This window comes from Streptomyces sp. NPDC003016 (genome assembly GCF_053591455.1).
Genome location: NZ_JBSFTV010000006.1, coordinates 55880 through 113550 on the forward strand (window position 1 = coordinate 55880; position 57671 = coordinate 113550).

The 57671-nt window shown below is 72.5% G+C and carries 46 protein-coding genes (2 of these 46 running past the window's edge); 14 read left to right on the forward strand and 32 right to left on the reverse strand.

Annotation, left to right across the window (positions count from 1 at the left end; genetic code table 11):
• The 6 genes from ACWDZ4_RS06715 to ACWDZ4_RS06740 form a co-directional block, all read right to left on the reverse strand.
• Positions 1–646: the 5' portion of a hypothetical protein gene (locus ACWDZ4_RS06715; protein WP_451507357.1), read on the reverse strand. It extends 311 nt beyond the left edge of the window; the window shows 646 of its 957 coding nt (coding positions 1–646); its start codon is at positions 644–646; the stop codon falls past the left edge of the window.
• Positions 647–753: 107 nt separating this feature from the next.
• A complete protein-coding gene (locus tag ACWDZ4_RS06720) occupies positions 754–1710 on the reverse strand; it encodes a hypothetical protein (RefSeq protein ID WP_451507358.1) in 957 nt (318 codons plus the stop codon).
• A 138-nt stretch (positions 1711–1848) separates the two neighbouring features.
• Positions 1849–3123, reverse strand: a complete 1275-nt coding sequence (locus ACWDZ4_RS06725; RefSeq protein ID WP_451507359.1) for a vWA domain-containing protein — start codon at positions 3121–3123, stop codon at positions 1849–1851.
• Positions 3120–5492, reverse strand: a complete 2373-nt coding sequence (locus ACWDZ4_RS06730; RefSeq protein WP_451507360.1) for a DUF5682 family protein — start codon at positions 5490–5492, stop codon at positions 3120–3122. Before ACWDZ4_RS06730 ends, ACWDZ4_RS06725 begins: the two co-directional genes overlap by 4 nt.
• Positions 5489–6610 carry an ATP-binding protein gene (locus ACWDZ4_RS06735; protein ID WP_451507361.1) on the reverse strand — a complete coding sequence of 374 codons (1122 nt, stop codon included), beginning with the start codon at positions 6608–6610 and terminating at the stop codon, positions 5489–5491. Before ACWDZ4_RS06735 ends, ACWDZ4_RS06730 begins: the two co-directional genes overlap by 4 nt.
• A 102-nt stretch (positions 6611–6712) precedes the next feature.
• The gene (locus tag ACWDZ4_RS06740) at positions 6713–7138 is read right to left on the reverse strand and encodes a hypothetical protein (protein ID WP_451507362.1); all 426 of its coding nucleotides are present in this window, start codon (positions 7136–7138) and stop codon (positions 6713–6715) included.
• Between the two features lie 133 nt (positions 7139–7271).
• Here ACWDZ4_RS06740 and ACWDZ4_RS06745 point away from each other — a divergent pair, with 133 nt between their 5' ends.
• Together ACWDZ4_RS06745 and ACWDZ4_RS06750 are read left to right on the forward strand one after the other, a co-directional pair.
• On the forward strand, positions 7272–8645 hold the full coding sequence (locus ACWDZ4_RS06745) for an SWIM zinc finger family protein (protein ID WP_451507363.1): 1374 nt from the start codon (positions 7272–7274) through the stop codon (positions 8643–8645).
• A 16-nt stretch (positions 8646–8661) separates the two neighbouring features.
• Positions 8662–10473, forward strand: a complete 1812-nt coding sequence (locus tag ACWDZ4_RS06750) for a DUF5691 domain-containing protein (protein WP_451507364.1) — start codon at positions 8662–8664, stop codon at positions 10471–10473.
• On the opposite strand, the gene ACWDZ4_RS06755 is transcribed toward ACWDZ4_RS06750, so the two are convergent.
• Positions 10439–10852: a cobalamin B12-binding domain-containing protein gene (locus tag ACWDZ4_RS06755; RefSeq protein WP_451507365.1), complete on the reverse strand. Its 414-nt coding sequence runs from the start codon at positions 10850–10852 to the stop codon at positions 10439–10441. The genes ACWDZ4_RS06750 and ACWDZ4_RS06755 overlap by 35 nt on opposite strands.
• A 373-nt stretch (positions 10853–11225) precedes the next feature.
• On the opposite strand from ACWDZ4_RS06755, the gene ACWDZ4_RS06760 reads away from it, so the two are divergent.
• Positions 11226–12077 (forward strand): esterase/lipase family protein, encoded by an 852-nt coding sequence (locus ACWDZ4_RS06760; RefSeq protein WP_451507366.1) that lies wholly within the window; start codon positions 11226–11228, stop codon positions 12075–12077.
• Between the two features lie 224 nt (positions 12078–12301).
• Positions 12302–13942 carry a M23 family metallopeptidase gene (locus tag ACWDZ4_RS06765; protein ID WP_451507367.1) on the forward strand — a complete coding sequence of 547 codons (1641 nt, stop codon included), beginning with the start codon at positions 12302–12304 and terminating at the stop codon, positions 13940–13942.
• Positions 13943–14007: 65 nt separating this feature from the next.
• Here ACWDZ4_RS06765 and pcrA read toward each other — a convergent pair whose 3' ends face one another.
• Positions 14008–16473 carry a DNA helicase PcrA gene (gene pcrA, locus ACWDZ4_RS06770; protein ID WP_451507368.1) on the reverse strand — a complete coding sequence of 822 codons (2466 nt, stop codon included), beginning with the start codon at positions 16471–16473 and terminating at the stop codon, positions 14008–14010.
• Between the two features lie 203 nt (positions 16474–16676).
• On the reverse strand, positions 16677–17030 hold the full coding sequence (locus tag ACWDZ4_RS06775) for a hypothetical protein (protein WP_451507369.1): 354 nt from the start codon (positions 17028–17030) through the stop codon (positions 16677–16679).
• A gap of 348 nt (positions 17031–17378) precedes the next feature.
• On the opposite strand from ACWDZ4_RS06775, the gene ACWDZ4_RS06780 reads away from it, so the two are divergent.
• Both ACWDZ4_RS06780 and ACWDZ4_RS06785 read left to right on the forward strand, forming a co-directional pair.
• Entirely contained in the window at positions 17379–18476 is a 1098-nt protein-coding gene (locus ACWDZ4_RS06780) for an NlpC/P60 family protein (RefSeq protein WP_451507370.1), read from the forward strand.
• 83 nt (positions 18477–18559) lie between these two features.
• A complete protein-coding gene (locus ACWDZ4_RS06785) occupies positions 18560–18715 on the forward strand; it encodes a hypothetical protein (RefSeq protein WP_451507371.1) in 156 nt (51 codons plus the stop codon).
• Positions 18716–19086: 371 nt separating this feature from the next.
• Here the strand turns inward: ACWDZ4_RS06785 and ACWDZ4_RS06790 are convergent, their stop codons facing one another.
• From ACWDZ4_RS06790 to ACWDZ4_RS06805, 4 genes are all read right to left on the reverse strand, one after another.
• Entirely contained in the window at positions 19087–19734 is a 648-nt protein-coding gene (locus ACWDZ4_RS06790) for a class I SAM-dependent methyltransferase (RefSeq protein WP_451507372.1), read from the reverse strand.
• A 149-nt stretch (positions 19735–19883) separates the two neighbouring features.
• A complete protein-coding gene (locus ACWDZ4_RS06795) occupies positions 19884–20627 on the reverse strand; it encodes a hypothetical protein (RefSeq protein ID WP_451507373.1) in 744 nt (247 codons plus the stop codon).
• A gap of 413 nt (positions 20628–21040) precedes the next feature.
• Positions 21041–21283, reverse strand: a complete 243-nt coding sequence (locus ACWDZ4_RS06800) for a DUF397 domain-containing protein (protein WP_451507374.1) — start codon at positions 21281–21283, stop codon at positions 21041–21043.
• Entirely contained in the window at positions 21280–22083 is an 804-nt protein-coding gene (locus tag ACWDZ4_RS06805; RefSeq protein WP_451507375.1) for a helix-turn-helix domain-containing protein, read from the reverse strand. The genes ACWDZ4_RS06800 and ACWDZ4_RS06805 overlap by 4 nt, the downstream gene beginning before the upstream one ends.
• Before the next feature lie 70 nt (positions 22084–22153).
• On the opposite strand from ACWDZ4_RS06805, the gene ACWDZ4_RS06810 reads away from it, so the two are divergent.
• Complete coding sequence (locus tag ACWDZ4_RS06810) at positions 22154–22570, forward strand: ATP-binding protein (RefSeq protein ID WP_451507376.1); 417 nt, start codon at positions 22154–22156, stop codon at positions 22568–22570.
• A gap of 10 nt (positions 22571–22580) precedes the next feature.
• Complete coding sequence (locus ACWDZ4_RS06815) at positions 22581–23171, forward strand: NADAR family protein (RefSeq protein WP_451507377.1); 591 nt, start codon at positions 22581–22583, stop codon at positions 23169–23171.
• A gap of 7 nt (positions 23172–23178) precedes the next feature.
• Here the strand turns inward: ACWDZ4_RS06815 and ACWDZ4_RS06820 are convergent, their stop codons facing one another.
• From ACWDZ4_RS06820 to ACWDZ4_RS06835, 4 genes are all read right to left on the reverse strand, one after another.
• Complete coding sequence (locus ACWDZ4_RS06820; protein WP_451507378.1) at positions 23179–24744, reverse strand: ABC transporter substrate-binding protein; 1566 nt, start codon at positions 24742–24744, stop codon at positions 23179–23181.
• On the reverse strand, positions 24741–26750 hold the full coding sequence (locus tag ACWDZ4_RS06825; RefSeq protein ID WP_451507379.1) for an ATP-binding protein: 2010 nt from the start codon (positions 26748–26750) through the stop codon (positions 24741–24743). The genes ACWDZ4_RS06820 and ACWDZ4_RS06825 overlap by 4 nt, the downstream gene beginning before the upstream one ends.
• A gap of 141 nt (positions 26751–26891) precedes the next feature.
• Entirely contained in the window at positions 26892–27563 is a 672-nt protein-coding gene (locus tag ACWDZ4_RS06830; RefSeq protein WP_451507380.1) for a LuxR C-terminal-related transcriptional regulator, read from the reverse strand.
• On the reverse strand, positions 27560–28864 hold the full coding sequence (locus ACWDZ4_RS06835; RefSeq protein WP_451507381.1) for a PspC domain-containing protein: 1305 nt from the start codon (positions 28862–28864) through the stop codon (positions 27560–27562). The genes ACWDZ4_RS06830 and ACWDZ4_RS06835 overlap by 4 nt, the downstream gene beginning before the upstream one ends.
• 149 nt (positions 28865–29013) lie before the next feature.
• Between ACWDZ4_RS06835 and ACWDZ4_RS06840 the strand changes: the two genes are divergently transcribed.
• Both ACWDZ4_RS06840 and ACWDZ4_RS06845 read left to right on the forward strand, forming a co-directional pair.
• The gene (locus ACWDZ4_RS06840) at positions 29014–30339 is read left to right on the forward strand and encodes a PspC domain-containing protein (protein WP_451507382.1); all 1326 of its coding nucleotides are present in this window, start codon (positions 29014–29016) and stop codon (positions 30337–30339) included.
• The gene (locus ACWDZ4_RS06845) at positions 30326–30664 is read left to right on the forward strand and encodes a hypothetical protein (protein ID WP_451507383.1); all 339 of its coding nucleotides are present in this window, start codon (positions 30326–30328) and stop codon (positions 30662–30664) included. Before ACWDZ4_RS06840 ends, ACWDZ4_RS06845 begins: the two co-directional genes overlap by 14 nt.
• On the opposite strand, the gene ACWDZ4_RS06850 is transcribed toward ACWDZ4_RS06845, so the two are convergent.
• From ACWDZ4_RS06850 to guaA, 4 genes are all read right to left on the reverse strand, one after another.
• Positions 30574–31107, reverse strand: coding sequence for a DoxX family protein (locus tag ACWDZ4_RS06850; protein WP_451507384.1), 534 nt, complete (start codon positions 31105–31107; stop codon positions 30574–30576). The genes ACWDZ4_RS06845 and ACWDZ4_RS06850 overlap by 91 nt on opposite strands.
• A gap of 142 nt (positions 31108–31249) precedes the next feature.
• Positions 31250–32497: a hypothetical protein gene (locus ACWDZ4_RS06855; RefSeq protein ID WP_451507495.1), complete on the reverse strand. Its 1248-nt coding sequence runs from the start codon at positions 32495–32497 to the stop codon at positions 31250–31252.
• A 142-nt stretch (positions 32498–32639) separates the two neighbouring features.
• On the reverse strand, positions 32640–33251 hold the full coding sequence (locus ACWDZ4_RS06860; RefSeq protein ID WP_451507385.1) for a Uma2 family endonuclease: 612 nt from the start codon (positions 33249–33251) through the stop codon (positions 32640–32642).
• Between the two features lie 122 nt (positions 33252–33373).
• Positions 33374–34957 (reverse strand): glutamine-hydrolyzing GMP synthase, encoded by a 1584-nt coding sequence (gene guaA, locus ACWDZ4_RS06865; protein ID WP_451507386.1) that lies wholly within the window; start codon positions 34955–34957, stop codon positions 33374–33376.
• 322 nt (positions 34958–35279) lie between these two features.
• On the opposite strand from guaA, the gene ACWDZ4_RS06870 reads away from it, so the two are divergent.
• Both ACWDZ4_RS06870 and ACWDZ4_RS06875 read left to right on the forward strand, forming a co-directional pair.
• Complete coding sequence (locus ACWDZ4_RS06870; protein ID WP_451507387.1) at positions 35280–35600, forward strand: chorismate mutase; 321 nt, start codon at positions 35280–35282, stop codon at positions 35598–35600.
• Between the two features lie 783 nt (positions 35601–36383).
• Positions 36384–37625, forward strand: a complete 1242-nt coding sequence (locus tag ACWDZ4_RS06875; RefSeq protein WP_451507388.1) for an LAETG motif-containing sortase-dependent surface protein — start codon at positions 36384–36386, stop codon at positions 37623–37625.
• A gap of 140 nt (positions 37626–37765) precedes the next feature.
• Here ACWDZ4_RS06875 and ACWDZ4_RS06880 read toward each other — a convergent pair whose 3' ends face one another.
• The 6 genes from ACWDZ4_RS06880 to ACWDZ4_RS06905 all read right to left on the reverse strand — a co-directional run bounded on the left by ACWDZ4_RS06880 (position 37766) and on the right by ACWDZ4_RS06905 (position 49808).
• Positions 37766–39592: a GMC oxidoreductase gene (locus tag ACWDZ4_RS06880; RefSeq protein WP_451507389.1), complete on the reverse strand. Its 1827-nt coding sequence runs from the start codon at positions 39590–39592 to the stop codon at positions 37766–37768.
• A 28-nt stretch (positions 39593–39620) separates the two neighbouring features.
• Positions 39621–41237 (reverse strand): succinic semialdehyde dehydrogenase, encoded by a 1617-nt coding sequence (locus tag ACWDZ4_RS06885; RefSeq protein WP_451507390.1) that lies wholly within the window; start codon positions 41235–41237, stop codon positions 39621–39623.
• Positions 41238–41432: 195 nt separating this feature from the next.
• Positions 41433–43043, reverse strand: a complete 1611-nt coding sequence (locus ACWDZ4_RS06890; RefSeq protein ID WP_451507391.1) for a serine/threonine-protein kinase — start codon at positions 43041–43043, stop codon at positions 41433–41435.
• A gap of 143 nt (positions 43044–43186) precedes the next feature.
• Positions 43187–45793, reverse strand: coding sequence for a protein kinase (locus tag ACWDZ4_RS06895; RefSeq protein ID WP_451507392.1), 2607 nt, complete (start codon positions 45791–45793; stop codon positions 43187–43189).
• A gap of 151 nt (positions 45794–45944) precedes the next feature.
• Entirely contained in the window at positions 45945–47864 is a 1920-nt protein-coding gene (locus tag ACWDZ4_RS06900) for a serine/threonine-protein kinase (RefSeq protein ID WP_451507393.1), read from the reverse strand.
• Between the two features lie 234 nt (positions 47865–48098).
• Complete coding sequence (locus ACWDZ4_RS06905) at positions 48099–49808, reverse strand: glycerol-3-phosphate dehydrogenase/oxidase (RefSeq protein WP_451507394.1); 1710 nt, start codon at positions 49806–49808, stop codon at positions 48099–48101.
• Between the two features lie 232 nt (positions 49809–50040).
• On the opposite strand from ACWDZ4_RS06905, the gene ACWDZ4_RS06910 reads away from it, so the two are divergent.
• On the forward strand, positions 50041–51303 hold the full coding sequence (locus tag ACWDZ4_RS06910; protein ID WP_451507395.1) for a nucleotide sugar dehydrogenase: 1263 nt from the start codon (positions 50041–50043) through the stop codon (positions 51301–51303).
• Between the two features lie 598 nt (positions 51304–51901).
• Here the strand turns inward: ACWDZ4_RS06910 and ACWDZ4_RS06915 are convergent.
• From ACWDZ4_RS06915 to ACWDZ4_RS06930, 4 genes are all read right to left on the reverse strand, one after another.
• Positions 51902–53026: a GuaB3 family IMP dehydrogenase-related protein gene (locus tag ACWDZ4_RS06915; RefSeq protein WP_451507396.1), complete on the reverse strand. Its 1125-nt coding sequence runs from the start codon at positions 53024–53026 to the stop codon at positions 51902–51904.
• Positions 53027–53132: 106 nt separating this feature from the next.
• The gene (guaB, locus tag ACWDZ4_RS06920) at positions 53133–54635 is read right to left on the reverse strand and encodes an IMP dehydrogenase (protein ID WP_451507397.1); all 1503 of its coding nucleotides are present in this window, start codon (positions 54633–54635) and stop codon (positions 53133–53135) included.
• A gap of 138 nt (positions 54636–54773) precedes the next feature.
• Positions 54774–55349 (reverse strand): sigma-70 family RNA polymerase sigma factor, encoded by a 576-nt coding sequence (locus tag ACWDZ4_RS06925; RefSeq protein WP_028812321.1) that lies wholly within the window; start codon positions 55347–55349, stop codon positions 54774–54776.
• Positions 55350–55603: 254 nt separating this feature from the next.
• Positions 55604–56215, reverse strand: a complete 612-nt coding sequence (locus ACWDZ4_RS06930; RefSeq protein ID WP_003948568.1) for a response regulator transcription factor — start codon at positions 56213–56215, stop codon at positions 55604–55606.
• Positions 56216–56595: 380 nt separating this feature from the next.
• Between ACWDZ4_RS06930 and ACWDZ4_RS06935 the strand changes: the two genes are divergently transcribed.
• A complete protein-coding gene (locus ACWDZ4_RS06935) occupies positions 56596–56922 on the forward strand; it encodes a WhiB family transcriptional regulator (protein ID WP_450261479.1) in 327 nt (108 codons plus the stop codon).
• Between the two features lie 82 nt (positions 56923–57004).
• On the opposite strand, the gene ACWDZ4_RS06940 is transcribed toward ACWDZ4_RS06935, so the two are convergent.
• A protein-coding gene (locus ACWDZ4_RS06940) for a LysR family transcriptional regulator (protein WP_451507398.1) crosses the window boundary here: on the reverse strand, positions 57005–57671 show its 3' portion. It continues 230 nt past the right edge of the window; 667 of the gene's 897 nt are visible here — the last part of the coding sequence; its start codon lies off the right edge, out of view — the gene reads right to left on this strand; the stop codon is at positions 57005–57007.

The window sequence follows — 57671 nt, forward strand, 5'->3', positions numbered from 1 at the left end:
CACCGTCGGCGAACGGCGTCACGTCACCGACGACACCGTGCGCGAAGGGCGTCACGTCGCCGACCGCGCCCTGGGCCAGACCGCCGACGTCACCGACCGCCTGCCCGGCGACCGGGAGCACGCCGTCCACGGCGCGGGCGGCGATGGGCGGCAGGGTGTCCTGGGCGACGGCGTGGGCGAGCGGGGTGGCGGCGGTGACCGCACCCTGGGCGTGGCCCTGCGCCCGGTCCGGTGCCTGCTCGGCCTCGGAGGCGAAGGCGGAGAGCGGACCGAAGAGGTAGTCGACCTCGTCCTGGGCGTCGGCTATGGAGGGCGCGTCGGCCACGGAAGGGGCGGCGGGCAGGTCGTACGCCGGCAGCTGGGCCTCGGCGTACTGGTGGGCCTGCTCGGCGACACCCTGCGCGTCGTGGTGGTGTACGTCGCGCTGCACGTCGTGCGCGGCGTCCTCGACGTCGACATCGACGTCCTCGGCGGTCTTGACGTCCTCGGCGGTCTTGACGTCCTCGACCGCGTCGGAAACCGCGTCCGGGGTGGACAGCGGCACCGAGACGGGCAGCTCGGCCGCACTGGCGGCAGCGGTACCGAGGGCCCACATACCGCCGGCGGTGGCGGCGACGGCGATGGAACGGCGGATGTTCTTGTTCATGCTTGCGTCAGATCCTTCGAATGCATTCGGCTGTCCGGAGGTTTCCGGATGGCGGGCAGACCTGTCCCGCCCCCGCGCGGCAGGTCATTGAGCGGGGACGGTCCGCCCTAGCCGGGGAATTCGAGGATTTCGTGCGGCCTGTCGTACGTCGGTGCGGCCGTTGCCGGCAACGTGGCCCCGCGCACCAGCGCGAACCGGATGCCGTCCGTGAACGCGGCCGCGTGCTGATCGGCGGAGCGCGGCGCGCTCCCGTCTCCGGCGGCCTGCCGGACGCCGTCACCGCACGGTCCGGCGGGTGCCTGTACGGGAACCTCCCCGCACTTGGCGCGGTCCGCGCTCCGGGGCGTGTCGCCGTGACGCCGGTCGGGGGCGTACGGGTGACCGCCCTCACCCCGGCCGCTGCCGGCCAGGGCCGCCGTGTGGGTCACGGGCCCGCTCCCGGCCCGCTGCGCCCGGTCGCCGGAGTCCTGGTGCGCGGAGTTCGCGGACTTCTCCGGAGCTGTGGGCACTTCGGGCTTCTCCGGAGCTGCGGGCACTTCGGGTCCGGACACCTCGGGCACGGGTGCCTCGGACACGGGCAGCTCGGACACGGGCATCTCGGGCACCGGCGATTCCGGTACCGGAAGCTCAGGCACCGGCGCCACGATCACCGGCGACGCGGGCACGGCCGGCCGATGCCCGGTGACACGGTCCTTCAGCTCACCGACCGGCCGGACGACGCGCCGTACGACCTCGGCCACCGGCTCTGCCGTCTCCCGCACGGCCTGGGCGGGCTCACCCACCACCGGTTGCCGCACCACCGGTTGCCGCACCACCGGTTGCCGCACCACCGGTTGCCGCACTGCCGGTTGCCGCAGCTCCTGCCCCGGCAGTTCCGGCTTCAGTACCGGGGCCACGACAGCGGTGGCGTCGTGGGGCAGCGGCGGTGCCTCGACGGCGTACGCCTGCCCGTCCCACAGGAAGCCCAGCGCCAGCAGGCCACCCAGGAACAGCACCACCCGCAGCGCACGCCTCCGGCCCGCCCGGCGCGGTACGCGCGGGGCGGTGACGGGGAGAGCAACCACGGCAGTCAAGATGAACGGCGCCTTCGCAAGGGATCGCAGGGATCGCGGGGATTCGCGGGAGTGCGCGAAGTCCACAGAGGAACGGAACGACGGCAGATGCTCGCACGAGCCTCCTGGGGTCGCGCAAGTCGCCCCCTGCTAATGACTGGACATGTCCGGTATGGGTAGCGGTCGTTTCTCGATCGCCGCAGCCATCACCTCCGGAAAAAGGTCCGGCGTACAGGCGAAGGCAGGGGTGCCGAGGGCCGCCAGGGCTGCCGCGTGCTCACGGTCGTAGGCGGGGGCGCCCTCGTCGGAGAGCGCGAGCAGGGCGACGAACTGCACGCCCGACGCCTTCATCGCCGCGACCCGCTTCAGCATCTCGTCCCGTATGCCGCCCTCGTAGAGGTCGCTGATGAGGACGACCACGGTGTCGGCGGGCCGGGTGATCTGCGACTGGCAGTACGCGAGGGCGCGGTTGATGTCCGTACCTCCGCCCAGCTGGGTGCCGAAGAGGACGTCGACCGGGTCGTCCAGCTCGTCGGTGAGGTCGACGACGGCGGTGTCGAAGACGACGAGACGGGTGTTGATCGCGCGCATGGATGCCAGGACCGCGCCGAAGACCGACGCGTAGACGACGGATGCGGCCATCGACCCTGACTGGTCGATGCACAGGACGACGTCCTTCTTCACGGACTGCGCCGCCCGCCCGTATCCGACGAGCCGTTCGGGTACGACGGTCCCGTACTCGGGGAGGTAGTTCTTGAGGTTGGCCCGGATCGTACGGTTCCAGTCGATGTCCCGGTGACGGGGGCGGCTGATGCGGGCGCTGCGGTCGAGGGCACCGGTGAGCGTGGCCCTGGTGCGGGTCGCGAGGCGCTTCTCCAGGTCCTCGACGACCTTGCGCACGACGACGCGTGCCGTTTCCCGGGTCGTCTCGGGCATCGCCTTGTTGAGCGAGAGCAGCGTTCCGACGAGATGGACGTCCGCCTCGACGGCCTCCAGCATCTCCGGCTCCAGGAGCAGCGCCGACAGCCCCAGGCGCTCTATGGCGTCACGCTGCATGACCTGCACGACGGAGCTCGGGAAGTACGTACGGATGTCGCCGAGCCAGCGCGCCACGGACGGCGCGGAGGCGCCGAGCCCGGCCGAGCGGCCGGCCGGACTGCCGCCCGGGCGGCCGGCGTCGCGCCCGCCGCCGTAGAGCGCGGCGAGCGCCCCGTCCATGGAGGCGTCCCGTCCGCCGAGCACACACCCGGTTCCGTCGCCCCCCTCCGCGCCCAGCACGAGCCGCCAGCGCCGAATCCGCTCCCCGCTCCCGTCATCCACCTTCGCGTCCCCCGCCTTCGCGTCCCCCGCCTTCGCGTCCCCCGCCTTCGCATTCCCCGCCTTCACGTCTCCCGCCTTCACGTCCCCGCTCGCGCTTACGTTCATCGGGCCTCCCCCACCGGTTCCTCGTGGTCCGCGCCCAGCAGGAGCCGCAGCACCGGCAGTACGGCGTCGGCGCGCTCCTCGTCGAGTCCGGGGCCGAAGCCGGGCGCACCGGGCTCCGTCCGCACCGGGCGCGCGGCGGACGGGCCGCGCCGGACCAGTTCGCCCAGCGTGCGCCGCACTCCCGGCTCGTACGCCGAGAACGTGCGGCGCAGCAGCGGCAGTACGCCGGTGAACGCCTCGTCCGGCACACCGGTCAGCCAGGTGTCGACGAGGCCCAGGAGCCGTTCGTCGTGCACGAGGAGCATTCCTCCGCCGGAGGCTCCGCCGACGAAGCCCTCGATCCAGGCCGCGGCGTCGGCCGGCGGGGCGCCGGGCGAGAGGGCCAGTCCCATGAGGCGCGCCGCCTCGTCCTCCGCGAGCCGTCCGTCGTCCAGCAGCAGCCGCACCGCCCGGCCCCGGATCACCCCGCCGACGGCGTCCCGCCCGGCGAGCCCGCGGAGCACCGACGACCAACGCCCGCGCAGGTCACTGAGGGCGCTGAGCTCGCTGAGGCTGCCCGGCCCGGCCCCGGCCAGGAGGCCGGTCGCCGTGTGGACCGCGTCGAGGTGGCGTCGCATGTCCGCCGCACCGTCCGCGTCGAGACCGGTACAGGCGGGCGGCAGCCCTACGCAGATCCGCTCGGCGAGGCCCACCGCGACCTCGCCCAGCGCGACCGTGTCCGTGCCGCGCACATCGCCGTACCGCAGTGAGCGGGCGAGCGCGGGCAGGGCCTGGGCCAGGTGGCCGACGTCCGCGTCCAGCGCGGCGCGGTCGGCGAGGGCCCGCATCACCACGGGCAGGGCGTCGGGCAGTCCGGCCAGCAGGCACCGCTCGGCGAGGGCGGTGACGTCGGCGAGCACGGTGGTCGACACGGCCTGGGACTCGGCCTTGGCAGTGGCCGCGGAGAGCACCGTGGTGCCCCATACCCCGGCCTCCGCGACCCGTACCGAGAGCTCGGGCTCCCAGCGCAGCCGCCAGGTCTCCCGGAACGTCCCCGTGCTCCCCCGCGCCGCGGCCGGCTCGCCCCAGCCGACGGACAGGAGCCGCAGCCGGTGCAGCAGCAGGCTGCGCGCCGCGTCGGTCTCTTTGCGCAGGTCGAGTTCGAGCTCCCGTTCCTGCGGCTCCGGCTTGAGCCGCAGGCTGCGCTGGGTCCGGGTGAGGTCGCGCTGCAGCGGTACGGCGGGCGCCGCGTCCGGGACCTCGCCGAGTACGTCGCCGACGACGAGCCTGTCGTGCACGAGCGCGAGCGGTACGTCGGAGCCCTCGCACATCACGGCCCGGACGGCGTCGGTCGTTTCGGTGAGCCCCGCGAGCGGACGGCCGCGCAGGACGGCGAGCGTCCCGGCGAGCCGGACGGCCTCGATGACGTGGGCGGAGGAGACCATCCGGTCCTCGTCCCGCAGCAGCCCCGCGACCTTGGTCATCCAGCGTTCGACAGGGCGGTCGGGGGCGTCGAAGAGGTGCCCGTACCAGCCGGGCGACTCGATGCCCGCGCCGTACCCGCTGCGCCGGGCCAGCCTGCGGTGGGTCCAGGGCACCCAGGTCATCTCGGTCCTGACCCTGGGCAGACCTTTCAGCAGCGCCCGGTCGGCGGTGACGGTCGAGACCTTCGCGCCGAGTGCCGGCAGGTGCCACGCGCCGCAGACGACGGCGAAGTCGTCGCCGAACTCCTTGCGCGCGGAGCGGAGCTGGAGCCTCATGTACGCCTCGCGCACCCGGTCGCGGGTGTGCCCGCCGTCTCCGTACGTCTCGCGCAGGGCGCCCATGGCCTCGGCGAGCGCCTCGAACGGCGCGAACGGACCGGCTTCCCCACCTCCGCTCCCGCCCCCGCTCCCGCCCCCGTCCCCGCCCCTGTCTCCGCGGTGCTCGACCACGTCCTCCCACCACCGCTCCGGATCGTCGTACCCGGCGGCCTCCGCGAGCACCCCGACCGGATCGACGGCAAGGGAGTCCGCCACCTCGCCCTCCGCGTCCCCCTCCCCGGCCCCCTCCCGCTCCTCCTCCGCCAGTGCCAGGGAGTGCGCCGCCGGAAGGTCGACGAAGCGGACCGGTACGCCGTGTCCGAGAGCCCACCGGATCGCGACCCACTCGGGGGAGAAATCGGCCAGCGGCCAGAACGCGGCCCGCCGCGGGTCGTCGGTGACGTGCGCGAGCAGGGCCACCGGCGGGCGCATCGACTCGTCGGCCGCGAGCGGCAGCAGGGCATCGCCCTCGGGCGGCCCCTCGATCAGCACGGCCCGGGGCCGCGCGGCGTCGAGCGCCCGGCGCACCGCACGGGCCGAGCCGGGTCCGTGGTGGCGCACGCCCAGCAACAGCGGGCCGGACCTCATCCCGAGACCTCCCGGCAGGCGCGGTAGAAGTCCTTCCAGCCGTCCCGCTCGCGGACGACCGTCTCCAGGTACTCCTGCCAGACGACGCGGTCGGCCGCCGGGTCGCGCACGACCGCGCCGAGGATGCCGGCCGCCACGTCGCCGGAGCGCAGCACCCCGTCCCCGAAGTGCGCGGCGAGGGCCAGGCCACCGGTGACGACGGAGATCGCCTCGGCCGTGGACAGCGTTCCCGAGGGGGACTTGACCTTCGTACGGCCGTCGGTCGTGATGCCGTCGCGCAGCTCGCGGAAGACGGTGACGACACGCCGGATCTCGTCGAAGCCGTCGGGCGCGGCCGGCAGGTCGAGGGAGCGCCCTATCTGGCCGACGCGCCGCGCCACGATGTCGACCTCGGCCTCCGCCGTCCCGGGCAGCGGCAGCACCACGGTGTTGAACCGGCGGCGCAGCGCGCTGGAGAGGTCGTTGACCCCGCGGTCGCGGTCGTTGGCGGTGGCGATGAGGTTGAAGCCGCGGACGGCCTGCTGCTCCTGACCCAACTCGGGGATGGGCAGGGTCTTCTCCGACAGGATCGTGATCAGGGTGTCCTGCACGTCGGCCGGGATGCGGGTGAGCTCCTCGACCCGCGCGGTCATGCCGTCGGCCATGGCCCGCATGACGGGGCTCGGCACGAGCGCGTCGCGGCTGGGCCCGTGTGCGAGCAGCCGGGCGTAGTTCCAGCCGTAGCGGATGGCTTCCTCGGGCGTCCCCGCCGTGCCCTGGACGAGCAGGGTCGAGTCACCGCTGACGGCGGCGGCGAGGTGCTCGGACACCCAGGTCTTGGCGGTGCCGGGGACGCCGAGCAGCAGCAGTGCCCGGTCGGTGGCGAGCGTGGTGACGGCGACTTCGACGATCCGGCGCGGCCCCACGTACTTGGGCGTGATCACCGTGCCGTCGGACAGGGTCCCGCCGAGCAGGTACGTGGCCACGGCCCACGGCGAGAGCCGCCACCTGGCGGGCCGCGGCCGGTCGTCGGCCGCGGCCAGCGCCTTGAGCTCGTCGGCGAACGCGTCCTCGGCGTGCGGCCGCAGGGCCTCGCCGGCGTCCGTACGTGCGACAGCGTTGGTTTCGGGCACGGTCATGGATCCCCCTCCAGATTTCCCGGATGTGGGATCCACCGTGCACCACGCCACTGACAATCGGCCGTAGCCGCAGGTCAGGGCCCAAGTGGCAGTCTGCGGAAGTTACTGCGCGATCGGGGAGACCGCGATGCAGCCGAGCAGGGCCTTCTCGCCGGTCGCCTCCTTGATCGTCTTGCCCTTGTAGACGACCTTGCAGGTCAGGTCGGCGGTGTCCGTGATGCTGATCGGGGACACGGCGGGCGGCATGATGCCGCGCAGCGTGACCGTCTTCTTCCACGGCAGCGCGGGCTTCTTGACCGACACCATCTTCGGGTCCATGGCCGTGCCTCCGCCGCCCGCGTACTCGATGGACTCGACGTCCTTGCCGGTGACCTCGTACGTGACTTCGTACTTCTCGTCGATGGCCTTGTCGACCTGCTCGACGCCCTCGTCCTTGGCGGCTTCGGTCACCTCGGAGCAGGCGCCCAGGCCGAATGTGAGGCCGGTGACGGCTGCGGCGCAGACAGCGGTACGAACGATGCGGTTCATGCGTGATCCCCCCGGATCTGTAGATAAGGAGATCGCACCCAATCGCAAAGGCGAAGTCAAGTCAAATTGCGACCGGTTCCGCGAATCCGCAGGTCAGCACCGATTGTCAGTGGTGGCCCGTAGCGTCTTTCCCATGAATCAGCAGGGGGTGCGCTGGACTGCGGAACAGGTGCTGGCCCTGGCTCCTGACGACGCGTCACGCAGAGCGGGAAGCAGGCTCGGCACGGCCGGGCCGTGGTCGGAGGCCGGAAGCAGCGGTTCGGGGGCCGTGTGGGGGCTGTGCAAGGGCAGCGGCAGCACGCCCTACCGGACGGTGGTCGACACGGCGGGCGCCGGCCCCGCCTTCACGTGCAGCTGCCCGAGCCGGAAGTTTCCGTGCAAGCACGCGCTGGGCCTGCTGCTGCTCTGGGCCGCGGACGAGACGGCCGTGCGGGACACGGAGGCGCTGCCGGACTGGGCCGGGGAGTGGGTGGCGGCCCGCAGGAAGCAGGCCGGGCAGAAGCGGGACCGGGGCAAGCCGGACGGCGGGCCGGGACCGTCCGCCGGGGCGGCCGGTCCCGGGGCGGCGAGACGCAGGGCCGAGCAGCGCGCCGAGCGGATCACCCTGGGGGCCACAGAGCTGGAGCAGCGCCTGACCGATCTGCTGCGCGGCGGTCTCGCCACCGCCGAGCAGACGGGTTACGGGCTGTGGGAGGAGACGGCCCGCCGCATGGTCGACGCCCAGGCGCCGGGACTGGCGGCGCGGGTCAGGGAGTTGGGCGCCGTACCGGCGTCGGGGCCCGGCTGGCCCGCGCGGTTGCTGGAGGAGTGCGCGCTGCTGCATCTGCTGGACGCTGCCTGGCTGGGCCGCGACCGGCTGCCGGAGCCGCTGGCCGCCACCGTGCGGACACGCGTCGGCCTCACCGCGCCCGCCGGGGGTCCGCCGGTCCGGGACCACTGGCTGGTGCTCGCCCAGTACGACACCACCGACGGCAAGCTGGTCACGCGCCGCATATGGCTGCACGGCCGGGAGTCCGGGCGTACGGCGCTGGTGCTGTCCTTCGGCGCCGGGGGCCGCGCGCCCGAAGTCGCCCTGCCCACCGGCCTGATGCTCGACGCCGAGCTCACGTACTACCCCGGCGGGGGGCGGCTCAGGGCGGACGTGGGCGACCGGTTCGCCCTCCCGGTCCCGATCGGCGCCCCGCCGCCCGGCGTCGGCAGCGCCGAAGCGGTCGGTGGCTACGGGAGGGCCCTGCGCGACGACCCGTGGCTCGACTCCTGGCCGGTGACACTGGGCCGTGTCATACCGGTCCCCTCCGGTGACACCTGGCAGCTGGCCGACGCGGAAACGGATTCGGCCCTGCCCGTCGACCCCGCGGCGCTGTCCCGCCCCGGGCTGTGGAAGCTCGTCGCCCTGTCGGGCGGCGGCCCCGTCACCGTCTTCGGCGAGTGCGGCCACCGCGGCTTCACTCCGCTGACGGCCTGGGCCGACGGCTCGGCGGAAACCGTCCCGCTCATCGAAACCTGACCGTACGGAGGGACCGATGACCATCCACACCACAAGCACGGCGGCAGGTACCACGGCCACGGACGCCGCGGCAGCAGGCACCACGGCGGCGGACGCCGCGGCCGCGACCGCCTGGGAAGAGCTCGTCACCACCGCGCTGCTCGGCACCGACCGCCGTACGCTGCCGCCCGGCGCCGCGGTGCCCGGCAAGGACGCCCCGGCCGCGCTGCTCGACGCCGCCGCGCGGCAGACCGTACGCCGCAGGGCGGGGCTCCTCCCGGCGCGCGCCGCGGCACGCCCCGAGCCCGCGCCGCACGATCCGCGCCCCCCGCTGCCCGAGGCCGCCCGCCGCCGGCTCGCCCAGCTGCTGGCCGGCCGGTCCTCGTCCCCCGCCGCCGGCGGGCGGCGCGGCACCGCCCCCGACCTCACCGAGCTGCTCCCCCAGTGGCTCGGCGCCGCGAACCGGCACCGTTTCCAGGCACCGCCCGCCCTGCTCCCCGCGCTGCTGGACGCCGCCCGGGCCCGTACCGACCTGCGGCCGCAGGCCCTCGCCTTCGCCGGACCGCGCGGGCTGTGGCTGGCCGGGTTCAACACGGACTGGCGGTTCGCGCTGCGCGGCGCGTCGGGCGGTTCCGCGCTGCCCGACCCCCGGGACGCGGCGGCCGTGCGGCAGCTGTGGGAGGAGGGCTTGTTCGCGGAGCGCGTCGGCCTTCTCGCCGCCGTCCGCGCCCACGATCCGGGCGCCGCGCTCGCACTGCTCGCCGCCACCTGGCCCACCGAGCGCGCCGAGGACCGCCTGATGTTCCTCGACTCCCTGCGCACCGGCCTCTCGGGCACGGACGAGCCCTTCCTGGAGCAGGCCCTGTCCGACCGCAGCCGCAATGTGCGGGCCACCGCCGCCGAGCTGCTCTCCGCACTGCCCGGTTCCGCGCTGGCCGCCCGGATGGCCGCCCGTGCCACCACCTGCGTCAGCCTGGACCGCTCCGGCCGCGCGGCCGGCGGCGAGCGCATCGCCGTGGAGGCCCCGCACGAATGCGACGCGGACATGCAGCGCGACGGCGTGTCGCCCAGACCGCCGGCGGGCCGGGGCGAACGGTCCTGGTGGCTGGGCCAGCTGGTCGAGTCCGCGCCGTTGTACGCCTGGCAGCACCGGTTCGGCGGCCGTACACCGCAAGAGATCGTCACCCTGCCCGTGGGCGACGGCTGGAAGGAGGAGCTGCACGCCGCCTGGTGCCGCGCCGCGGTGCGCCAGCGGGACGCCGCCTGGTCCCGCGCCCTGCTCGGCGCGCCGTCCACGCCGCCGGCCACCGGCCCCGGCACGTCGTCCCTCGCCGAACGCGCGAAGCTGCTGGCCACCCTGGAGGACGCCGAGCGGGCCGAGTGGGTGGCCGCGTTCATCGCGGCGCACGGCCTCTCCGAGGCGTTCCAGCTGCTCGGGGTGTGCACCGTGCCCTGGGCGGAGCCGCTCGGCCGCGCGGTGGTCGACGCACTCGACATCGCGCGGGACGCGGGGAGCTACCCCTGGAGCTTCAGCGGGGTCATGGGCCTGGCGGAGCGTTGCCTCGACCCCGGCGAGGCCGGCCGCCTGGAGATCCTCACGGCGACACCGGACGAGCAGGAGGACGCGTCACCCGGGGCGGGCGGCTACTGGTCGGAAGCGTTCCAGCGTCTCGTCGGCACCCTCCGCCTCAGAGCCGCGATGCTCGCGGAGCTGTCGGAGGACCGGGCCGCCGGCCCGGCCTCCCCGCCCCCGTCGTCGGACGGGCCGAACCTTCCGGCCCGTCCGGCGACTGAGACCGTGCCTCTGCCCACGCCTATGCCTGGGCCGCCTGACGGACGTGCGTGTTGACCCAGTTCACGATCGACTGCGTCGTCGCACCCGGCGTGAAGATCTCCGCGACACCCTTCTCCTTCAGCGGCGCGATGTCCGCCTCCGGGATGATGCCGCCGCCGAAGACCTTGATGTCCTCCGCGTCGCGCTGCTTGAGCAACTCGATGACCTTCACGAAGAGCGTGTTGTGCGCACCCGAGAGGATCGACAGACCGATCGCGTCGGCGTCCTCCTGAATGGCGGTGTCCACGATCTGCTCGGGCGTCTGGTGGAGCCCGGTGTAGATGACCTCCATACCGGCGTCGCGCAGAGCCCGCGCGATGACCTTCGCCCCACGATCGTGTCCGTCGAGTCCCGGCTTGGCGACCACCACACGGATCGGCCCGGTCACACCCATCACTGCCTCCATGTACCGACTGCGCCGTCATTGGCACGCGCCCCGCACCGATGAGGACGGGGAAGTGAACGAACGTTATCGACAGCATCCCGCACCCGCCCGTTTCACGGTGGACAGGGAGGGGGAAATCACACATGGGACATGTTCGCTATGCGTCGTTCCTGCCTCATCAGGCGCTACAGCGGCATCAGCCGCAGCAGTCGGGACGCTCGCAAGGGGAGCCGCGACGAGGTCGCCGTGCCACCGCGCCGTCAGCCGCACGGCCCGGCGGCACGGCCCACCGAGTTCCTCGGCACGGCGCCCCGACGAGGGCACACGACGAGGGCACACGGGGGCCGGAGCTGTCTCCCCGCGTGCCGTTCGGAGGTCGGCCATGAGGGTCCTGCCCTTCTTCTTTCCGCCCTGCCCGTTCCCACTGCGCCTGTCGGGCGCGCTCCTGCGAGCCACCGCCCTGGAGTTCGCCATCCTCGCCGGGCACCTGGTCCTCTACCCGTCCGGCATCGCCCAGGAGCGCCGCCACGACGTCGGCGCACTCCCCTCTCCGGCACCCGTGGAGCCCGAGACCACGCGCCTTCCCACCACCGGCCCCGACCACCCTCCCGTCGTACTGCTCCACGGCTTCGTCGACAACCGCTCCGTCTTCGTCCTGCTGCGCCGGTCCCTGGCCCGGCACGGCTGGCGCCATCTGGAGTCCCTCAACTACTCGCCGTTGACCTGCGACATCCGCACCGCGGCCGAGTTGCTCGGCCGCCATGTCGAGGAGATCTGCGACCGTACGGGCCACCCCCGGGTCGACATCGTCGGCCACAGCCTCGGCGGCCTGATCGCCCGTTATTACGTACAGCGACTGGGCGGAGACGCGCGTGTGCGCACCCTCGTCACCCTCGGCACTCCGCACGCCGGCACCAGCGTCGCTCCGCCGATGAGCGCCCACCCCCTCGTGCGGCAGATGCGCCCCGGCTCCGGCGTGATCGAGGAGCTGCGCGAGCCCGCGCCCGCCTGCCGGACGCGGTTCGTGAGCTTCTGGAGCGATCTCGACCAGGTGATGGTCCCGGTCGATGCGGCCTGCGTCAGCCACCCGGACCTCATCGCCCGGAACGTACGAGTGACAGGAATCGGCCATCTCGCCCTGCCCGTCCATCCGGCGGTCGCCGCCGGGATCCGGCAGGCGCTCGAGGAGCAGGACACGGGAGCGGGTGCGTCCGGCACGGCCTCCATCGCCTGACCTGCGGCCACCCCTGATCGAACAGTTGTCGAACACAGGACCAAGGATGTGCCCGCCGTCCGCCAAAAGACGGCTGAATGCCCCTTTCCGGAACGCGCGAAATCTGACGAAGATTGTCGCCGTCGCATACCGCCGGGTACAGTCGCGCCACTGCTTTGCCTCTGGGGCCCCTCCCGGGCCCCAGCCCCCACAGGTCCTGCATTGCCGAGGCGAGAGAGAAGTTGGTGGACGACCAGCACGCCCAAGCCGGGTACGACGGCTACTCCACCGGCAGTTTCCGGACAGACCCGCTCTTCGGGGCCCTTCCCGCCGAGACCGCTCAGGAAAGCCCCTACGGAGCAGGTCACAGCGATCAGTACGACACCACTGCGTGGGACACCACGGGTACCCATCCGAGCGTGACTTACACCGCGTACGGCATGCAGCAGCAGTACGACACCACCGGGACGTGGCCCGCCGCCGGCCACCGGACGGCGGCCGACATCCCGGCCCAGTCCACCGGCCAGTGGGACACCAACGCCTGGGACCAGACGGGGCAGTTCGACACCGGCCACCTAGACACCGGCCGCCTCGACACCGGCCACATCGACACCAGCCACATCGACAGCGGCCCGTACGAGACCGGCGCATACGAAACGGCGCAGTTCCCCCAGGCCGCCGCCGACACCACCGGGCAGTGGAACACGATGCCGGGCTACGACACCGGCGCGTACGACGCCACCGACTGGAACACCGGCCACACGGGCGGCCATCCGGGTGACCACACGGGCGACCACACCGGCGCGCACCCCACCGTCCCGCCCCAGCAGGTCTTCTACGAGACAGCCGAGTTCCCCGCAGTCGCCCTGCCCGACGCTCCCACCGCGTACGAACCGCCCGGACCGCACGACACGCACGGACCGCACGAGACGTCCGGCAGGCACGACACGCCCGGCACCGAGCACGCGTACACGCCGGAGCACGCGTACACGCCGGAACACGATCCGGAGCACGAGCCGGAGCACGAGCCCGAATCCGCGCCGGAGTCCGAGCGCACTCCCGCCGCTGCGACAGCTGCCGCAGCCCCCGTGCCCGCCCCCCGCTCGGCCCGCCGCGGCAACAACAACGCCGGCCGCGGCCGCCGCCGCACCCCCGCCAAGCGTTCGGCCCTCCTCACCGTCGCCGTCCCCTCCGCCTGCGCGATGGGCGTGGCCGGCATCGCCGCCGCCTCGGTCGGCGTCGGCGGTGGCGGCGGCGCCGCCGAGGAGAAGAAGGACACCACCACGACGGTCTCCGCCGCCGACTCCGGCCCGGTCGAGCCCGTCGCGGTCAACAACAAGCTGGACACCCAGCTCGCCGCCCTCGACGCGGACGCCAACGACTTCGCCGACCGCGCCAGCCGCACGCAGGAGCGCATCGACCTCCAGGTCCGCCAGGAGGCGGAGAAGAAGCGCAAGGCCGAAGAGGCCGCCCGCAAGGAGGCCGCCCGCCCCAAGTTCGCCGTACCGGTCCAGCAGCACGGTCTCAGCGCGTACTACGGTCAGGCCGGCGTCAACTGGATGTCCGTGCACTCCGGCATCGACTTCCCCGTCTCGTACGGCACGCCGGTGATGGCCGCGACCGACGGCACGGTCCGTACGCAGTACAACAGCGCCTACGGAAACATGGCGATAGTGACGGCCGCCGACGGCACGGAGACCTGGTACTGCCACCTCAGCAGCACCAAGATCCGCTCCGGCCCGGTCCAGGCCGGCGACGTCATCGCGTACGCCGGAAACTCGGGCAACTCCACCGGCCCGCACCTCCACTTCGAGGTGCGTCCCGGCGGCGGGCCGCCGATCGACCCCCTGCCGTGGTTCCGCAGCCACGGCCTCAGCCCGACGTAGGACGTAGGACGTAGGACGTAACCCCCGGAACCGGCGGCCCCGCAGGACGCGAGGCCGCGCGGTCCCTACAGCTTCTCGACCGGCGCGTACCGCAGCAGCAGCTTCTTCGGCCGCTCGTCGCCGAAGTCGATCGTCGCCTGTGCGTCCGCCCCCGTCCCCGTCACCGTCATCACGGTGCCGAGCCCGAACTGGTCGTGCGTGACCCGGTCACCGACCGACAGCGCGACCACCGGCTTGTCCGGGGCCCGCCGCGTGGCGAACCCCGAAGCGCCTCCGCCGCCGCCCCCGGACCGCGACCGCGACGAGGACAGCGAGGACGACAGCGACGAGGCGACGCCCGACACCGGCCCCGCCGGAATCTGCGCCCCCTTGCGCTTCCAGGTCAGATACGTCTCCGGGATCTCCTCCAGGAACCGCGACGGCGGGTTGTACGAGGGCTGCCCCCACGCGCTGCGCATCGACGCCCGCGTCAGGTAGAGCCGCTCGCGGGCGCGCGTGATGCCGACGTACGCGAGGCGCCGCTCCTCCTCCAGCTCCTTGGTCTGGCCGAGCGCGCGCATGTGCGGGAAGACGCCGTCCTCCATGCCCGTCAGGAACACCACGGGGAACTCAAGGCCCTTGGCGGTGTGCAGCGTCATCAGCGTGATGACTCCGGACCCGTCCTCGTCCTCGTCGGGGATCTGGTCGGAGTCGGCGACGAGCGCCACCTTCTCCAGGAACTCGGCCAGCGTCCCCGGCTCCTCCCCCTCCCGCTCCTGCTCGAACTCCAGCGCCACCGCGGCGAGTTCCTGGAGGTTCTCGATGCGCGTCTCGTCCTGCGGGTCGGTCGACGCCTGCAACTCGGCGAGATAGCCGGTCCGTTCGAGGACGGCCTCCAGCACCGTGGCGGGCCCCGCCCCCGACTCGACGATCGTGCGGAGCTCCTCCATCAACGTGTTGAAGCGCTTCACGGCGTTCGACGAGCGGGCCGCCATGCCGTACGCCTCGTCCACGCGCCGCAGCGCCTGCGGGAAGCTGATCCGCTCGCGCAGCGACAGCGCGTCGATCATCGCCTCGGCGCGGTCGCCGATGCCCCTCTTCGGTACGTTCAGGATGCGGCGCAGCGGAACGGTGTCCTCGGGATTGGCCAGGACGCGCAGGTACGCGAGCACGTCCCGGACCTCCTTGCGCTCGTAGAAGCGCACGCCGCCGACGACCTTGTAGGGCAGTCCGACGCGGATGAAGATCTCCTCGAAGACGCGGGACTGGGCGTTCGTACGGTAGAAGACGGCGACGTCGCCGGCCTTCGCGTCGCCCGCGTCCGTCAGCCGGTCGATCTCCTCGGCGACGAACTGCGCCTCGTCGTGCTCGGTGTCCGCGACGTACCCGGTGATCAGCGAGCCCGCCCCGGCGTCCGTCCACAGGTTCTTCGGCCGCCGGTTCTCGTTGCGCTCGATGACGGCGTTGGCGGCGGTGAGGATGGTCTGCGTGGAGCGGTAGTTCTGCTCCAGCAGGATCGTCGTCGCGTCCGGGTAGTCCTCCTCGAACTGGAGGATGTTGCGGATCGTGGCGCCGCGGAAGGCGTAGATCGACTGGTCGGCGTCGCCCACGACGCACAGCTCGGCCGGGGCCTGCCCCTCGCCGGACGGGCCCACCAGTTCGCGCACGAGCGTGTACTGGGCGTGGTTGGTGTCCTGGTACTCGTCGACCATGACGTGGCGGAAGCGCAGCCGGTAGTGCTCGGCGACGTCCGGGAACGCCTGGAGCAGGTGCACCGTGGTCATGATGATGTCGTCGAAGTCCAGCGCGTTGGCCTCGCGCAGCCGCGCCTGGTACATCCCGTACGCCTGCGCCAGGGTCTTCTCGAAGCCGTCGGCGGCCTGCCCCGCGAAGGTCTCCTCGTCTATCAGCTCGTTCTTCAGGTTCGAGACCTTGGCGCTGAACGCCTTGGGCGGGAAGCGCTTCGGATCGAGGTCGAGGTCGCGGCAGACGAGCGCCATCAGGCGCTTGGAGTCGGCGGCGTCGTAGATCGAGAACGAGGACGTGAAACCGAGCTTCTTCGACTCGCGGCGCAGGATGCGCACGCACGCGCTGTGGAAGGTGGAGACCCACATGTGGCCCGCGCGCGGGCCGACGAGCTCCTCGACGCGCTCCTTCATCTCGCCCGCGGCCTTGTTGGTGAAGGTGATCGCGAGGATCTGGCCGGGGTGCACACCCCGGTTGGCCAGCAGGTACGCGATGCGGTGGGTGAGCACCCGGGTCTTTCCGGAGCCGGCGCCCGCCACGATGAGCAGCGGTGACCCGGCGTGCACGACGGCGGCGCGCTGCTCTTCGTTCAGCCCGTCGAGCAGCGCGGCGGCGTCCACGACGGGGCGCGGCGCGCCGTCCCGGTAGTACGCGTCCCTGGCCACCGGGGGCGCGTCGAAGGCGCCCGCGAAGAGGTCGTGCGGAACCTCCTCCGGGGCGGTGTCGGTGTCCTCGGGGGGCGGCGGGTCCGCGTCCTGCGCGTGCTGGAGGCCGGCCAGGAAGCTGTCGTCAAAGAGGCTGCTCATCGTTGTCCAAGCTTAGGCGGGTCCACCGACAGCCCGCCCCGGATTCGCCCCGCCCCACTCGGTCCGGACCGGTGGGAACCGGCGATCCGCCGTCCGTGACCTTCCTCACGCCGCCCGTGGAGGCCGCACGCCCGGCCTTGCGGTGATCACCCACGGCGGTGACCGCACGGCGACCGGGTCGCCGGGGTCCGGAGCGGCCGGGCTCAGGTCCAGAGCACCGCGATGAAGATGTTGGCGACGGTCAGCCCGCCGACCGCCCCGAAGAGCGCCTTCTCCGCCTTCTCCTCGTCCCGCTTGACGTACACGAGGCCGAGGATCACCACGAGGACCGCCAGCTTGATGCCGATCTTGAGGTTGTTCACGCTCTGGCCGTCCGCCTGATGGAGGCCCACCAGCGCCACGCCCGTGATCAGCATGGTCAGCGCGCCGTGCAGCATCGCGGGCGTGAAGCGGGCCGTTCCCGCGCCCATCGCCTTCATCTGGGTCAGGAAGCCGCCGAGCAGCGAGGCGATGCCGATGATGTGCAGGCCGACGAAGACATTGCTGAGTACGTCCATGAGCCGGAGCCTAGCCCTGGCCTTAGCAGCCCTTGCCGCCAGGTGTGCCCGCCATCGCCGTATCGGTCACGGAAGAGCGGAATGTTCCGTTCCGGCACGGGTCCCCTTCTCATCTCCGTACACGGAAAGCCTGTTTCGACCACTGTCGGTCATAGTGACTCTCCCCCGTGACCCTCCGGCTTAACGTCCCTCCCCAGGTGGCCGATTCCCCACCGCCGCCCCGCCCGGAGCGGCGGTCGGCCGCCCCCGCCGAAGGTCCGGCGGTGGGCCGCCGCCCCGTGCGGCCCCCGCCGGATGCGAGCGGCCGACGTACAGCGCCGTACAGGACGGAAGGACGTGTACGCCCTCGTGGCCAGGCACCGAAAGCCCAAGCAACGCACGCTCACCGGCAGTACCGCCCGCACCGCCGCGACCCTCGCGCTCGCCTCGGCCGCGAGCGCCACCGCGTTCGACAGCACCGGGCACGCGGAACCCGCCCTCACCCCCGCTCAGGTGAAGGCGAAGGTCGACCAGCTCTACCACGAGGCGGAGGTCGCCACCGAGAAGTACAACGGCGTGCAGGAGAAGGCGGACAGCAGCCGCAGGTCGCTGGACAGGCTGCGCGACGAGGCGGCCCGCAGGACCGAACGCCTCAACACCTCGCGCGACGCACTGGGTTCGCTCGCCACCGCCCAGTACCGCGCGGGCGCGATCGACCCGTCCGTGCAGGTCGCGCTCACGTCCGACCCGGACCGGTACCTGGAGCGCGCCGCGATCGCCGAGCGCGCCGGCGACCGGCAGGCGGCGGCCGTCGCCGGAATGCGGCAGCAGCTCGGCAGGATCGCGCAGTTGCGGGCGGAGGCGGACGAGCATCTGGAGGAGCTCTCGTCGCAGCAGAAGGACCTGCGCGCCCACAAGGCGAAGATCCAGGACAGGCTCGGTACGGCCGAGAAGCTGCTCTCCCGGCTCACGGCGGAGCAGCGGGCCCAGTACGCGCGGCAGGACGGCCACGGCGCACCGGCCGCCGCCCCCGCCCGCGCCGACCGAAACGACCGGACCGGCCAGACCGGCCGGACCGGCCGGGACGCCCCGCGCGATGGCCCGGCCCGGGCGCCCGGTTCCCGCGCCGGCCAGGCGGTCTCCTTCGCGTACGGGGCGATCGGCAAACCGTACGTCTGGGGCGCCACGGGACCCTCCGCCTTCGACTGCTCGGGCCTGACCCAGGCGGCCTGGAGGTCGGCGGGCGTCTCGCTCCCCCGTACGACGTACACGCAGATCAACGCCGGGCAGCGCGTCCCGCGCTCCCAGCTCGCCCCCGGGGACCTGGTCTTCTTCTACTCCGGCCTCAGCCACGTGGGCCTCTACATCGGCAACGGCCAGATGATCCACGCCCCACGCCCCGGCGCCCCGGTCCGCGTGGCCCCGATCGACCAGATGCCGTTCGCGGGGGCGACACGGCCCGCGTAGGCCCGGCAGCACGGGGTAGGTGCCGTACGTAGGGCACAACGCACGCCACTCCATATGCCACCACCGTGAACGGAGGGCCGACCATGCCGGGCATCATCAACCGGATCAAGCAGTACGCAAGCAGCCCGCAGGGGCGCCGGACGATCGCACAGGGACGCCGGGCGGCGTCCGACCCCAGGAAGCGCTCCCAGGCCAAGCAGCTGCTGGGACGGCTGCGGGGCGGCCGCAGGCAGTACTGAGGGTCGTAGAGCGGGGGCGCAGGCGCCGGGTCCGGCTACCCGGCGCCTGCGCCCCTGCCTGCGCCCGTGCCTGAGGTGGCCGCCCAGGTGTGCTGATTCCGGAAGCCACCGTGCATGGCCCCTGGCCAGGGGCGCGAGGGGCGCGGTTCTCCTCGGCCAGGGAGGCCAGGGTGAACCGTCACCCGGCTGCCGGCTGCGGCGACTCGCAGCGACCACCGCCACGGCTACGGCTACGGCTACGACCTGAGCCGTTCCTTTCGGATGCGCCGGGCGCGCAGGCGCTCGGCGACGGCGAAGACGCCGAGGTTCTCGCTGCGGATCTCGCGGACCAGCTCGCCGAGCGCGCCGTCGGGCCAGGCCCCCTCGTCTGCCTAGGCTTTGCGGGCGAGCAGGTGGACCTCCTGGAACTGCCGCCGGTCGGTGGGCTGAGGCTCGCGAACCATCCGGGCCACCTCGGCCAAACCTGACGTGCGCAGCTTCGCGGCGAGGTGATCGGGCGACCACCGATACGCCGGCGCGACGGCGTGATCGAAGACCTGCGTCGGACGAGACGGGCCCTCGCTTGCCGAAAAGCCGATCAGAAGGTGGCCGCCAGGTGCCAGCACACGGTGGAACTCCGCCAGGATGACGGGGAGTTCTCGCGGCGGAGTGTGGATGACGGACCAACGGGAGAGTACGCCGCCCAGCACGCCGTCAGCGATGTCCAGCGCGGCCATCGAGCCCACGTCGAACCGCAGGCCCGGATGGGCCTGTCGAGCCAGCTCGATCATCACGGGAGAGGCATCGACGCCGAACGCCGCCAGCCCCAGCCCGTCCAGATAAGCGGTGACATCCCCGGGCCCACACCCCAGGTCCGCGACCCGACCGTCCCCACCCGCACGGACGACCTCGGCGAAGGCACCCAGGATCGCGCGGTCCAGGGGCCTGTCGCGCAGCGCGTCGCGGAACAGTTGCACATACGTGGGGGCAGCGGCGTCGTAGGCCGCGCGGGTGGCGCGGAGGGCATCGTGTTCGACCATGCTCACGACTGTAGTTCCTGCCCGGTCGCGCAATCGGTCCGCTGCCGGATCGGTGACCCGGGCGCGAAGCCGGTGCTGACGGGCCGGGCGAACACACCCGGTCGACGCCCCACGCCCACTTCCGAGACCGAGTCCTGGAGACAGCCTGCTCACCCGACGGGCGACACGTCGACCACCCGGTCAGCGATGCGGGACGAGCCACTGGCCGTCCCGGCGCCTTTCCGGTACCGGACGTCATTGATCGCCCGCAGTTCGTCCACACGACGGCGGACCACCTCCGCCGGAAGCCCCCGGCAGGTCTGGCAGAGCCCGCCCGGCAGCGATACGGAGCCGCCGGGCGTCCCGCACTCCGTGCACGCCATCACCCGGCGCCGCGCCGCCCCCTTCGCGGGCTCGGGCGCGGGCTCGGGCGGCAGCTTCTCGCGCAGTCGGCTGCGGACGATGCCCCCCGGCGAGTGCACCGACTCGGGAAGCCCTGCCGTGAGCGCGCGCACGAGGTGGTCCATGCTCGCCCCACGCGCCAGCCACTGCGCCGCGTCGGCCTCCAGCGCCGCGCATTCGGCGGCGGAAAGCGCCAGGCGGGGGTCGGTCCGGCCGAGCGAGGCAAGGACGTCGTACGCCGCCGAACGGCCGGAAGCCCGGCTCTCCCGCACCGGCTCCACGTCCACCTCTCCCACCACGTCCGCATCCGGTACGTCACCGGCCTCGAACCGCTCCCACCAGGCGTCGTCACGAGCGGCACGCGAGAAGTACGTACGCCACACCCAGCGCGTGCACTCCTCGCCCACCTTCTCCTTGAAGCGCCGCAGGTGACCGACGCGGGACAGCTCGCGCAGCGCGGAGCGCACGGCCTGCTGGCCGTAGAGGGGCTGCTCCTTGGCGAGGGTCTTCACGTCAATCGCGGCACCTTCCGGCAACCGGTCGATGTACGACGCGAGATACGCCTCCCGGGCCGGGAGGTCGGTGAAGTCCCCCTTGCGGCGCGGGGGTTGGCCGGGCGCGCAACGTTTCCCGTACCCCGGACTGGCCTGGGGGTGTGCGGACGGGCGCAGGGCAGGACTAAAATCGTCGGCAGCCAAGAGATCGCTCGTTTCGATCTTGAAGGTCAGACCCCGGCTCGGTGCTGCTAACACCGGTCGGGGTCGTTTGTTGCTGCGAACGCTAGAGGGAAGACACGCCGCGTGGCAAGCCGATCACGAAAAGTCACCTCGCGGGCGCGACGCGGTAGTTGGGAGGGTGGGTGGGCATAGCCCACCACCCATTCCTTGAAAAGGACGCTCGGGTCTCGCCGCCCGAATCTCGAAGCTCAGCCGCGCGTTGCGTACGCGACGAATTGAGCCCAGGAGGGGGCGGGGAGGGTGAGTTCGGGGCCGTCCTTGAGCTTCGAGTCACGGACGTGGACGGTGTCGGGGCAGGTGGCTACCTCTACGCAGTTGCCGCCTTCAGTGCCGCTGTACGTCGACTTCCGCCAGGCCACGGCGACCTCGATGCAGGCGCCACCTTCGCTGTTGCTGTAGCTCGACTTGAACCAGGTCAGTCCGGTGCTCATAGCGCCTCCGTCAACTTCCTCATAAAGCGTGCCGACTCCTCCATACTGAGAGCCTGCCGGAGGATCATGGCATGGCGCTGGGTGACGACCCTGATCTTTTCCGGGTCGGAGTACAGCACGCCGGTCGTCTGCCCCTCTTCGTAGGCGAGACGGCCGTGATCTGGCGTTTCCAGCAGGACAAAAGGACCAAGCAGCCCAGGGTGCGCACCCTTGAACGGCAAGACTTGGATAGCCACATTGCGCCGTTCCCCCAGCTCCAGCAGACGAGTCAGTTGACGCGCGTGCTCTGCCTCAGTACCGACCGGGTAGCGCAGAATTACTTCGCTGAGCACAAAGTTGAAAGACTTGGTCTGCTTGTCCAGCAAGTGCTGGCGCTCCAGCCGCGCCCTAACGCGCACATCGATCGTCTCGTCGTCCAGCGGAGGCAAGTGCTCATTGAATAGGGCTCGCGCCGTCTCTTCCGTCTGCAACAGACCCGGCATGAGCAGCGGCTCGTACCAACTGATGATGGGCGCCTCGGCCTCGTACCGCATGTAGTCCTGTGAGTACGACGGGAACTTTTCCGGTACGAGATACTCCCGCGCCGCGATCAGCAACCCACCCGCCCCGCACAGCCCGTCCGCCACCTGCAACAGATGCAGCGTCGGCTTGCGCCGCCCCGTCTCCATCGACTTCACGTACTCGTAGCTGCAACTGGCCTCCTCGGCCAGCGCCTCCCGCGTCACTCCCGCCCGCTCACGCCACCGCTTGATCTGGTTGCCGCAGTACCGCCACGCCATCGGCGGTTCGGGATTCGCCATGGGTACAACCACCCTCTGTACGCGAGCCGTTACTTCAGCAGGCTATTCCCACCTCTGCACCGTATGAGCCATGAACGACCCCATCGAGTGGCATTTCCGCCGCCACCCCCGCAGCGTCCGCCGTGCCCGCGCCCTCCTCGCCGAGCAGGCGCGGGGGTGGAAGGTGCCCGACGCCGTCGCCGAGACCGCCGTACTCCTCCTCAGCGAGCTCGTGACGAACTCCCTGCGCCATGCGGGCTGCGCGCCCGGCCGGGAGATCCGGGTGCGGTGCGCGGTACGGGACGACGTCCTGCGTGTCGAGGTGTCGGACGCCTGCGTCGTCCTCCCGCATCCGCGCGACGCGGCGCCGGACGACGAGACGGGGCGCGGGCTCGCACTGGTCGCGGCGCTCGCCGGGCGGTGGGGGGCCGCGCCACGGGAGTGCGGGGTCGGCAAGACGGTGTGGTTCGAGGTCAATTGCCTTGAGGCGGCCGACACCGGTGTGTAACGGTGCGCCCATGCCGAACGATCCCCGCGTACCTCTTCTCCCCAAGTCCGTCGGGGAGGCCGTCGTCGCAGAACACACCGCCGGTACCCGTCTGCGCTACCTCTGCTTCTGGGGCCACCGGCCCACTCCCGGCGCCGCCGCCGGGCCCGGCTGCCTCAGCCAGTGGTGGCCCGTCGAGTTCACCGAGGACGGCCGCACCTACCGCTCCGCCGAGCACTACATGATGGCGCACAAGGCGTGGCTCTTCGACGACCCCGGCACCGCCGCCGAGATCCTCGACGCCGAGCACCCCGCCGAGGCGAAGTCCCTGGGGCGTCGGATCGCCGGCTTCGACGAGGTGCTCTGGCGCGAGCACCGGTACGCAATCGTCGTACGCGGCAACATCGCCAAGTTCGGACAGCACGACGACTTGCGCGCGTACCTCCTGGGCACCCGCAACCGCGTCCTGGTCGAAGCCAGCCCGCGGGACCGGATCTGGGGCATCGGCCTGGCGGCCGACGACGAACGCGCCGCGACCCCCACCACCTGGCGCGGGCTGAATCTGCTCGGCTTCGCCCTGATGGACGCGCGCGACGCGCTGGGGAACGCAGGGAACAGCTGAGGGCGCCTCACGGCTTCAGCGGTTCGACGTACCGGTACCGCCCCCTGTCCTTGCTGCCCCGCTCCCCCGGCGGGCCCAGCTCCACCAGGGCCATCGGCCGGTCGGTCAGCTCGCCGGTGTCCGGGTCGAACGCTATTTCGCCGCTGGCGCCGCGCACCCGGAACGAGCCGTTGGTCTGGCCCAGCAGTTCGTGGACCGTCGCCGCGGTGACGTGTTCCGGGCCGTAGCTGTCGACGGCCCGGCGGGCGGCGATGCCGACCGTGTACACCGCGTCGTGCCCGACCATCGCCTGGCCGTTGGCCAGCGCGTCCACGCTGCCGCCGCGCACCTCCAGGTAGTGGCGCTCGAAGTCGGCGTACGGTCCGCGTTCCCGGCCGCCGTAGAGGTCCGCCGCCGCTTCGGGGTGGGTGTACGCCGTGTAGTAGACCTTCAGGCCGCCGGCTTCCCAGCGCCTGCCCAGCTCCGCCAGTTCCTCCTCGCGCTCCTGGGTGCTGGTGTCGAAGTACACGCCCACCGCGCTGGAGCCGGAGAGGACGGTCACGGGGCAGCTGCGCCGGTTCTCCCCGGCGGCCTCGATGAAGCTGCGCAGCTCCCGGCCCCGGCCGGCGAAGTACACCGCGTCCGGCGGCGGGCCCGTACCGCAGATCTTCTCCGCGACCACGCGCAGGGCGTTGCCCTCTCCCTGCGAGGCCGGGCCGGTGCTGAAGGGGACGACTTCCGGGTCCACCTCCAGGCCCTGGCGGTCGGCGGCCGCCTTGAAGCCGTTGTAGAGGGAGGCGTTGTAGATGTCGCCCTCCGTGGTGTTCCTGACCACCTGGACCCGGTAGCCGGATTCCGGGTCCGAGCCCGATCCGGCGTGCTTGTCCTGCTGCCGCTTGAAGTAGCGGACCGCCGCGGACGCCTGGTCCCTGGCGGGGAAGGACACCCGGAAGAACCCCGGCTTCTCGCGGGAGCTCAGCTCGTCGGCGGCGACCGTCGCGCCGACGGTCGGCACCCCCGCTTCCCGCAGCCTCTTCACCGCCTCGGCCGTGTGCGCGTTGCTCTGGCCGATGCCCGCGACCGCCACCAGCCGTTGCTCGTCCTTCAACTCGAGGAGCCGGCCGACCACCTGGTCCGCGTGCGCGTCGTGGCGGCCGGTGTTGGCCAGCAGCAGGCGGATGCGGGGGAGGGTGCCGCGCTCGGCGTTGAGCCGCAGCTGGGCGATGTGCGCGCCCGTGACCGCCTGGCGCGTGCCCTCCGGGCCGCGGTCGTCGGCGCCGCCGGACATCGGCTCCAGGTAGGCGACCGCCACCGACTTCTCGCCGGTCTTCTCGATCCGGCGGTTCTCCGCGCGGATCTTCTCGCTGATGTCCCGCAGGCCGGGGAAGGCGTACGGGTCGTCGGTCATGCCCGTCACGCCGACGCACTCGCCTCCGTCGGCCTTGTCGACGTCGTCGGCGCACTGCCCGGCCTCCTCGGCCAGCCATACGCCCCCGTAGGCCAGCGCCGCCAGCACGACCAGCGCCACGACGGACCACAGGACCCGGTTGAGCGGGGGCCTGGGGGGTGTGACGGTCGGCCGCGTCGGGTTCATCGCCAGGGCTCCTTGTCGTACTGTCCCGCCTTGTCCAGCAGCACGGCCGTCCAGGCGACGTGTTCCGTGTGGGCGGTGGCCAGGGTGTGGAAGCGCGCGTTGATCTCCGCGTAGAGCGAGGCGTACGGATCGCCGAGCGGTTCGCGGTACGGGTCGCCGACCAGGTCGGTGGCGGGGTCGGGCACCGGTTCCGGGCCGAGCCAGCTGGCGGCGAGCAGCCGGGTGATGGTGCGCAGGCGGGGGCCGACGGCGGCGTCGCCGAGGTGGTGCACGAGGGATTCGTACCTGCGCCACGGTGTGATGCCGGCGCCGCCGCCGACGTGGGCGGGCAGCGGGGCCCTGCGCAGCCGGCACAGTTCCCCGCACCACTTCTCGGGCCGCACCTGCTCGAAGATCCCGTCCAGGTACGCCGCCGCCGCGGGCAGGTCGCCGCAGGCCAGCGCGTGGTACGCCGCCTGGCGCGGGTCGTCCCGGCCCAGGGCCTCCGCCCGCAGCGCGGTGTGCACCGCGTCCGGGTCGTCGAGCGCGCCGAGCAGCAGGCGGCGCAGCAGCGGGTGCGGGGTCTCGGGGCGGCCGTCGGCGTGCTCGTCGCCGGTGCCGATGTGCATGGTGCGCAGCCCGTCCCGGCAGAAGGAGCGGAACTCCGTGCGCAGATGGTCCGCGGCTTCGTCCCGTAACGCGCGGGTGGCGAGCGCCTGCGCGAGGTCGGGGGCCGCGGCCGCTCTGATCAGTGCCTGGCGCAAGCCCTCCGGCGGGTCGATCGGCAGGAGTCTGTTCAGCAGCTCGCGCACGACGCCGCCCGACGGTTCGAGGGTCTGCCGCAGCCGCTCCTCCCACGCCACCGTGCGCTCGAATTCGAGGAGCTTGGCGAGGACGCGGGCGGTGCCCTCGGGCTGGCCGCGGGTGAGTTCGTACACCGCCCAGCCGAGCCAGCGCAGTCCCGCGTCGCCCCGGGGCGCGGGCGCCGCCGCCGTCCGCAGTATCTCCTCGGCCTGGCGTTCCACTTCGTTCCTGGTCAGGTCGCGCAGCCGGCCCACCCGCAGTCCGTCGGTGACGCACCGCGGGTCGAAGGCCGTGCCGGCGGCCCATTCGCCGGGGCTGCCGCCGCCCGCGTGCTGCCAGCCGAACGCGACGTCCTGGAGCCGCTCCGGGTAGCTGCCGGCCATGGCGAGGACCACCAGCGGGTCGGGGGCGTCCGGCTGCCGCTCCTCCAGGAGCAGCCGCAGCACCTCGCCGCCGAGCGGGTTGTCGGCGTTGTCCAGCAGCAGCAGGCACCGTACGGCCCAGTGCTTCCTGGCGTAGCACTGCCGCAGATCGCGGAGGAAGACCTCGCAGACGACGCGTTCCGTGCGCCTGCGGTCCTCACCGGCCCCGCCGTTGTAGGCGAGGTTCAGCTCGATCAGGAAGTCCAGGGCCGACGTGATGGCGGTGGCCCGCCGGATGCCCGAGAGCCGCCGGTGGAGGCGGCCGCGCGTCCAGCCCCGCTCGCCCAGCGGCAGCAACTGGAGTGCGGCGGTCACCGCGGACGGCAGGCCCACCATCGAGGCGGCGATCTGCGCCACCTGGTTGACGTCCGCCAGCCACTGGGACGGGGGGCCCGCCAGCGCCTGTGCCATCCGGCGCCGGGCGCCGGCCCGGTTCTCGGGGGTCACCTCGACGGCGAGGGCGGTGCACACCGGCCGGAAGGCGCGGAAGGAGATGCGCGGCACGTGCTTCTTGCGGGGCTCCAGGCCGAACGCCACGGCGCTCAGCACGTCGACGGGCCGCTTCTCCTGCCGTGAGAGTTCGGCGAGGTCGAGCAGGACCACCGGCGTCGTCTCCGCCCACGCGGCGAGGGCCCGCAGCAGGGTGGTCTTGCCGCTGCCCCGCGGGCCGAGCGTCAGGGTGACGGGCTGGTTCCCGGCCGCCGTACGGCTCCGGCCGCCGTCCCCGGGGAGGATCAGCGACTCGACGTACGTCTGCACCGACCGGTCGCGCTCCGACTCCCCTGCCCAGTCCCGCGGCATCAGTCCGCTTCCTCCCGCGTCCGGCGCCACGTCGGTGCGGCGTCACCAGAGGAGGATCAATATCCCTGCGGCGCAAGGGGATTGACAAGGGATTGGCAAAGGACGCATCTCACACCGGTGACCGGTGGCCGGTCACCGGCCTCACACCAGCCGGCGTGCCGTCGCCCAGCGCGTCAGCTCGTGCCGGTTGGAGAGCTGGAGCTTGCGCAGGACCGCGGACACGTGGCTCTCGACCGTCTTGACCGAGATGAAGAGCTGCTTCGCGATCTCCTTGTACGCGTAACCCCGCGCGATCAGCCGCAGCACCTCGCGTTCGCGCTGGGTGAGGCGGTCCAGGTCCTCGTCGACCGGCGGCGCGTCCGTCGACGCGAACGCGTCGAGCACGAAGCCCGCCAGCCGGGGCGAGAACACGGCGTCGCCGTCCTGCACCCGGAAGACCGAGTCGACGAGGTCGGTGCCGGTGATCGTCTTCGTCACGTACCCCCGCGCGCCGCCCCGGATCACGCCGATCACGTCCTCCGCCGCGTCCGACACCGACAGGGCCAGGAACCGCACCGGGTTCTCCGCCGCCTGCATCAGCGGCGCGCAGCGGCGCAGGACCTCGACGCCGCCGCCGCCCGGCAGGTGGACGTCGAGCAGGACCACCTCGGGGCGGGTCGCCGTGATGACCGTGACCGCCTGGTCGACGTCGGCGGCCTCGCCGACCACCTCGACGCCGGTCGCCCCGGTCTGCCCGATCTCCGCCCGCACTCCCGTACGGAACATCCGGTGGTCGTCCACCAGCACCACCCGTACACGCCTGTCCTCCGTCATGCGTCCGCCGCCCTCTCCATCTCAAGCTCGACTTCCGTGCCCCCGTCGGGCGCGGAACGCAGCCTCGCCGTGCCGCCGTTGCGCTGCATCCGCCCGATGATCGACTCCCGTACGCCCATCCGGTCGTCCGGCACCGCGTCCAGGTCGAACCCGGGTCCCCGGTCCCGTACGGACACGAAGACCGTCCGGCCCTCGACCTCCGCGTAGACCTGCACCGCCCCGCCCTCGCCACCGTACTTGGCGGCGTTCACCATCGCCTCGCGCGCGGCCTGCATCTGCGCGGTCAGTCCGTCGTCGAGCGGGCAGTCGCCGACGACCACGACCTCCAGCGGCACGCCGTGCTTGTCCTCGACCTCGGCCGCCGTGCGCTTGACCGCCTCGGCCAGGGTGTCGGGCTCCTGCGACTCGTCCTTGCCGTTGCCCTCCGGCTTGTAGAGCCAGTTGCGCAGTTCCCGCTCCTGGGCGCGGGCGAGGCGCCGCACCTCCCCCGCGTCCTGCGCGTTGCGCTGGATCAGGGTCAGGGTGTGGAGGACCGAGTCGTGGACGTGGGCCGCGACTTCGGCGCGTTCCTGGGCGCGGATGCGCATCAGGCGCTCCTCGGACAGGTCCTGGGTCATCCGGACCAGCCAGGGGCCCGCGAGGAGCGCGATGCCGGCGACGACCGCGAGCGCCGCCGTCAGTACGCTGCCGAGCTGCGCGGCGGATCCCCGTACCACCAGGAACGCGGTCAGGCCCACGCCGACCAGTGCGACCCCCGCCATGCCGCGCGCGAGTTGCAGCATCCGGCGACGGCGGCCGGTCCCCGTCCAGTGGGCGCGGCGCGCGTTGTCGGCCTGGCGCCACACGAGGACGACGCCCAGGCTGATCAGCAGCGCGGGCCAGACGTACCGCCCGGCCTGGCCGCCGACTTCGACGCTGCTGACGAAGGTGCCGGCGCCGACGAGCAGCGCGCAGAGCGCGAAGACCTGGCCCTTGTCGGGCTTGCGGAGCCTGCGGCGCCCGTCGGGCGCGGTCTCGAAGGCCGAGCGCGGCGCGCCCGTGCCTCCGCCCACGCCGCCCACGCCGAGCGGCACCACGAACCAGAAGACGGCGTACAGCAGCGCGCCCATGCCGTCCGCCAGGAAGAGGACGAGGAAGACGATCCGTACCCATACGACCGGCACCCCGAGATGCCCGGCGAGCCCGCGCGCGACGCCTCCGAGCATCCGCCCCTCGGCGCTGCGGTAGAGCTTGCGCGGCTGCGGCTCCTCCGGCTCGGGGGCGTGGGAGCCCGCGGCTCGGCGGGGCGTGGCGACTGGCATGCCCCGATGGTCACACGTGCGGGCGGGGACGGGCATCAGGGTCGGCCCCCTACGTGCCCCTGACCTCCGGGGCGCCAGGGGCGGAAATCAGGGATCGTCCAGGGTCGGCGCGGGTGGAGCGGCGCCGGAACGCCCCGCACCATGGACGTATGACACAGCCGTACGACACCGCCGCTCCCCGGGGAGCCGCCGAGGAGCCGTCGCCGCAGCCCCCGCTGTGCCGCAGCAAGCGGCACAAGCTGGTGGGCGGCGTGTGCGGCGGGCTCGGCCGGCACTTCGACGTCGACCCGGTGATCTTCCGGATCGGCCTCGGCGTCCTGACCGTCACCGGCGGCATCGGCCTGATCTTCTACGGCTTCGCGTGGCTCGTCGTCCCCCTCGACGGCGAGGACGAGAACGAGGCCCGCCGGCTGCTCACGGGCCGGGTCGACGGCGCCACCCTCATCGCCGTGCTCTTCGCCCTCACCGGCTGCGGCCTCTTCCTCTCGATGCTGAACAACGGCTCCGTCCTCGGCTTCGCCGTCATGCTCTCGATCGCCCTCGCCGGCACCGGTTACTGGTCCCGGCGCCGCCGTCTCGCCGATCCCACGGCCGGCCCGCTCGATCCGGTGGCCGCGCAGGTGGCGGCGGTCGCGCCGCCCGAGACGCAGGCGCCGCCCGTGCCCGGCGCGCCCTCCTGGTGGCGGGACCCCATCGTCAAGGACGGCACCACGGGCCCGGTCGCCGCCGGCTATCTGTGGGGGCCCGAGGATACGGCCGAGGACACGGAGCCGGACCGGGGCCGGGACCGGGCCGACACCCCCGGCGGCCCCCCGCGGCAGCGGCGCGACCCGGCGACGCACGGTCCGCGCGGCATCGGCGGCCGGGTGTTCCTGCTGGCCGTGGTGGCGGCCGGGCTCGGCACCGGTCTGACGTGGGACACGCGGCCGCTCGGCACGAGCCTCCAGACCGGCCTGTCCTGTGCGATCGGCGTCTTCGGGCTCGGCATCGCGGTCAGCGCCTTCCGCGGGCGTACGAGCGTCGGCTCGGTCTTCCTCGCCGTGATCACGGCGCTGTTGCTGGCCGGGTCCGCCGCGCTGCCGAAGCAGGTCTCCACGGACTGGACGCGTACGGACTGGACCCCCGCGTCGGTCTCGGCCGTGCGGCCGGGATACGAGCTCGGATCGGGCGTGGGCACGCTCGACCTCAGCGGTGTGCGCGTCCCCGCGGGCTCGTCGGTGGCCACCCGGGCGGAGGTCGGCGCCGGGCTGCTCAAGGTCGTCGTACCGAAGGACGCGACGGTGGAACTCCGCACGGAGCTGGGCGCCGGCGGCCTCCGGCTGCCGGGGCAGACGCGGCAGGGCCTCCACGTCCGGACGGACCACGACCGGCAGCAGACGCTGAAGCCGCCGCAGGACAGCGAGCCCGCCGGGACGCTCGATCTGCGTCTGGAAGTCGGCGTCGGACAGATGGAGGTGACCCGTGCGGCGAAGTGAGGCGCACACGCGGACACCCACGCACACGCGGACAGAGACCGGCCCCCGGCGTCGCCGCCCGTCCCGTTTCCGGCACGAGTTCAAGCCCGGCAAGCTGATCACCGGTCTCGTCCTGCTGGGCACGGCCGTCGCGTACGCGGGTGACGCCGGCGGCCTCTGGCACGTCCCCTCCTACCTGGCGCTCCCGGCACTGTGCCTCGGACTGCTGGTCGCGGGCACGGCGAGCTGGGTGGCCTACAGCGTGCGCCGGCGCGCCGCCAGGGCGGCGTCGACGGAGAAGAACGCGGCGCCCGCGAGCACCAGCGGCAGCCAGGCCACGAGGTAGACCAGGTCGTTCCCGTAGTAGTACGGATCGGTCTGCCAGCTCACGGTCAGCCACAGGCTCAGCGAGATCAGCGCCCCGCCCAGCGCGGCCGGCCGTGCGAGCAGCCCGATCAAGGTGGCGACGCCGACGGCGAGTTCACCGACGGCGATGGTGCGGCCGAAGCCCTCGGGGTTCTTGAGGGCGAGGTCGACGAGGGCGGGGACGGCCGAGCTGTCGCGTACGGCGCGCATCATGTCGCCGATCGACCCGGTGCCGGCCGCCGACATGAACCGGCTGTCCGTCAGCTTGTCGAGCCCGGCGTAGACGAAGGTGACGCCGAGGAAGATCCGCAGGGGCAGCAGCGCGTAGCGGCTCGCCGTGGCCCGCAGGCCGCCGCGCCCGCGCGGCCCGTCGCCCCGCCCCGTGCCGGTCGTGCCGCCGTCGGTCCGATACCCGTGGGTCATGGTCTGGTCCCGCCTCTCCGAAGCGCCCGTGCGGCGCGAGCACGATTCTTCCCGCGCTGCTCGAAGAGGGATACGCGTGCGGTGGTGACCGGGCTCAAACAGCCGCCCGCGGGCACTCTCCCCGCGCCCTGCCGGCCCCCGCTCAGTCCGTGACGTCGATCGTCACCGGCTCGGTCTCCGTGCCCGCCGCCGTCACGACCTGCACCTCGACCCGGCCCGGCTCGACCTCCACCGGCACGGGCACGGTCAGGACCGTGTCCGTCGGATTGGCGAAGCCGCCGGTCACCGGGATCAGCGGCACGTGGACGTGCACCGTTCCGATCCGTACGACCATCCGGGCCAGCCGGTCGGGGGTCCCCGCGCCCGGCGGCACGAAGCCCGCGCCGCGGATCTCGATGTCGTCGCCGGTACGGATGGGCGCGTCCAGATCGCCCGCCTCCCTGGTCCGTACGACCGACAGGACCACCGGGCGCCCGCCCTCCGCGTACTTGCCCGCGAAGTACGTCGCCGCCGAGACCGCCACCAGCAGGGCCAGGCCCCACGGCAGGTCGGGCAGCTGCTCGGGCCGCCGGGCGAGACGTACCGCCGCGAAGACCAGCGCGGCCGCGCTCACCAGGACGTACTGGATGTCGGAGAAGCTGCCGCGGCCCGAGTCGTCGGTGAGCAGGTCGGCGGCGCGGGGCCGGTCGGCCCGTACCTTCTGGAGGCGCCGGGTGAGCACGCGCACGGTCACCACATGGCGTACGAGGACGGCGATCGCGCAGGTCAGCGCGAGGACGGTCAGCATGCCGACACCACGGGCGAGTTCGAGACCGGCGATGAGCGTGTCGCGGCCGGCGTGGTCGGAGGCGCCGGCCAGCTGGATCGCGATCACCAGCACCGAGAAGACGATGAGCAGCACCCAGCTCGCGGCGACGGCGCGCGAGGTCGACAGCCGGTTGTCCTCGCCGATGAGGGGCGCGAGGAGCCCGCCGCGCGTCCGGTGCACGCGCGCCGCGCCGGTCAGCAGCGCGGCGGTGACGAGCGCGGCGAGGAGCCCCGCGGTGCGGGCCGTGGTCCATCCGGCGCCGATGGCGGTGAAGGCCTGTGTGAGGACGAGTACGAGGACCCCGCCCCACACCACGCACAGCGTGCCGAGCCACACCCGCCGCAGCCACGCCTCGCCCGCCTCGCGGCTGCGCTCGGCGACCGCGCGGGCCGACTGGGTCAGCTCGTCCGACACCCACTGGCGCGAGGCGCCGGCGGAGTGCGCGACGGCGGCGGGCAGACCCTGCCCCGCGGCCAGACCGTCCCGCTTGGCGAGGAATTCCGCCACCGCGCGCCGGTGGCCCTCGCGGGCGCCGTGCGGGCAGTCGCCGCACGTACAACCGCCACTGTGCGTGTTCTGCATCGCCTCTTGCACAGCCACGGAAGATGCCGCCCTTTCGAACCAACCCGCTGGAGGGAACTTCCTTCCCCGGTAAGGGAATTGTGCCGTACGCGGGACGGCTCGCGCGCCGCGGCCGACGCCGGCCCGGGCTGGTGGCGTGTGCTCAGTGCGCCCCGGGCCGTCGGTTGATCGCGGTGAGGTCGATCGCGATGACGAAGGGGTACTCCACCGACAGGTTCTCCCTCTGGAGACCGGTCGGCACGTAGGAGCGGGTCGCAGGATCCAGCTCGTAGGTGTAGACAACGGGCAGGCCGTCGCTCTCCTCGACCCGCCAGAAGCACTTGACACCGGCCGCGGCGTACTTGCGGGGCTTGACCTCGCGGTCTCGGTCCTCGGAGTCCGGCGATACGACCTCGACGGCCAGGACGACGTCCTCGGGCCTGAACCAGGTCTGCTCCGGCCCCGTGTTCGCCTTCGTTGAAAACACCAGCACGTCGGGCTCGGGGCGATTCCGCCTGTCCAGCTTGATCGTCATTTCCCGGATGACGTCCAGATGGTCCGGGGCCTGCTCCCAGAGGGCGTTCTCCAGCAGGCGCATCGTCCGCGCGTGAAACGCCGTCTGCGGACTCATGAACACGAGGCTTCCGTCGATCAGCTCGGTGTGCGGCGGGAGGCCCGGGATCCGGTCGAGATCGTCCGCCGTCCAGCCGCCCTCGGGCGGGATCGGCCACAGGTACTTCTGCTCTTCGAGCTCGTACTCAGGTGCGGCGCTCATGGTTGCTCCCATGCGACGGAGTCTCGCGTGCGAAATCAGCGTACCCACCGGGAACGCCGACGCCGCCGCCCAAACGAATGAGCGACGGCGACGGCGTTGACCTCGAACATGCTGAGCGGGGGTCACTCCCACTCGATCGTCCCCGGCGGCTTGCTCGTCACGTCGAGCACCACGCGGTTCACATCCGCCACCTCGTTGGTGATGCGGGTGGAGATCTTCGCCAGGACGTCGTACGGCATCCGCGTCCAGTCCGCCGTCATCGCGTCCTCGGACGAGACCGGGCGCAGCACGATCGGGTGGCCGTACGTCCGGCCGTCGCCCTGGACGCCCACGGACCGTACGTCCGCGAGCAGCACCACCGGGCACTGCCAGATGTCGCGGTCCAGACCGGCCGCAGTCAGCTCCTCGCGGGCGATCGCGTCGGCGTCGCGCAGCAGGTCCAGGCGCTCCTTGGTGACCTCGCCGACGATGCGGATGCCGAGGCCGGGGCCGGGGAACGGCTGGCGCTGGACGATCTCCTCCGGGAGGCCGAGCTCCTGGCCGACCATCCGGACCTCGTCCTTGAACAGCTGGCGCAGCGGCTCGACGAGCTCGAACTCGATGTCGTCGGGGAGGCCGCCCACGTTGTGGTGGGACTTGATGTTCGCGGTGCCGGTGCCGCCGCCGGACTCGACGACGTCCGGGTAGAGCGTGCCCTGCACGAGGAACGCGACGTCCTCACCCTCCGCGCCGGCCTCGGCGACGATCTCCGCCTGGGCCTGCTCGAAGACGCGGATGAACTCGCGGCCGATGATCTTCCGCTTCTCCTCGGGGTCGGAGACCCCGGCGAGGGCGTTCAGGAAGCGCTCCTGCGCGTCGACGACCTTCAGCTGCACGCCGGTGGCCGCGACGAAGTCCTTCTCGACCTGCTCGGTCTCGCCCTTGCGCATCAGGCCGTGGTCGACGTACACGCAGGTCAGCTGATCGCCGATGGCCTTCTGCACGAGCGCCGCCGCGACCGCGGAGTCCACGCCGCCGGACAGGCCGCAGATGGCGCGCTTGGTGCCGACCTGCGCGCGGATCGCGGCGATCTGCTCCTCGACGACGTTGGTCGTGGTCCAGTCGGGGTCGATGCCCGCGCCCCGGTAGAGGAAGTGCTCCAGGACCTGCTGGCCGTGCGTGGAGTGCATCACCTCGGGGTGGTACTGGACGCCGTACAGCTTCTTCTCGTCGTTCTCGAAGGCGGCGACCGGCACGACGTCCGTGGACGCGGTGACGCTGAAGCCCTCGGGCGCGACCGAGCAGGCGTCGCCGTGCGACATCCACACCGACTGCTCGGCGGGGGTGCCCTCGAAGAGCGTGGAGCCGGCCTTGGTGACGGCCAGAGGGGTACGCCCGTACTCGCGCGCGCCGTTGTCGTCGACGGTGCCGCCGAGCGTCGTGGCCATCAGCTGGAAGCCGTAGCACATGCCGAAGACGGGGACGCCCGCCTCGAAGATCTCGCGGTCTATGGTCGGGGCGCCCTCGGCGTACACGGAGGACGGGCCGCCGGAAAGGATGATCGCCTTGGGGTTCTTGGCCAGCATCTCCGCCACCGGCATGGTGCTGGGGACGATCTCGCTGTAGACCCGGGCCTCACGGACACGGCGGGCGATGAGCTGGGCGTACTGCGCGCCGAAGTCGACAACGAGGACGGCGTCGGGGGCGGCGGGGGGCACTGCTGGCACGGGGGCGGCCTTCCGGCGGTGAAGGGTGTCGGGACTGTCAATTCTACCGGGGACGAGACATTCCCCTTGTCTCACCATACGAACCCGGCGTCGGCCGCCCGCCGACGGCAGGCCATACTGGCCCCATGCACCAGCAGCTGAGCTTCCTCTTTACCTATGGCACCCGGTCCGACCGGTGCCATGGTCGAGCTGCTTGAGCTACTGACAAGCGACTTCACAGGCGCCCCGGGCCGACAAGGCCCGGGGCGCTCTGTCGTTTCCGGACCCGGTCGCCGCCCAGGACGCCGTACCCCTTCCCCTTCCAGGTTCAGGAGATACGGACATGAGCACCACCGCCACCGCCCCCGCGCCCGCCCCCGGTGTCACCGCCACGGAGAAGACCGGCGCCCGCACCGACGAGGCCGCGGACCTCATCGGCAACGCCCGGGAGCGCATCGACGCGCTCGACGACAGGATCATCGGTCTGATCCAGGAACGGATGGCCGTGTCGGCCGTCATCCAGGAGGCCCGCATCACCTCGGGCGGGCGCCGTGTGAACCTCTCCCGCGAGATGGAGGTCCTCGCCCACTACAGGGACGCCCTCGGAAAGCCCGGCACCGCGCTCGCGATGACGATGCTGGAACTGTGCCGGGGCCGTATCTGAGTTCGGGCACGCCCTCACCCGTACGGCGCGTGACCGGGCCCCGCAGGGCTTCGTTGGTCCCGGTGTCCGCGCCGGCCAGGGGCGGGCACGCAGGAAAGAACCACGCGTGGCTCCGCCGGGGCGTGCGACGTACCGCGTGTACGCCGTGGGACCTCGTCCCGGCGCGCGTGACCGGTCGGCAGGGGACAGCAGCCCGGTCACCCGAGGCGGTCGGTTCCGGGGACGCCCGGAACCGGCCGGCCGCGTTCCACGGTCAGCACGTCCCATGGTCAGCACGTCCCACAGGCTGCGTGTCCCACAGGCGGCGCGCCCCACAGGCTGCGTGTCCCACAGGCGGCGCGCCCCACAGGCGGCGCGCCCCGTGGTCCGGTCCCGGGATGTCGTCGAAACCGTTGCGCGCGCCGCGACCGATCCCCCACGACGCAAAGGCAGCCCGCACCTCGAACGGCCGCTGCCACTGGTCCACACCATTCGCTCGCCCCCTCCATCGCACGAGCCGGCGGCGTACCCCCCGGCGCCGCTCCCCAGCACCGACGCCGCCCTGACGCCGGTGCTGACGGCCCGGGCCCTGCGGACTGCGGTCCGCAGGGCCCTTCGCCCCGCGTCGGCGGACAGCTGTTGTGGCGCACATCACACGAGGAACCCGTGAGATTCCGGGCAACCCTTTACGCCGCCCACAGGTCATCCCTGCGAACCAACGGCCACCCGTACACCCCCACACCCACGGCGGCCCTCACATCTCGTACCGCCATCACGCGGTGCGCCGGACTTCCTGAGGTCTACATGAAGCTTCGCCGCGCCATGGCGCTTGCGGCCGCGACGGCCGTCATAGCTCCTGCCGCTTTCCTGGCCGCGCCGGCCGCGCACGCCGAGGGTGACCCCGCCGCCACGACGCAGACCGAGACGGCCACGACGACCGATCCGGACGAGGCGGCCGGTCCGGACGAGGCGGCCGGCCCCGGCGAGGCGACCGACCCGGACGAGACGGACGGGTCCGGCGCGGACGACACCGAGACTCCGGAGCCCGGCCCGGCCGGCGAGCCCGGCCCGGACGACGCCGAGAACCCGCAGCCCGGCCCGGCCACGGACCCGGAGGGCGGCACCGAGGGCGAGACCGGGACCGGGACCGGGAAGGACCCGGCCGGTGACACCGACCCGGACGCCGACCCGGAGGACGAGGAGGACCCGGCCGGCGGGACCGACCCCGAGGACGACCCGGGCACGGACGAGGACCCGGCCGACGGGACCGACCCCGAGGACGAGCCGGGCACCAGGCCCGACGAGGACCCGACGACGGACCCCGGGGACGAGTTCGATGCCTGCGAGCCGGTCGTCGACGAGGACGGGGACCTGATCGACGCCGAGTCCGCCCTCCGGCTGGACATCAACGGCCTGCCCGGCAAGATCGTCGCGGGCAGCGGCTGGCACACCTTCCGGATGACCGCCTCCAACATCACGGACGAGGCGCTCGGTGAGGTCCGCTGGATCGCCTTCGTGGACAACTACCCGGACAGCGAGAACGAGAGCGACTGGCTGAGCAACCACCTGCAGCTCCAGTACCTCGAGCAGGGCACCAAGACCTGGAAGTCGCTCCAGGACGAGGAGTTCATGGGCAAGACGGAGCTCGGCGCGAAGGACGTCGTCGACATCCAGCTGCGCGTGAACATCGACGCGAAGGCTCCGTCCGGCGACAGCTTCGCCCTCGGCCTCGGCGCGTACCTCGACTCCGAGGAGGAGTGCTACCGCCAGGCGCTCGGCTTCTGGGAGTTCAGCGTCCTCGCACCGGGCGCCGACAACGAGAACCCGGGCAGGCCCACGCCGGTCGAGCCGCCCGTCGAGAAGCCCGTGGTCAGCCCCAAGGAGCCGCAGGGCGGCGCCAAGGAGATCCCGGTGACCGGCAGCCTCGCCGAGACCGGTTCCTCGTCCGCGATGCCGATGTTCGCCCTCGCGGGTGGCGCGGCCGTCGCACTCGGCGTCGGCGCGATGTTCGTCGTACGCCGCCGCAAGGCCGGTTCCGAGGTCTGAGACGGCCCGCGCACGGCCGGAAACGGCCCGAATGACCCGGTGAGACACCGGTAGAGCCGGCAGGAGGGGCTGCACTCGGAGGGGGGTGCAGCCCCTTTTGCCTGCCCTCTCGCCTGCCTGCCTGTCCGGCCAGCGCTCACTCAGCTCTTGGGCGGGACCGCCGGTAGGCCGAGGAACGGCAGCTTCAGCGCGCCGAAGGCGTCCTCCGGCACCGCCGGCGCCTTCGGCGCGACCGCGGCCAGGCGCTCGTACGCCGCGCCCTGCACCGGGCGCACGTCCGGCTCCCCCTTGTTGGGCCAGTACGACATGGCCCGCTCCGCCTGAGCGGTGATCGTCAGCGACGGGTTGACACCCAGGTTGGCGGAGACCGCGGCGCCGTCCACGACCGAGATGCCCGGGTGTCCGTACAGCCGGTGGTACGGGTCGATGACACCCTGCTCGGGGGAGGCGCCGATCGGGCAGCCGCCGAGGAAGTGCGCGGTCAGCGGAGTGCCGATCAGCTCACCGATGTTGCTGCCGGCGAAGCCGTTGATCTCCGCGGCGAGGACCGACGCGGCGCGCGCCGCCTCGGGGATCTGCTTCGGATTGGGCGCGCCGTGCCCCTGGCGGGCGGTGAGCAGGCCCTTTCCGATGCCGCGCGGTTTGCGGTACGTCGTCAGGGAGTTGTCCAGGGACTGCATGACGAGGCCGATGATGGTCTTCTCCGACCAGCGGTGGTTGGAGAGCGAACGGGCGGTCAGGAGCGGGTGCCTGGCGGCGTGGCCGAGCCAGCCGAGCACGCGGGGGAACTTCTCGGCGTACGGCACCTGGATGATGGACATCGCGCCCATCGCGTTGGAGCCCCTGCCGTAGCGGACCGGCTCGATGTGGGTGCTGGCGTTGGGGTGGACCGAGGACGTGATGGCGACGCCCCGCGTGAAGTCGACCCTCTTCGCGCCGTTCTTCGCACCGTGCTTCTCGCGGTAGCGGCGGTCGGTGGTCTGGGCGCCGACGAGTGCCTCGGAGTTGGTGCGGGTCAGTTCGCCGAGCTTCGAGGAGATGCGGGGGAGTTCGCCGCGGTCCTTCATGGCGTGCAGGAGGGTCTGCGTGCCGTACGTGCCGGCCGCGACGACGACCTGGCGGGCGCGCAGGGTGCGGGGCGCGGCCTTGCGGCGGGCGTCGGTGGGGACGGTGGCGACGCGGTAGCCGCCGTCCGGGTGCTCGGCGAGGCCGATGACGGAGGTCATCGGGTGGACGACCGCGCCGGCCTTCTCGGCGAGGTGGAGGTAGTTCTCGTTGAGGGTGTTCTTCGCGCCGAGCCGGCAGCCGGTCATGCACGCGCCGCACTCGGTGCAGGCCGTGCGGGACGGGCCCGCGCCGCCGAAGTAGGGGTCGGGAACCTCCGTGCCGGGCGCGGCCGTCGCACCGCCGTCGGCGTCCTCGCCGTCGCCGTAGAAGACACCGACCGGTGCCAGGTGGAAGCTGCTCCCCACCCCCATGGTCTCGGCGGCGGCCTTCAGGTGTTCGTCGGACGGCGTCATGGTCGGGTTCAGGCGCACCCCGAGCATGCGCTTGGCCTGGTCGTAGTACGGCGCCAGTTCGTCCTGCCAGTCGGTGATGTCCGCCCACTGCCGGTCCTGGAAGAAGGGGGCGGGGGGCACGTACAGCGTGTTGGCGTAGTTGAGGGAGCCGCCCCCCACGCCCGCGCCGGCCAGGACCATGACGTTTCCGAGGAGGTGCACGCGCTGGATGCCGAAGAGGCCGAGCGCGGGCGCCCACAGGTAGTTCTTGATGTCCCAGGAGGTCTTGGGCAGGGTCTCGCGGGTGAAGCGGCGGCCCGCTTCCAGGACGCCGACCCGGTACCCCTTCTCCGTCAGGCGCAGCGCGGAGACGGACCCGCCGAAGCCGGATCCGACCACGATGACGTCGTAGTCGTACGCGGAATCGTCCGCAGCCTCCTGGCTGTGGGCAGAGCTCTCCTGGAACATGGGCGCTCCTCGTCGAAAAAGCCTGGGATCAGCGGAAACGCAGGGTCTTGAGCGCCTTCAGGCTGGTGCTCATGAACGCCGCGTACTTCTCGTCGTCCATGCCGAAGGACGGGGCCATCGGGATCAGCCGCTGGTGGGCGACGGTCTGGGCCTCGGTGTACTTGAGGATGCCCTCGGAGCCGTGGCGGCGGCCGAGGCCCGACTCCTTCATGCCGCCCATCGGCGCCTGGACGCTGCCGTACGCCGGGGCGTAGCCCTCGTTGATGTTGACGGTGCCGGTGCGCAGCCGGGCGGCGATCGCGTGGCCGCGCTTGCCGTCCTTGGTCCATATGCTCGAATTGAGGCCGTACGGTGTGGCGTTGGCCCGCTCGACGACCTCGTCCTCGTCGGTGAAGCGGTAGAGGGAGACGACCGGGCCGAAGGTCTCCTCGGTGCACACCGCCATCGGCGCCTCGACGCCGTCCAGGATGGTCGGCTCGTAGAAGAGCGGGCCGATGTCGGGGCGGGCGACGCCGCCCGCGACGAGCGTGGCGCCCTTGGCGACGGCCTCCTCGACGTGGCGCTTGACGTTCTCCAGCTGGCGCTCGCCGACGAGCGAGCCCATGTCGGCGCCGTACGCGAGGGACGCGCCGAGGCGCATCGCCTTCGTACGGGCGGCGAACCGGGCGACGAAGTCGTCGGCGACGGACTCGTGGACGTACAGCCGCTCGATGGAGATGCACAGCTGTCCGGCGGAGGAGAAGCAGGCGCGGACGGCGCCCGCCGCGGCCTTCTCGACGTCGGCGTCGGCCAGGACCAGCATGGCGTTCTTGCCGCCGAGTTCGAGGGATACGCCGATGAGGCGGGCGGCCGCGCCCTGGGCGACCTCGCGGCCGGTGCGGGTGGAGCCGGTGAAGGAGACGTAGTCGGCGTGCTTGACGATCTCGGGGCCGACGACCGGGCCCTCGCCGAGGACCACCTGGAAGACCTCGGCGGGCAGACCGGCCTCGACGAGGAGGTCGCGGGCCCACAGGGCGGTCAGCGCGGTCTCGGTGTCGGGCTTCATCACGACGGCGTTTCCGGAGACGAAGGCGGGCAGGGCGTCGCCGACCGACAGCTCCAGCGGATAGTTCCACGGGGCGATCTGGCCGACCACTCCGCGCGGCTGGCGCAGTTCGGTGACCTTGGTCAGGGCCGGGACGGCTCCGGTGCGCCGTCTGGGCTTGAGGTAGGAAGCGGCCTTGCGCCCGTAGTGGCGGGCGGCTATCGCGACGGCCTGGACCTCCTCGTGCGCGTGCAGACGGGCCTTGCCGGTCTCCAGCTGGACGAGGTCGAGGACCTCGGCCTGGCGCTCCAGGACGAGGTCGTGGAAGCGGAGCAGAACCGCGGCGCGCTGGCGGACGGGTACGGCGGCCCAGACGGGCTGGGCGGCGCGCGCCCGCGCGAAGGCGGTGGCGACGTCCTCGGGGGTGGACTCGGGCAGGTCGGCCAGCTTCTCCCCGGTGAAGGGGGTGTGGTTGGCGGTGCGGCCGGAGCCGGCCACATCACGCGTGAGCTGTGCGACCACCTCGGGAGTGACCACATCGGCCGCGGTGCGCGCATGGGCGGGGGCGGCGGCGCGGGGGTTCGTACCGAGGGCGGCCGCGGGGGCCTGCGTGTCCGTCATGAGGGCGAGGGTAAGCCTCCTGGGAGCCTTTTGGTACCCGCCGGTAACGCCTTTTCGCCGGCCCCTCACCACCGTGCCAGCGATCACTGGCACATAACCCCTGATCAGGGCTTGTGTTGCCGGCTCGTGTTTCCGGCCTGCGTTCCCGGCTCGTGTCCCGGCCCGCCTTCCCGGCCTGCGTTCCCGGCCCGTGGTCTAACCGCGGGTGAAGGAGTCGAGGGCGGTGTCGAAGTGCCGCTTCGCCTCGTCCTGCCGGCCGACCGGCGCGGAGACCCGCACGTCGTACATCAGGCTGCCCTCCTCCCAGGAGATCTCGTACGTGTGCCGGTCCTCGTCGCCCGCCTCGAACCCGTCCGCCTTGAACTCCCAGAGCGCTGCGGGCCACCCGTTGTGGGTCGTCCGGGTGACCTTGCCCTCGCGGTACCCGGGGTGGGCGTGCGGGCCGTTCGCGTGCGCCAGCCGCATCGCGCCGAGCGGCCCGCCCGCCACGGGGATCTGCTGGCGTACGCCGATCCTGACGCTCTTGTCCGGCGACACGTAGGAGACCCGGTCGTTGTCGGCCGAGCGGTGGTAGCCCTCGGGGACGGCGAGCGTGAAACCCGCGGGGTCGGTCACCTTGCGGTAGCCGGCCGGGGGCGTGCGGGCGGTGGCGCCCGTACCGGGGGAGCCTGGCGGTCCCTCGCCCTCGCCGTTGCCGTTGCCGTTGCCGGACACGGTCGAGGTGACCGTACGGGTGGACGCGGTGTCCGGACGCCCGTTGCCGCCGCGGCCGTCACCGCCGTCGTCGCCGCCGTCGAGGAACAGCGCCGCGGTCCCCGCGCCCGCCCCCGCCGTCACGACGACGAGGGCACCCGCGACGAGCGCGCCCCGGACGCCGCCGGCCCGGGGCCGCGCCGCCGGCCCGGCGGCGAGCGGAATGTTCGGCTGTGTGGCCGAATAAGGCGCTTCGGGAGCCGCTCCGGTGGCGAGGACGGCGAGCAGCAGCCGCTCCGTCTCGGCCGCGCCGAGCCTGCGCTCCGGATCGCGCTCCAACAGGCGCTGTACGACGGGGAGCAGCGGGCCCGCGGCCACGGGCGCCTGGATCGGGTCGTGCATGACCGCGCACAGCACCCCGCCCAGCGAGTCGCGGTGGAACGGCGACTCGCCGCTCACCGCCGTGCACAGCAGCACCCCGAGCGACCACATGTCGGACGCCGGGCCCGCACCGACGCCCTCCATGCGCTCGGGCGCGGTGTACTCGGGCGAGCCGACGAAGGACCCTGCGTTGGTGATCGTCGTACCGCCGGAGAGCCGCGCGACCCCGAAGTCGGTGAGGACGACACGGCCGCTGCCCGCCTCCAGCAGGACGTTGGCGGGCTTGAGGTCACGGTGCAGTACGCCGCGCTCATGGGCCATGCGCAACGCTCTGACCAGCGCGAGGCCGATCCTCGCCGCCTCGCGGGGATCGACGGGCCCTTCGGCCGCGATGCGGTCCGCGAGGGAATCGCCGTCGATCAGCTCCATGATGATGTACGACAGCCCGGTGCCGGGGTCCTCGACGATGTCGTGCACGACGATCACATGCGGATGGACCAGCTGGGCCACGGTCCTGGCCTCCCGCAGTGCCCGCTCGCGCCGCATCTGCGCGTCGGCGGCGGTCGAGCCGGGTTCGTCGCCGCCGAAGTGGAGTTCCTTGACGGCGACCTGCCGGTCGAGCAGTTCGTCGGTCGCCTGCCAGACGGTGCCCATGCCGCCGCTGCCCAGCCGGTCACCGATGCGGTAACGCCCTGCGATCAGTCGGCTGCCGCCCACGGCATCGCCGGTCATGCGGTGTGAGTGGTCCACGTTTCCTGCCCCGCGTCTACGGCTGCCAGATTACGGAGCGGAAGACGGCCATGGAACCTCGTCACTCTCACGTGTCCCGATGTGATCGGTCTCCGGGCGCGTGGCGCGGCCCCCGGGAGGGCCGGTCAGCCCGTCACCCGGTAGGTCTCTGTGGCCTGTTCGTAGATCTCGGTGATCTCGTCGCGCTGCGCCTCGGGGCCGATCACCTGGACCACGTGGTACCGGTCGCCGACGATCATCGCGAGGTTACGGACGTACACATCGCGCCCGCTGCTGTCCTGCCAGGTGAACTGGCCCTCCGCCATGGCCCGCCCGCCCACGTCGATGCGGCGCAGCCCGTTCTGCGTGGACCAGGAGGAGTCCCTGACGGGCTGGAGCTCCCGTTCCTTCCTCAGCTGGTAGTCCATCGGGTCGCTGCCCTGCTCCTTGACGGAGTCCCGGCCGGGGACGATCACCAGCTCGAACTCACCGCCGCGGTAGCGGACCTGTCCGGCGTCGTTGATCGGCCGCCGCTCCCAGTCCTTGTCGACGGCTGTCTGGAAACCCTCGGCATCCTTGCGGATCCCGTACCCCTCGGCGACATCGGCGGCCGGGGCGGAGGTCTGCGGCTGCTGGGCACCGGACGACTCCGGGGTTTTCCGGGGTGCCTTCTCCGGTGCCTTCTCCGCGGGCGGCGCGGGCGCGGTGGTGCCGGAGGAGCCGGAGGTGGCGGGCGCGCCGGTGCTCCTGCTGTCGCCCGCGTTCTCGGGGGTGCCCTGGCTCCGGTCCTGCTCACCGGCGCTCGGCATGAAGACCATGGCGTAGACGAGCACGGCGGCCAGGCCGAGGAGGATCAGGAGCAGGAGCGTACGCCCGAGCGAACGGGGACCGCCGCGCTGCTTCTTCTGGATCCGCGGCTCCTTGATCCGCGGCTCCCGGTCCGGCTCCCGCTCCCGGGGAGGCCGCGGCGCTCTCGGCTCCCCCCTGCCCCCGGCCCTGGTCTTCTTGTGCCGGTGGCGCCCGTGCGCGTCGGCCGCCCCGGCACGGCGCTTGCGTACGAGCTCACCGCGGCGGCGCACGATCGGGAGCCGCGTGGCGTCGGCGGACGGCAGCGGCACGACGTTCGCGCCGGCATCCGGCTCGGGGGCGGACCGGACGAGTGAGCGGAGCCAGCCGCGTACCTCCTCGAAGTCGGGCCGCTCGGTGGGGTCCTGGCGCAGCAGCGATTCGACGACGGGCCGCAGGGGGCCGCACTCCTCGGCGAAGGCGGGCGGCTCGGCGCAGACGAGCTGCACCAGCTCTATGGCGCTCTCCTCCGGGTACGGGGCGTGGCCCTGCACGGTACGGAAGAGCAGCGCGCCCAGGGCCCAGAGGTCGGTGGAGGGGCCGATGGGCGGGGCGAGCTGCCAGTTCTCGTGGACGGACCCGGCCTGTTCGGGGGCCCAGCGCTCGGTGACGGCGCCGACGACGGCGATCCGTGCCTGCCGGGCACGCTCGGCGGCGAGCGGAGTGGCGGGCCCGCGGTGCGCGGAGGTCTGTCCGCCCGCCACGAACTCGTCCCAGCCGCGGGCCTCTTCCTGGACCTGGCGCTGCTCCTGGCCCTGGCCCTGCGCCTGCGCCGGGCTGTGCCGCAGGCCGTCGGCGCGCATGGCGTCGCCTGCTCCGGTCCGGGGGGCCGCGCCGTGCCAGGCGCCGGCCGGCTCCGGGCGCTCGGCGGGCGCGGGTCCGGAACCGAGGCCGGAGTGCGTGGGATTGGGATACGTGGGGTCGGGGTCGGGGTCGAGTTCGACGTAGGGGCTGATCGCGCGCGGGCCCCCGGCCGGGCGCGGCAGCGCGCGCTGCGCCGGGAGCGGGCCCGCGCCGCCGCCCGGGCGCTGCTCCTCGCCGGCCCGGGCCGCCGCACGGGCTCCCGCGCGGTACGCCGCTATCGCCCCGGCACGGGCGGCGCGGACCTCGGCGGCGGCGTTCCCTCCTCCGGCCGGCAACGCGGTGCGCGCGTCGGGGCCGTACCCGGAGCCAGGAGCTGCGCCGAGGCCGTGCCCGGGGCCGTGCGGCGTGGACTCCGCCCCACGGCTGCCTCCGGCCGTCCCGTGCTCCGGCGGACCGGCGTCGGCCCAGCCGCCGTCGCTCTCCGCCGCCTCGTCCGCCTCCTCCGCCGGCTCCGGCACGGGGGCGTACCCGCAGAGCGCCTCCTCCGCCGCGCCGGCCGCGAGCCCGGTCAGGACGATGCGGCCGTCGTCGCAGACGAGCACCGTGCGGACGGTGATGTTCCGGTGGGTCCAGCCGTGCGCGTGCAGCACCCGCAGCGCGGTCAGCACGTCGGAGGCGATCTCCGCCGCCCGGTAGGGATTCAGGGGTTTCTCGGCGAGCAGTGCCGCCAGCGGCCGCGCCGCCACCAGTTCGCTCACGATCCAGAGCGAACCGCCCTCGGCGAAGACGTCGAAGACCTGGTCGAGTCTGGGGTGGTCGGGAATCTGCGCGGCGGCCTGCGCCGCCTCGAGGGCCCGCCGCACGGCGGGGTCGGCGGGCCGCCGCGTCGTGCGCCCGGCGGCCTGCCGCTGCGCCGCCGCCCCGCCGCCCTCCCCGTCCAGGAACTCCGCGTCCACGACCTCGGGCAACGGCACCTGCCGGACGAGGACTTCCTGGCCGCTGTAGGTGTCGAAGGCCCTGGTCTCGACCAGTTCGTAGGCGTCGGAAGGCGGCAACGGAAGGCGGTAGCGGTCGGCAAGCACCCGTCCCGCGTAGTCGTCCACGACGCCTCCCCAGAGCGCGCTGTTCCCCCGGCCCAGTCTGACCGCATCAAGTCGTCAATTCCGGTCGCGTACGGTCAGCCCACGAGCTCTTACGATACGTGGCTGGGACCGGCCGCGCCGCCGGGTCCGGGCAACCCGGCGGTTCTGTCCGTCAGCCCTTCGGCGCGAAGGTGTCGAACGCGGTCTCGCGCAGCGTCCGGCACTCGTCGCCGTTCCACTCGCTCGCCTTGCAGCTGACCATGATCGAGTAACCGCGCCCCGCGTCCACCTTGAAGCCCCGGTTCAGGACGTGCACCCGCATGCCCCGCACGTCGCGCTCGAACTCCCAGTCTGCGGTGGTGGGATAGCCGTTGTAGTCGACGGGCCGTATGCCGAGGTGCTTGTAGTTGCTGCTGGTCGCGGCGACCCCGGCCCGGGCCGCGGCCCAGGCCGCGCGGGCGTCGCCCCCGGGGCTGCCGGTGAAGTCGACCTGGACGCGCGGGTATCCGCCGTCCTTGTTGTATATGCCGCCGGAGTTCGTGCCCGCTATGCCGTTGCGCCGGAACCCCTCGGGCATCGCCATGGTGAAGTGGAAACGGTCGTCGCCGACCTTCACGTACCCGTCGGGCAGCCCGCCGCCCTTCGACGGACCGTCCGTTTCGGACTCGCCCGGATCCTGGCTGTCGTCGCCCTTGCCCTCGTCCTTGCCGGGGTCCTCGGACCGGCTCTGGCCGGCGCCCGGGGACTGGCCCTGGTCCTCGCCCTTACCGCCGTCCGTTTCCGTACCCGTGCCCGTGCTTTCGTCGCCCTTGGCACCGTCGCCGGCCGTGGCGCCGCTCGAAGCGGACGTCCCGTCCTTGGACTTGCCCTGCGTCTTGCCGTCGGAGTCACCGCTCAGCGCGACGGCGAGCACGGTACCGATCACGGCGAGCGCCGCGACCACCGCCACGAGCACCAGCGTGCGTCGCGGCACGACGTCGGTCAGCGAGGCCCGCTCCGGCGGCCTCGGGCCCGGCGCGGACTGCGACTGCTGCGCCTCCCGGGGGCCGGTCCGCCCGGTCTGCTTCTGCTTGGCGGACTGGGCTGCCGCCGCGTTGCGTACGGACTTCAGCGCGCCCCGGACCCGCTCGCCGGCGTCCTTCGCCGCGTCGTTCCTGGTCGGCCGCACCGCGCTGAGCACGTCCTCGGGCACGGGCGGCAGTGCCACCACCCGCGTCGCCTCGGGCGACGGCTCGGGCACGGCCGGCTTGTCGGGCAGGCTGATCACGTCGTTGAGGAGCGCCCGCGCGCCCGCCTCGTCGAGCCGCTGCTCGGGGTCCTTGGCCAGCAGGCCGTAGATCACCTCTTCCAGCGGTCCCGCGTTCTTGGGCGGGTCGAGCGGCTCGGTCATCACGGCCGTGAGGGTCGCGATCGCGGACCCCTTGTCGTACGGCGGGGTGCCCTCCACCGACGCGTACAGCAGACCGCCCAGCGACCACAGGTCGGCGGCCGGACCCGGCTTGTGGCCACGGGCCCGCTCCGGCGAGATGTACGAAGGGGCGCCCACCAGCATGCCGGTCGAGGTGATCGACGGGTCGCCCTCGACCTGTGCGATGCCGAAGTCGGTCAGCACGACCCGGCCGTCCTCGGCGATCAGCACGTTGGACGGCTTCACGTCGCGGTGCAGGATGCCCTCGCGGTGCGCGGCGCGCAGGACGTCGAGAATGGCGAGGCCCACCTCGGCGGCGCGACGAGGCGTCAGCACCCCGTCCTCGCGCACCGCTTCGGCGAGCGACTTGCCCTCGATCAGCTCCATGACGATCCACGGCCGGTCGTCCTCGTCGACCACGTCGTAGACGGTCACGGCGCCGTTGTTGCGGATCCGGGCGATCGCCTTCGCCTCACGCAGCGTGCGCGTGATGAGCCGGCGCTTCTCCTCGTCGTCGATGCTCGTGGGGAAGCGCAGTTCCTTCACGGCGACGGTGCGGCCCAGCGTCTCGTCGACGGCGCGCCAGACCGTGCCCATGCCGCCCCGGCCGAGCACCTTTCCGAGCCGGTACCGCCCGGCGAGAAGACGCCCCTTGGTGTCCTTGGACTGCTCCGCCTCCGACATGCGTCCCCTCTGCGATCCCTGATCTTCGCCCGCGATGGCTGCGTTCCAGGGTGATGCAGTAACCCGCCCTGGCAGAGCAATCATTGTCCCTCACCGCACGACCGATCGTGGTCCCGGGTCGCCGGCTCCTTTCCACGGCACCGACAAAAGGGACCCCTCCCAGTTCACAGCAGTGCCAGGGCGGCTCCACCGAATCTCCCCGCACCGGAACCGACTTCCCCGCCCCCGGCCGGATCACTGCAACGGCACGATGTCCGGCGCTCCCAGCCGCGCCGCGTCCGCCGTCAGGTCGTCCGGCTGGCGCTGCGACTCCCGCTCCGCCTCGACCCGCTTCTGGTAGTGCGCGACCTCCTTCTCGATCTGCTCCTTGTCCCACCCGAGCACCGGCGCCATCAGCTCCGCGCACTCACGCGCGCTGCGCGTCCCCCGGTCGAAGGTCTCGATGGAGATGCGCGTGCGCCGGGTCAGTACGTCGTCGAGGTGGCGCGCGCCCTCGTGCGAGGCGGCGTAGACCACCTCCGCCCGCAGGTAGTCGTCCGCCGCGCTCAGCGGTTCCGCCAGCGACGGATCGCGGGCGATCAGGTCCAGCAGTTCCTCGGTGAGCGAGCCGTACCGGTTCAACAGGTGCTCCACGCGCACCACATGGAGCCCCGCGCGCGCCGCGATCCGCGCCCGCGCGTTCCACAGCGCCCGGTACCCCTCGGCCCCGACGAGCGGCACGTCCTCGGTCACGCACGCGGCGACCCGCTGGTCGAGGGCGTGCACCGCCTCGTCCACGGCGTCCTTCGCCATCACGCGGTACGTCGTGTACTTGCCGCCCGCGACCACGACGAGCCCCGGCACCGGATGCGCCACCGTGTGCTCGCGCGAGAGCTTGCTGGTGGCGTCCGACTCCCCGGCCAGCAGCGGCCGCAGGCCGGCGTACACGCCCTGGACGTCATCACGGGTCAGCGGCACCGCCAGCACCGTGTTCACATGCTCCAGCAGGTAGTCGATGTCCGCGCTGGACGCCGCCGGATGCGCCTTGTCCAGGCTCCAGTCCGTGTCGGTCGTCCCCACGATCCAGTGGCGTCCCCACGGAATGACGAACAGCACCGACTTCTCGGTCCGCAGGATCAGTCCGGTCGACGAGTGGATCCGGTCCTTCGGGACCACCAGGTGGATGCCCTTGGACGCCCGGACGTGGAACTGCCCGCGCTCGCCGATCAGCGCCTGGGTGTCGTCCGTCCACACGCCGGTCGCGTTGACGACCTGCCTGGCCCGGACCTCGTACTCCCCGCCGCCCTCGACATCCTGCACCCGCGCCCCGACGACCCGCTCGCCCTCGCGCAGGAAGCCGGTCACCCGGGCCCGGTTGGCGACCTGTGCGCCGTACTGCGACGCCGTGCGCACCAGCGTCGCCACATACCGCGCGTCGTCCATCTGGGCGTCGTAGTACTGCAACGCTCCGACCAGTGCGTCCTTCTTCAGCGCGGGCGCCACCCGCAGCGCGCGCGCCCGCGTCAGGTGACGGTGCATCGGCAGTCCGCGCCCGTGCCCGGACGACACCGACATCGCGTCGTACAGCGCCACACCCGACCCGGCGTACCACCGCTCCCACCCCTTGTGCTGGAGCGGGTAGAGGAACGGCACCGGCTTCACCAGATGCGGTGCCAGCCGTTCGAGGAGCAGCCCGCGCTCCTTCAGCGCCTCCCGTACGAGGGCGAAGTCGAGCATCTCCAGATAGCGCAGCCCGCCGTGGATCAGCTTGCTCGACCGGCTCGACGTGCCCGAGGCCCAGTCCCGCGCCTCGACCAGGCCGGTCGCCAGCCCGCGCGTGACGGCGTCGAGGGCCGTCCCCGCACCGACCACTCCGGCGCCCACGACCAGCACGTCCAGTTCACGCTCGGCCATCGCCGCGAGCGCCTCGGCGCGCTCGGCGGGCCCCAGGGTCGCTGTCCTCACTGCTGCCTCCCGCAGTCGTCGGGTGGTCGGGAACACATCCCCGCCCCTCTCGATTCTGTCCGCAGGGCCCGCATTCGGCCACCGCCTGTGGACAACACTCCCGCGCCCCGGCCGCACACAATGCCGCGTAACGGTCATATTTACGCTTAGTCTGACATTGCGCTCGCCCGAACTGTCCACAGGGTTTGCGCGTTGCCTCCCCTCCGGCTATTGGGAAGGACGGCCCACCGCCATGCCCGCAGATCTCGCCGTCATCGGACTCGGCCACCTCGGCCTGCCCCTGGCCCAGGCCGCGGTCGCCTCCGGCATCGACACCCTCGGCTACGACACCGACCCGCACCTCCTCGCGGACCTCGCCGCGGGACGCACCCCGGGCGACGGCTCCCTCACCGCCGCCGACCTGCGCCGCATGCTGGCCGGGGGTTTCCGTACCGTCAGGGCGCCGACCGAGCTCGGCCGGGTCCGTACCGCGGTCATCTGCGCCCCCACTCCGCTCGGCGCCGACCGTACGCTCGACCTCAGCGCCGTCGGCGAAGCCGCCAGGATCCTGGCGGCACAGCTGCGCCCGCACACCACCGTGCTGCTCGAATCCGCCGCGTACCCCGGTACCACGGAAGAATTCCTCCGTCCCATCCTGGAAGAGGGCTCCGGGCTGCGGGCGGGCCGCGACTTCCACCTCGCGTACTCCCCCAGTCGGGTGGACCCCGGCAACCGGCTCCACACCTACGCCGGCACCCCGCAGGTCATCGGCGGCCTCACCCCCGCCTGCACCGAATCGGCCGCCGCCTTCTACGGGCGCCTGACCGACAAGGTGGTCCGGGCGCGGGGCCCGCGCGAGGCCGAGACCGTCGGCGTACTCGAAACCAACTACCGGCACGTGAACATCGCGCTGGTCAACGAGATGGCCGTGCTCTGCCACGACCTCGGCGTCGACCTCTGGGACGTCATCCGCTGCGCCGAGACCAAGCCCTTCGGCTTCCAGTCGTTCCGCCCGGGCCCCGGCGTCGGCGGCCACGGCGTCCCCGTCGACCCCAACTACATCCCGCACAGCAGCACCACCCCCGGCCACCCGCTGCGCATGGTCGGCCTCGCGCAGGAGATCAACGGCCGGATGCCTCAGTACGTCATCCAGCGCTGCGCCACCCTCCTCAACGAGCACGGCAAGTCCGCCCGCGGCGCCCGCGTGCTACTCCTCGGCGTCACCTACAAACCGGACCTGGCCGACCAGCAGGGCGCCCCGGCCCAGGAGATCGCCACCCGTCTGATGGACCTGGGCGCCCAGGTCGGCTACCACGACCCGCACGTCCCCCACTGGCGCGTCCGCGACGTCCCGGTCCCCCGCGCCGACTCCCTCTACGAGGCCGCCGCCAACGCCGACCTGACCGTGCTCCTGCAGAACCACCGCACGTACGACCTCCAGGCCCTCGCGGTGAAGGCCCAGCTCCTGCTCGACACCCGGGGCGCGACCCCGACGGGCGCGAGCCACCGCCTCTGACGCCGAGAAGGCGGCGGTCCGGGAAAGCGGCGGAGGGGCGGCGGGCAGGAGGAGCGGCCGGCCGCTGAAGTGGAACCCGAAGTCGGCGCCGACGGCCAGGCCGGCGTGACCGCCCTGGTCGGCGCCGGCCACGGACACGGCCGAACCCCAGCGGTCCTTCTCCCCGTCCGCCCCGGGGACGCCCGCGCTCTTCTGCGCATACGTCCGGTCGGGCAGCGTCGCACCGACGCCGTCCGGGCCGCCGTACGGGACGGAGAACCTGCCCCCGGGCGCGTCGGCGCCCCGGTTCCGGGACATGTCGCCCGTGACGTCACCGACTCCGGTGCCGGAGTCGGACAGCCGGGGCTCGGTCGCGGCGTCCCCGGAGCCGGAGCGGCGCCGGTGAGGCCCGGGACAGTGACCGCGCCCGGGCCGGCGGTCACCAGGAAACGCTTGCGCAGGACACACCTCCCGGACTGATCTTCGAGCGGCCCGACCGGCCGCGCGAAGATCAGAGCACACGCTCTGCGGGAAGGAGCGGGAAGGAGCGGGACCGCCCAGCACTTCACCCCGCCCGGAGACCCGGCGGGGCGAAGTGTCGGATACGTACGCGAAGGGGTCAGCGCTTGTGCTCGGCCGGGGAGACCGTCACCTCGACGCGCTGGAACTCCTTGAGCTCGCTGTAGCCCGTCGTCGCCATCGAGCGGCGCAGCGCGCCGAACAGGTTCATCGAGCCGTCCGGGGTGTGCGACGGGCCGAGGAGGATCTCCTCGGTCGTGCCGACCGCGCCCAGGTCCATGCGCTTTCCGCGCGGCACGTCCTCGTGGACGGCCTCCATGCCCCAGTGGTGGCCGCGCCCCGGCGCGTCCGTCGCGCGGGCCAGCGGCGAGCCCATCATCACGGCGTCCGCGCCGCAGGCGATGGCCTTCGGCAGGTCACCGGACCAGCCCACGCCGCCGTCCGCGATGACGTGCACGTACCGGCCGCCGGACTCGTCCATGTAGTCGCGGCGGGCCGCGGCGACATCGGCGACGGCGGTGGCCATCGGGACCTGGATGCCCAGCACGTTGCGCGTGGTGTGCGCGGCGCCGCCGCCGAAGCCGACGAGGACGCCGGCCGCGCCCGTACGCATCAGGTGCAGCGCGGCGGTGTACGTCGCGCAGCCGCCCACGATGACCGGGACGTCGAGCTCGTAGATGAACTGCTTGAGGTTCAGCGGCTCGGCGGCGCCCGACACGTGCTCGGCGGAGACCGTGGTCCCGCGGATCACGAAGATGTCGACACCGGCGTCCACGACGGCCTTGGAGAACTCGGCCGTACGCTGCGGAGACAGCGCGGCGGCGGTGACCACACCCGAGTCGCGCACCTCCTTGATGCGCTGCCCGATCAGGTCCGCCTGGATGGGAGCGGTGTAGATCTCCTGGAGGCGGCGGGTCGCGGTCTCGCCGTCGAGCTCCGCGATCTCCTGGAGCAGCGGCTCCGGGTCCTCGTACCGCGTCCACAGACCTTCGAGGTTCAGTACGCCCAGACCGCCCAGCTCACCGATGCGGATGGCGGTCCTGGGCGAGACGACCGAGTCCATCGGAGCGGCCAGGAAGGGCAGCTCGAAGCGGTAGGCGTCGATCTGCCAGGCGATCGAGACCTCCTTCGGGTCCCGGGTGCGCCGGCTCGGCACGATGGCGATGTCGTCGAACGCGTACGCCCTGCGGCCGCGCTTGCCGCGCCCGATCTCGATCTCAGTCACGTGTGTGGCCTTTCCCTCTTGGTATGCCGTTCCAGTATCCCCGACACACACGCGAGGGGCGGCCCCGGGAATCTCCGGGGCCGCCCCTCAGCGTGTACGGGCGAGATTACTTCCTGCTGTAGTTCGGCGCCTCGACCGTCATCTGGATGTCGTGCGGGTGGCTCTCCTTGAGACCCGCCGAGGTGATCCGGACGAACCGGCCGTTCTGCTGGAGCTCCGGGATCGTGCGGCCGCCGACGTAGAACATCGACTGGCGCAGACCGCCCGCGAGCTGGTGCACGACGGCGGAGAGCGGACCCCGGTAGGGCACCTGGCCCTCGATGCCCTCGGGCACGAGCTTGTCGTCGGCGCCGACGCCCTCCTGGAAGTACCGGTCCTTGGAGTACGACTTGGCCTGGCCGCGGGACTGCATCGCGCCGAGCGAGCCCATGCCGCGGTACGACTTGAACTGCTTGCCGTTGATGAAGAGCAGCTCGCCCGGCGACTCCTCGCAGCCCGCGAGCAGCGAACCGAGCATCACGGTGTCGGCGCCCGCGACGATCGCCTTCGCGATGTCGCCGGAGTACTGGAGGCCGCCGTCGCCGATGACCGGCACACCGGCCGCCTTCGCGGCGAGCGAGGCCTCGTAGATCGCGGTGACCTGCGGTACGCCGATGCCGGCGACCACGCGGGTCGTGCAGATGGAGCCGGGGCCGACGCCGACCTTGATGCCGTCGCAGCCGGCGTCGATGAGCGCCTGGGCGCCGTCGCGGGTGGCGACGTTGCCGCCGATGACGTCGACCGCGGCGTTCGACTTGATCTTGGCGACCATGTCTCCGACCAGGCGGGAGTGGCCGTGCGCGGTGTCGACGACGATGAAGTCGACGCCCGCCTCGATCAGTGCCTGGGCGCGCTCGTACGCGTCACCGGCGACACCCACGGCCGCGCCGACGAGCAGCCGGCCCTCGGCGTCCTTGGCGGCGTTCGGGTACTTCTCGGCCTTGACGAAGTCCTTGACCGTGATGAGGCCCTTGAGGATGCCCGCGTCGTCGACCAGCGGAAGCTTCTCGATCTTGTGGCGGCGCAGCAGCTGGACCGCGTCGACGCGGGAGATGCCGACGTTGCCCGTGACGAGCGGCATCGGCGTCATGATCTCGCGGACCTGGCGCGCGCGGTCGGTCTCGAAGGCCATGTCGCGGTTGGTGACGATGCCGAGCAGCTTGCCCGCCGGGTCGGTCACCGGCACGCCGCTGATGCGGAACTTGGCGCACAGCTCGTCGGCCTCGCCGAGCGTGGTGTCCGGGCGCACGGTGATCGGGTCGGTCACCATGCCGGACTCGGAGCGCTTGACGAGGTCGACCTGGTTGGCCTGGTCGGCGATCGAGAGGTTGCGGTGCAGGACACCGACGCCGCCCTGACGGGCCATGGCGATGGCCATGCGCGACTCGGTGACCTTGTCCATGGCGGCGGACAGCAGCGGGACGTTCACCCGCACGTTCTTCGAGATGTACGAGGAGGTGTCGATCTGGTCGGGGGCCATGTCCGACGCGCCGGGCAGCAGCAGCACGTCGTCGTAGGTCAGCCCGAGCATCGCGAACTTCTCGGGCACTCCATCGACGTTGGCAGTCATGCCTGACACCTTCCCAAATGGTCTTGCTCGGCGCGGATGTCCATGCTAACGGGATCGCGGGGTGTCTCATTCCACGAGCAAGATCACCCGCGGAATTCGTACGTTCACACGGCAGGCGGGCGCGAGGAGCCGTCCGGACTACTGCCCGGCGAGGGCCCGCAGCCGGCTGAGCGCGCGGTGCTGCGCGACCCGGACGGCGCCGGGCGACATGCCCAGCATCTGCCCGGTCTCCTCGGCGGTCAGACCCACCGCGACCCGCAGGACCAGCAGCTCGCGCTGCGCCTGCGGAAGGTTCGCCAGGAGCTTCTTGGCCCACTCGGCGTCGCTGCTGAGCAGCGCGCGCTCCTCGGGGCCGAGGGAGTCGTCGGGCCGTTCCGGCATCTCGTCGGACGGCACGGCGGTCGACCCGGGGTGACGCATGGCGGCCCGCTGGAGGTCGGCGACCTTGTGGGCGGCGATGGCGAAGACGAACGCCTCGAAGGGCCTGCCGGTGTCCTTGTAGCGCGGCAGCGCCATCAGGACGGCGACGCAGACCTCCTGCGCCAGGTCCTCCACGAAGTGGCGGGCGTCACCGGGCAGCCGGCTCAGCCGGGTGCGGCAGTACCGCAGGGCCAGCGGGTGGACCCGGGCCAGAAGGTCGTGCGTGGCCTGCTCGTCGCCCTCGACCGCACGCCGGACGAGTGCACCGATCACCGTCGTCTCGTCGTCGCGCATCGGTCCATGGTGCCTTGGCGCCGGGTCATTCGCGGCACCACGTCCGTGGTTGTGCACTGAAGCGTTATGAGCGGGTACGCCGGAACTCATGTCCTGCCCCTCCCCTCCCGCTCGACCGAATCGTCCCTGAGGAACTCTTCCACTCCCCAAGGATGCGGCATCGGCGGCGGAAAGGGGCACGGGCGTCCGTCGCCCCGTCCGCCGGGGGGCGGACGGGGAACGCGGCAGCCGCGCGGGAGCGCACCGGCCGGGTCCTAGCGGACCAGGCCCCAGCGGAATCCGAGCGCGACCGCGTGCGCCCGGTCCGAGGCGCCGAGTTTCTTGAAGAGCCGCCGGGCGTGCGTCTTGACCGTGTCCTCCGAGAGGAAGAGCTCACGGCCGATCTCGGCGTTGGAGCGTCCGTGGCTCATGCCTTCGAGCACCTGGATCTCACGTGCCGTGAGTGTCGGGGCCGCGCCCATCTCGGCCGACCTGAGCCGGCGCGGGGCGAGCCGCCAGGTCGGGTCGGCGAGGGCCTGGGTCACGGTCGCCCGCAGTTCGGCGCGCGAGGCGTCCTTGTGCAGGTAGCCGCGGGCGCCGGCGGCGACCGCGAGTGCGACCCCGTCGAGGTCCTCGGCGACCGTGAGCATGATGATCCGGGCGCCCGGGTCTGCGGAGAGCAGCCGGCGCACGGTCTCGACGCCGCCCAGGCCGGGCATGCGTACGTCCATCAGAATCAGGTCCGAGCGGTCGGCGCCCCAGCGGCGGAGGACTTCCTCGCCGTTGGCCGCTGTCGTCACGCGCTCGACGCCGGGCACGGTCGCGACCGCGCGGCGGAGCGCCTCTCGGGCAAGCGGGGAGTCGTCGCAGACGAGGACGGATGTCATGGCCGCCCTCCGCAGCTGATGCGCGTCACCTTGAGCCTCCAGGCTGGTACATATTTCGTCACCTGTGCGATTGACGCTCCCGGACACTTGCCCGATCGCTTGTTCCTTCAACCGCTTCACACTCACAACGACGGTCACTCGAAAGAGTTACGGGTTGGACGGGTGCCATCGACACTCTACGTAAGTGTGCGGTTGCGCAGGGGCGCGACAGGGGTTGCCATGTCTTCTAAGTAAAGCTATGCCCCATTTAGCGGCTTTTCTTCCGTTTTGCTGGTGTCTGTGGCTAGATTCGCAATGAGTCATATTTACATCTGCTTACACCAGTGGATGCCGCCTCAAGCCCAGAGCACTCTCGATGCATCGATGCAAGGGGACAAGCAATGGCAGATTTCTCCCGCCTTCCCGGACCCAACGCCGATCTGTGGGACTGGCAGCTGCTCGCAGCGTGCCGTGGGGTGGACAGCTCGCTCTTCTTCCACCCGGAGGGGGAGCGGGGAGCGGCACGGAGTGCGCGTGAGAACTCGGCTAAGGAGGTCTGCATGAGGTGCCCGGTGCGCGCGGAGTGCGCGGCGCACGCTCTCGCGGTGCGCGAGCCCTACGGCGTGTGGGGCGGGCTCACCGAGGACGAGCGCGAAGAGCTGATGGGCCGCGCGCGCAACCGTCTCATCTCCGCTTCGGCGGGGCCCGCGGCCACGCCGACCTCGTGAAGGAACGTTTCTTCTCGGCTCTCTCCCCCTGCTTTCACCCCTCCCCCGCTCCCGCCACGCTCCCGCCCCGCGCCGTCCCCGCTCAGCGGGCCGCAGCCAGCGCAAGCTGGTCGAGCGTGGCCGCCACCGCCGGCACCTGGGCCAGGTCCGGGAGCGTGAGTGCCACGATCTCGCGCCGCACCGGGGGCTCCACCGCCACGGTGCGCGCGCCCTTCGGGCGTACCGACTCCATCGCCAGCTCGGGCAGGACCGCGACCCCCAGGCCGGCCCCCACGAGGCCGATCACGGCCGGGTAGTCGTCGGTCGCGAAATCGATCCGGGGCGTGAAGCCCGCGCTCTCGCACACCTCGACCAGTTGCCTGCGGCAGCGCGGGCAGCCCGCGATCCAGGGTTCGTCGGCCAGCTCGCCGATGCCGACCCGGCCGGCCTCCGCGAGCCGGTGCCCCTCGGGGACCAGACCGACGAGGCGGTCGGTGAGCAGCGGGCGTACGACCAGGTCGTTCCAGTCCTCGGTGGCGCCGCCCGGCCCGTAACGGAACGCCAGTGCCACGTCGCAGTCGCCCTCCCGCAGCATCTCGACCGAGCGCGGGGGCTCCGCGTCGACCAGGGAGACGCGGGTGCCGGGGTGGGCGGCGCGCAGGGCGGCCAGCGCGGTGGGCACCAGGGTGGAGCTGCCACTGGGGAACGACACCAGGCGTACGCGTCCGGCGCGCAGGCCGGCGATGGCGGCGACCTCCTCCTCGGCGGCG

Bases quoted from the DNA above. Each gene is read 5' to 3' on its own strand.
- ACWDZ4_RS06785 (WP_451507371.1), top strand. From the start codon at position 18,560: ATGCCGGGCATCATCAACCGGATCAAGCAGTACGCAAGCAGCCCGCAG.
- pcrA (WP_451507368.1), bottom strand. From the start codon at position 16,473: ATGAGCAGCCTCTTTGACGACAGCTTCCTGGCCGGCCTCCAGCACGCG.
- ACWDZ4_RS06825 (WP_451507379.1), bottom strand. From the start codon at position 26,750: ATGCCGCGGGACTGGGCAGGGGAGTCGGAGCGCGACCGGTCGGTGCAG.
- ACWDZ4_RS06930 (WP_003948568.1), bottom strand. From the start codon at position 56,215: ATGACATCCGTCCTCGTCTGCGACGACTCCCCGCTTGCCCGAGAGGCG.
- ACWDZ4_RS06735 (WP_451507361.1), bottom strand. From the start codon at position 6,610: ATGACCGTGCCCGAAACCAACGCTGTCGCACGTACGGACGCCGGCGAG.
- ACWDZ4_RS06875 (WP_451507388.1), top strand. From the start codon at position 36,384: ATGAAGCTTCGCCGCGCCATGGCGCTTGCGGCCGCGACGGCCGTCATA.
- ACWDZ4_RS06890 (WP_451507391.1), bottom strand. From the start codon at position 43,043: ATGACCGGCGATGCCGTGGGCGGCAGCCGACTGATCGCAGGGCGTTAC.
- ACWDZ4_RS06935 (WP_450261479.1), top strand. From the start codon at position 56,596: ATGGCAGATTTCTCCCGCCTTCCCGGACCCAACGCCGATCTGTGGGAC.
- ACWDZ4_RS06800 (WP_451507374.1), bottom strand. From the start codon at position 21,283: ATGAGCACCGGACTGACCTGGTTCAAGTCGAGCTACAGCAACAGCGAA.
- ACWDZ4_RS06745 (WP_451507363.1), top strand. From the start codon at position 7,272: ATGAATCAGCAGGGGGTGCGCTGGACTGCGGAACAGGTGCTGGCCCTG.
- ACWDZ4_RS06805 (WP_451507375.1), bottom strand. From the start codon at position 22,083: ATGGCGAATCCCGAACCGCCGATGGCGTGGCGGTACTGCGGCAACCAG.
- ACWDZ4_RS06740 (WP_451507362.1), bottom strand. From the start codon at position 7,138: ATGAACCGCATCGTTCGTACCGCTGTCTGCGCCGCAGCCGTCACCGGC.
- ACWDZ4_RS06880 (WP_451507389.1), bottom strand. From the start codon at position 39,592: ATGTTCCAGGAGAGCTCTGCCCACAGCCAGGAGGCTGCGGACGATTCC.
- ACWDZ4_RS06860 (WP_451507385.1), bottom strand. From the start codon at position 33,251: ATGAGCGCCGCACCTGAGTACGAGCTCGAAGAGCAGAAGTACCTGTGG.
- ACWDZ4_RS06820 (WP_451507378.1), bottom strand. From the start codon at position 24,744: ATGAACCCGACGCGGCCGACCGTCACACCCCCCAGGCCCCCGCTCAAC.
- ACWDZ4_RS06900 (WP_451507393.1), bottom strand. From the start codon at position 47,864: ATGTCGGAGGCGGAGCAGTCCAAGGACACCAAGGGGCGTCTTCTCGCC.
- ACWDZ4_RS06885 (WP_451507390.1), bottom strand. From the start codon at position 41,237: ATGACGGACACGCAGGCCCCCGCGGCCGCCCTCGGTACGAACCCCCGC.
- ACWDZ4_RS06725 (WP_451507359.1), bottom strand. From the start codon at position 3,123: ATGAACGTAAGCGCGAGCGGGGACGTGAAGGCGGGAGACGTGAAGGCG.
- ACWDZ4_RS06840 (WP_451507382.1), top strand. From the start codon at position 29,014: ATGACACAGCCGTACGACACCGCCGCTCCCCGGGGAGCCGCCGAGGAG.
- ACWDZ4_RS06910 (WP_451507395.1), top strand. From the start codon at position 50,041: ATGCCCGCAGATCTCGCCGTCATCGGACTCGGCCACCTCGGCCTGCCC.
- ACWDZ4_RS06850 (WP_451507384.1), bottom strand. From the start codon at position 31,107: ATGACCCACGGGTATCGGACCGACGGCGGCACGACCGGCACGGGGCGG.
- ACWDZ4_RS06855 (WP_451507495.1), bottom strand. From the start codon at position 32,497: ATGCAGAACACGCACAGTGGCGGTTGTACGTGCGGCGACTGCCCGCAC.
- ACWDZ4_RS06925 (WP_028812321.1), bottom strand. From the start codon at position 55,349: ATGCGCGACGACGAGACGACGGTGATCGGTGCACTCGTCCGGCGTGCG.
- ACWDZ4_RS06730 (WP_451507360.1), bottom strand. From the start codon at position 5,492: ATGAGGTCCGGCCCGCTGTTGCTGGGCGTGCGCCACCACGGACCCGGC.
- ACWDZ4_RS06830 (WP_451507380.1), bottom strand. From the start codon at position 27,563: ATGACGGAGGACAGGCGTGTACGGGTGGTGCTGGTGGACGACCACCGG.
- ACWDZ4_RS06815 (WP_451507377.1), top strand. From the start codon at position 22,581: ATGCCGAACGATCCCCGCGTACCTCTTCTCCCCAAGTCCGTCGGGGAG.
- ACWDZ4_RS06775 (WP_451507369.1), bottom strand. From the start codon at position 17,030: ATGGACGTACTCAGCAATGTCTTCGTCGGCCTGCACATCATCGGCATC.
- ACWDZ4_RS06810 (WP_451507376.1), top strand. From the start codon at position 22,154: ATGAACGACCCCATCGAGTGGCATTTCCGCCGCCACCCCCGCAGCGTC.
- ACWDZ4_RS06870 (WP_451507387.1), top strand. From the start codon at position 35,280: ATGAGCACCACCGCCACCGCCCCCGCGCCCGCCCCCGGTGTCACCGCC.
- ACWDZ4_RS06760 (WP_451507366.1), top strand. From the start codon at position 11,226: ATGAGGGTCCTGCCCTTCTTCTTTCCGCCCTGCCCGTTCCCACTGCGC.
- ACWDZ4_RS06790 (WP_451507372.1), bottom strand. From the start codon at position 19,734: ATGGTCGAACACGATGCCCTCCGCGCCACCCGCGCGGCCTACGACGCC.
- ACWDZ4_RS06835 (WP_451507381.1), bottom strand. From the start codon at position 28,864: ATGCCAGTCGCCACGCCCCGCCGAGCCGCGGGCTCCCACGCCCCCGAG.
- ACWDZ4_RS06755 (WP_451507365.1), bottom strand. From the start codon at position 10,852: ATGGGTGTGACCGGGCCGATCCGTGTGGTGGTCGCCAAGCCGGGACTC.
- ACWDZ4_RS06750 (WP_451507364.1), top strand. From the start codon at position 8,662: ATGACCATCCACACCACAAGCACGGCGGCAGGTACCACGGCCACGGAC.
- guaB (WP_451507397.1), bottom strand. From the start codon at position 54,635: ATGACTGCCAACGTCGATGGAGTGCCCGAGAAGTTCGCGATGCTCGGG.